The sequence below is a fragment of the Ancylobacter sp. G4_0304 genome (assembly GCF_047501495.1).
Classification (GTDB): Bacteria; Pseudomonadota; Alphaproteobacteria; order Rhizobiales; family Xanthobacteraceae; genus Ancylobacter.
The window spans coordinates 168,526-224,588 of the sequence record NZ_JAZDRM010000002.1 but is presented as its reverse complement, the minus strand read 5'-3'; the positions used below and the strand labels follow the sequence as shown (position 1 = coordinate 224,588).

Below are 56,063 nucleotides of genomic sequence, written 5' to 3'. Positions count from 1 at the left end.
TTGCCGACGGCCGTCTGGCCCTTCTGCGAGAGGATGAAGTCGACCAGCAGCTTCGCCGAGTTCGGGCTTTTCGCGCTCTTGGTGATCGCCATGTTGCGCATGTTGACCACGGTGCCGTCCTTGGGCAGCGCCCAGCCAATCAGCTTTTCGCGGTTTGGATCCTTGAACAGCCCGAGAACGGCCTGCGAGGAAACCAGATAGCCGATGACGTATTCGCCCGAGGTGATCTTCTCGACGATCGGGCCGGCCGTGCGGTAGGTGTCCGTCATCGGTCCAATCTTGTCGAACCATTCGAATGCGGTCTCGCCCTTCAGGCTAATGATGCCCCAGTAAATGGCCTGAGTGAACGCGCTCGCCGTCGGCGAATAGGTGCCCAGCCGGCGATTGAACTCGGCGGGCCGGCTGGTGGTGACGTCGACGATCTTCTTCATCGAGTCCGGCCAGTCGGCCTGCGGCAGCATCAGCTTGTTATAGGCGATCACGAACGGATCGGTGGAGACGGTATAGATGCCGGGATTGGGCACGGACCAGTCCGGCACATGCCCGATTTCCGGCGACTTGTAGGGCTCGATCATGTCCTTCGGCAACAGCTCCAGCCAGGCGAGAGGCGCGGCGGAAAGCAGGATATCGGCGGACTTGGTTTTCGCGCCCTGGTCCGCATAAAAGCGCTCAAACACCTCATTGGCGTTCAGGTCGGTCGGCTCGACCTTGATCCAGGGATATTCTTCCTTGAAGGCCGCAAGGATCGGGTCCCAGTTGAACAGCGCGATGTTCGAATAGACCGTCAGGCCGGTTTCGTTTTTCGACGCTTCGACGATGCTGGAATAGTCCGCGGGATAGTATGAAGGCGGCGCGGCGTTGGCTGCCGCGAACGGCGACAGCGCGAGACATGCGGCAAGGCAGGCGGCACTCAGATGCTTCATTGTTTCCTCCCAATATGCCCTCATTGAACGGGGCTTTGTGCGGGATCGCTCACGCGACCTTGTACTTCTGGAGCTCCTTTTCGTTGGGCTCGCAGCCATTCCCGGGCACGCCCGGTACGGTCACCGTGCCGTCATCGTTGATGTCCGGCGTATTGAGATAGACGCGCCCCCACATCGGATCGAATTCCTTCGGGTAGAACTCGATCATCAGGCCATTCGGGATCGCGGCGAGAAGATGCAGATGGGTCTGCTGGTCGCCATGGGGACAGATGTCCAGGCCATGAGCCTGCGCCAGCGCCGCGATCTTCATGAACTCGGTGATGCCGCCAGTGTAGCGGGCATCCGGCTGGAGGATGCCGACGGCCTGTGTGGCGATGAGGTCGCGGAAGCCATGCTTGGTATATTCGTTCTCGCCCGACGCCAGCGTCACCGGCACCGCCGCGGCAATCTTCTTCATGCCCTCATAATCATCGGGCTGAACAGGTTCCTCGAACCAGAACACGTCGTAATCGGCGACGAAACGGCCGAAGCTGATGGCGTCGTAATAGGTATAGGCGCAATTGGCATCGACCATCAGCTTGACGTCGGGGCCGATGGCCTCGCGCACCAGCTTCACACGGGCGGCGTCGTCGCGCGGGGACAGGGCGCCCACCTTCATCTTGACCGCGCGGGCACCGCGGGAGACGTAGCCGGCCATTTCCTCGCCCAGCCCGTCCAACCCCTTGCCGGGCGTGTAGTAGCCGCCGGTGACATAGGTCGGAATGCGCTCGCGGGCGCCGCCAAGCAGCACATAAAGCGGCAGGTTCGCGACCTTCGCCTTGATGTCCCACAGCGCGAAGTCGATGGCTGAGAGCGCACGGGTTTCCATGCCGCGACGGCCGGAAATCTTGGGGTTCCAGAGCTTCTTCCAGATCGCCTCGCTCATGAACGGGTTCATGCCGATGATCTGTTCGCAGAAGGTGGCGATGAGTTCCTTCTCGCCCGGCTTGGCGCCGGAAATGCCGATTCCGGTGACACCCTCGTCAGTATGCAGCTTCACCACGCCGAGCGTGACGTCGGTGTAGGTGTGCAGTCCATTGGTGATCGGCTGGGGGCGCGGCCAACGATAATAGGTAATTTCCGCTTTGATGATCTTCACGCAAAGGCCTCCCGTGGCGGGAGGCTGACGAAATGATTCTCATCCCTATGCCTCCCGATAGTGTTTGTTGTTGCGATGAGATTGACGGAGGAATTCTAACGTGTCAACTAATGAAAATGCATTTCATCTGGTGAAATATGACAGCTAAATCCTCTGACCGCACCACCTGCACCGAACGTCTGGTCTTCACGGAGTCGACGGACGGCTACACGCTGGCAGGCGCATTGTTCGAGCCCGCCGGTCGCAAGAAGGCGTCGACGCTGGTCATCTGGGTCCACGGCATCCATCTGCGCTTCTGCGAGCCGGAATATGTCGAGATCGGTCGCCAGGTGGCGTCGCAGAAGGTGGCATTCCTGAGCATGAACACCCGAGGGCAGGATTTCGGGGTCTGGATGCGCGGGCGTTCGGAGGCCAAGCTGGCCGGGTCCGGCTGGGAACTGATGCACGAATGCACGGCCGATCTCGACGGATGGCTGCGTTTCGCCGCCTCCGAGGGCTATGCCAATCTGGTCCTGGCAGGGCACGGCTTCGGCGGCTCGAAGATCATCTATCACCTCTCCGAGCGCCACGAGCCGGCGGTGCGGGGCGTGGTGCTGGTCTCCTGCGCCTCCATCGTGCGCGACATGGTCAAGCCGGAATTCCACGCCCGCGCGGAAGCCATGGTCGCTGAGGGCCACGGCATGGACCTGCTGCCTTGGGGCACCCGGCCCGGCGTGGTATCAAGTACGGTCAGCGCTCAGGTCCTGGTCGCGCGCGAGCGGCTGCATCGCGATCTCTATGGCGACGGTCAGCGGCCGCCGGCGCTCACCAAAATTCGGGTGCCGGTGCTCGCCTGGTTCGGCGAGGATGAAGTGAAGCTTGGGCGCGATGTGAACGGGCTGCTGGAGTCAATGGCGCAGAACCTGACATCCAGCCCGCTGGTGAGCACAAAGGTATTGCCGGGCACAACTTATCTGTGCACTGGCAGCGAGGAAATGATCGCGAGGGAAGTTCTGGAATGGGTAGGCCGCCTAAGGCACAGGTAATCGCCGCTGGAGACGAAGCTGGCGAAAAGCCGGCTCTGACGCGCACACTCGAACGCGGGCTGATACTGCTGACGCTCGTGGCGAAGGGCGGCGGCCGCTCGCTGATCGACATCAGCCGCGAGGCCGGCATGTCGCCGAGCACGGCGCTGCGGCTGCTGGAAACGCTGCGCGTGCACCATTTCGTCGAGAAGGATGTCGAAACGGGGCTTTACCGAACCGCGATCGGTGCCTTCGAGGTCGGCAGCAGCTATGTGCGGCAGAACGGGCTCAGCGAATCCGCCCGGATCGTGCTGCGAAAGATTTCCGTCGAACTTGGCCAGACCGCCAATCTCGCCATCCTCGATCGGTCTGACATTGTCTATATCGAACGGCTTGAGGCCGACGGCCCTCTGGGAACGCGCGGGCGGTGGGGCGAGCGGCTCCCGGCCCATTCTACAGCGGCCGGCAAGGCAATATTGGCGTGGTCGTGGGAATCGCGCTGCGACGAAATACTGGGTCCGGCGCCTTATGCTCAGCCGACGGTGAATACTATCGTCGACCGTGATCGCCTGATGCGGCACCTGCGCACCACCCGCGAGCGTGGCTATGCCCGCGATGATGAGGAGAGCGTCCTCGGCCTTCGCTGCATCGCGGCCCCCGTGCTTGACCGTGAAGGACGTCCGCAGGCGGCAATCTCGATCTCGATGCTGGCGATGAACAAGGAGTCGGCGCAGGAGGCGGTCATCGCCGAAACGGTACGTGTGGCCGCGCAACGGCTGGCGGGAATGGTAGGCTGGCAGCATCAGCCGCTGTCCTCGTCGAGAGTCGACAGCCATTCGGTGTTCATGGACTGACGTCTGCCAGCGCATCCAGCCAGACACAACGTCAAACCCGGCATAAGGGCGGGCAATGCATTAGATGGAAGCCGGACCATTCAATTGGGGCAGGCCACTTTCTGCGGCGTCCTGGTCGCGAGCTTATTGGTGGCGAAAGATCGAGGCTGCGGCCAGCTCTGCTTCAATTTTTACCGGCGCCCCGGCTCGGGCATACAGAATGACATCGAGCTGGTCGGTTTCCTGCCCGCTCACGGGCAGGCCCAGCTCTCGCCGGCGCCGCAGATAGCGTAAGGCTGCGGATCGGATCGCCCGCAGGTCGCCGGTTCTAATCGCCCGCTTCAGGGCGCGCCTTGCCGGGTCGAAGGGCCAGAGTCGTCGCAGCCGACGCATCACGTCTGTCCTTCGGCGCGGTGAAAGACCTCCGAAAGCCAAGGCGAAGCCAGCCGCCAGCCCTCCCGCGAGAGCAAGCATTGCCCCGCCGACCTGTGCCAAGGGCAACCGATCGACGCCGCTGCGATTATCGCGGAAGCTGGCATAGCCGAAGGGGATGGCAGGAATCTCGGCCGTGCGCATCTGTCGGCCAACTGTGTCGAACCAGGGCAGAGATACGGCCGGCAGCACACCCGGCTCGCCGGTCTTCGGACGCAGGTGCCATTCCCAGACGACGGTGGTCACCGGCCCGGCGGGGGTCGGCTCGATATCCCGCTGTTCCGGCGCGGCGAAGCTGATCAGCCATGGCTGGCGCAGGTTGGGCCGTGGCGGCAGTAGATGGGGCAGCGTGCCTTCGGCCCTAATCGTCACCCGCCGCACGAGCGTATCGCCATCGCGCAGCGTTCCCGGTGCCGCCGACAACGTGTCCTCGATTGTGAGGCTGCGGGCAGAAAGCGGCGCGCCTTGGCCCGGAAAAGGCGAAACATTGAGTGTGAGCGCCGGTGCTGTCACCTCCAGCGGTTCGCGCAGGTTGCTGGCGCCAACCACGGTCAGGTGATGCGTCACCGGCCCAATGGCGAGCGGACCTTCATGTCGCGGAAACACGGCGAGGCGGCGCTCGAACACCCGCACAGTGCGTCCATCGATCTGCTCGTCCCGCCACTGGTCGCGGGCGAGTTGCATCCAGTCATAGGCGTCCGAGCTCGGGAAGGTCAGCGTCTCCAGCGCAATCAGGCTGGTATATTCGCCCCTCAGCGTCACCGGGATCATCTCGCCGATCACCGGCCGTTGGTCCGACACGATGAGGCGTAGGCTGTCAGCATGGGCGCTGCCGGCGAGCAGGAGCAGCAGCAGCACGATCCGCATCACCATCTGTCGCCCTCCTCCGGGCGGATAAGGCCAAGGCCGGCGCGGCGCTCATGCTCCTTCTGCAGCCGTAGCCGCAGGAACTCGCCGGGGTCGTCGGCGAGCGTGTCGAGCCAGGCATCCGAAGCGGCGATGCCGCGTGCGGTGATCGGCTTCTTCCAGCTTGGATCAGGCGTGCTCGCCATCATCTGGCTGCCCACCTGCTCCGATGGGCTGAGGCCGCCTTGCCCCGGCAGTCGTCCGGGAACCGCGCTTTCGCCCCGGGTCTTGACGACCACGGTATCGATCAGATCGCGGAGGTGGCGTGCTTCGGCATCCGCGGGATTGGCGAACAGCACGGCGTCGAGATAGGCGACCGCCAACTCATGCCGGCCAGTGGCCGCCAGCGTCAGGGCGCGATTGAAGGTCTGGCTGCGGCCGGCTTCTGCGAAGGCGGCGTCGGCCGCTTCATAGTCACCTTCGCGGTAGAGCGCGAGACCGCGCGCGCCGGCATCGTCGAGCAGCGCAGCCGCGCCCGGAATGCCGGTCCACAGGGCGAGGCGCCCCCAAGCTACCGGACCTGCGAGCAGGATCAAGGTGACGCCGGCCCCGGCTATCAGCGCGGCGCGTGTCATGTGCGCCTCCGGAACAGGCTTAGCAGCGGCAGCGCCGCCAGTGCGGCAATGAACGGCCCGAGGTCGCGGAACTGCAGCGCAGCGACTGCTGGATCAGGGTTCAGTGCGCCACCGCGCGATAGGCGCCGCAGCACCGGCTCGGGCGAGCGCGCCGATGCCGAGGCGCTACCGAGCGCTTCGAGTGCGGCGCTGTCGGTCGTCCCGCCGGCTGCAGGCGCGAGGGTCAAGATGGAAAGCCGGACGCCTTCGGCGGTGAGCCGCTCCGCTTCCGCCTGCGTCGCATCGTCGATGCCGCCGCCATCGGAGACCAGCACCAGATCGCCGTCGCGGGTTCCCGACAGCATCTGCCGCGCCAGTGCCAGAGCGGCGGCGGGACGGCTGCCGGCGCCCGGCATGGTGCCCGGCTTGAGCACGGCGATCTGGCTCTCAAGCGTCGCCGGATCGGCGGTGGGCGCGGCGACGTCATAGGCCTCGCCGGAATAGAGGAGAAGCCCGACAGGACGGCCATTAGCGGCCGCCAGAATCCCCGCGGCGGCGGCCTGCGCATCGGCGAGAGCGGCGCTCTCGGCGACCGAGGGCGACATGTCGATCGCGATCAGTATCGCCCCGCTGCCGGCAAGCAAGGGAGCGTCGGGACGCGGTACGGCAGGGCCGCAGAGCCCGAGGCTGATCAGCGCCGCGGTGGCGAGAGCCGCGAATTTCTGGCGCCCGGCAATGTCGTGCAGATGGCCGAGCACGCGCATAGCGGCGAACATGGCCGGCGGCATCACCTGCTGCCAGCCGCCGGAAACCGCCCCTTTCCGCCACCGCCACAGCGCGACAACGGCAAGCAGCGGCAGGATGACGAGCCACCAGGGACGCAGCAAGACGATGTCGCTCATGCGCGCCTCCGGGCTGCGATCAGAAGGACGAATGCCATGGCCGCGCCACCCGGCCAGATCCACAGGGGTTGCCAGTAGCGCAGCGGCGGACGGCGCATCGGATTGGGTTCAAGCTGGTCGAGAGCGGCGGCCATGGCCTGAAGATCGTCCATGCCCCGGACGCGAAAGCTGGTGCCGCCGCCGAGTTTCGCCACCTCGCGCAGGGTCGCGGCATCCACGGCATCCTGCGCCTGCGGCTGACTCTCCAGATCGTCCGGGCCGAGCGCGATGGTGTGCACCTTTATGCCATGGCCGGCGGCGAGCCGTGCGGCGTCGCTCGCCTGCACCTTGCCCGAGGTGTCGACGCCGTCCGTGAGCAGGATGACGACGCGGCTCGCCGCATCGCTCTGCAACAGTCGCCGGGTCGCGAGGCCCAAGCCGTCGGAAATCGCGGTGGAACGGCCGGACACGCCGATCTGCGCGGCTTCGACGGCATGGGCGACCGAGGCGACGTCGAAGGTCGGCGGCTGCGCGACATAGGCGCGGTCGCCGAAGATGACGAGGCCAATGCGGTCGCCCTTGCGGGATGCGACGAAGCGAGAGGCGACGCGCTTCACCGCGTCGAGCCGCGACAGCGGGTTGCCATCGAGGGCGAAGTCCTCCTTGACCATGCTGCCGGACAGATCGAGCGCCAGAATGATGTCGCGGCCGGAGGCGGTGACGACATCCTGGGTCGCCGTCACCTGAGGGCCAGCCAGCGCCAGCACCAGCGCCAACCAGGCGGCGATCGCCAGCGCCATTCCCAGCCGGTCGTCGCGCATCTTGACTGGCAAGGCGGCAGCAAAGGCACCGACGCCGACGCCCAGCGGCGCGGTCACCGCAGCACGCGCTGGCAGAAACTGCCGGACCAGCCAGGGCAGCGGCAGCAGCAGGAATGCGAGCGGAAAAGCGAAGCTCATCGGCGACCGCGCCTTGCCTTCAGCGCGATGCGCTCGACCGTTGCCGGATCGAGTTCGGGCCCGGGACCATAGGCGGTGGCGCGCAGTTCCACCGGCAAGTGACCGAGAATGCGGGCAATCGCGAGAACACGCTCCTGAGACGGCAGGGGACGAGTGGCGCGGATCAGCGCCCGCCGCGACGCCCGGTGCTCCAGTAGCGGCACGACCAGCACAGACACAAGCGCCGCCATCAGCAGACCGGCACCGAACAGCATCAGGAAGTCAGCCGCGTGAAGCTGCATCAACGCGGGCGGCAGGCGCCCTTCCGGCAGCGCGGCGATCAGCTCAGCCTGCGTCATCGCCCGCTGCCTCAAAGTGGACATTGAGCGTCCGCAGGCGCTGCGCCAACGACGTATGGTCGACCGGGCGCAACCGGGCGAACTTGTTGAGCGCTCCGGCATGGATCGGCATGGGCTGCCGAGGCGGGACGGCATCGATCGGATCGAGCGGTACGAGAAGCCGCACGTGCCGGCGCCGCGCCAGTCTTGCCAGCGCCGACTCATCGGTTTCCGCGATGCCCTCCGCGTTGGTCACAATGAGCACCTCGGCACCCGGCGGGGCGAGCCGGCCGGCACGCAGGAGTGCCTGCGCAAGAGGTGGACCTTCCCCGCCAATGTCGAGTGCCTGATCGTGCCAGCGCGCCAGCATGTGGCTGATACGGCTCATCTGCTGCAGGCCGCTGCCTATCGGGATCACCGCAACGCCGGCAGCGTTGATGCTCATCGCGGCGACAGAGGCTCCGCGCGCCGCCGCCTGCCATCCGCGCCGCACTGCCGCTCGCGCCGCGCGCACCGAGCGCAGCGTCGCGCCGGTGCCCCACAGCATGGGGAGGCGGAAATCGGCAATCAGCAGCAGCGTGTCGTCGCGGTCTTCGTAAAAGCTGCGCACATGCGGCGTCCCGGTGCGGGCGGTGGCAGCGGGGTCGATACGGCGGGCATCGTCGCCCTCCGCAAAGCCGCGGATCTCCCGCAAATCCATGCCGGCGCCCGCCGCCTTGGCCGGAACGGCACCGGGCCGGCGCGACTTCGGATGCGGCCGGCCGACTTGGAACACGCCCTCGCGCAGGGCGAGCAGCTCCGCCACTTGCAGGCGGATGCCCGGGGCGTCCAGCGTCGCGCTCACCACGGCTCCACCATGCGTAGTATATCGGCAACCAGACTGCGGCCGCTGCGCCCCTCGCCGATGGCGGCCCAGCTCGGGATCAGCCGGTGGGCGAGCGCATCGGGTGCGAGCGCGGTCACGTCGTCCGGCAGGGCATAGTCGCGCCCGCGCAGCCAGGCACGCGCCTGTGCGGCAATCGCCAGTGCCAGCGTGCCGCGCGGCGAGATCGGATGCTCGACCCATTCGGAGACCGCGCCGCCCGCCCGCGAGGCCATAACCAGCCGCACGATGTAATCCTTCAGAGCCGGCGCGAGATGCACCAGCGCAACTTCGGCCTTCGCGGCGTGTAGCGCGTCGGTCGAGACCGGAAGCGCCGCGAGAGCAGGCGGGGTTATGCGCTCGGCGGAAACGAGATCGAGGATGGCGCGCTCCTGCTCCGCCAGCGGCAAACCAAGCGAGAGATGCAGCAGGAAGCGGTCCATCTGCGCCTCGGGCAGCGGGAAGGTTCCCTCATGCTCGATCGGGTTCTGGGTGGCGACGACCATGAAGGGATCGGGCAGCGGGCGGCTCACGCCGGATGTGGTCACCTGCCCCTCCGCCATGGCTTCAAGCAGCGCCGACTGCACCTTCGGCGGCGCCCGGTTGATTTCGTCCACCAGCACCAGCGCGTGGAACAGCGGGCCGGGAACGAAGTCGAAGCTGCCGCTTTCGGGGCGAAAAACCTGCGTCCCGGTGAGGTCGGAGGGCAACAGGTCCGGTGTGCACTGGATTCGGGCATGGCTTCCCGGCAGATGAGCGGCCAGGCGCTTGACCGCACGGGTCTTGGCGATGCCCGGCGGCCCCTCGATCAGCACGTGACCGCCGGCCAGCAGGGCGATCAGCAGCCGCTCGACCAATTCCTGATGACCGATCAGCCCGGCGGCGACCTCCGCACCGAGCCGCGCAATCGGATGCGACATGTCGTTCATGCGCGAGACCTCCCCATATTGGGAAGGTGAGCCGGGACGGTGGGACACGCCAGAGAGGCCTTCCCGGCCCACCCGGGAAGATCGCCCGGGTCAGCGCGGCAGCGTGGCCGTCGCGCACATGCCACCCTCGACCGGCGCCAAATTGAAGCTGCCGCCAAGCGCATCGACGCGTTCGCGTATCCCAAGGAGGCCATGACCGTCGCCGACCGGGCCATCATGGCGGGCGGAGCCGTCATCGGTTGCGGTCAGGGTAATGGCGTCGGCGACCTCGATGCGCAGCGCGACGTTCTTCGGCGCGCCGTGACGAATGGCATTGGTCATGCATTCCTGGGCGATCCGATAAAGGCTGAGTGCCAGTTCGTCCGGCACGGCGTCGATGTCGCCGGCGAGATCGAGGGTGAAGCGCACCGCCGGCACGCGGTTGCGCCAGTCCGCAAGGAGCCTCTCCAGCGCCGGGCGTAGCCCGAGGTCGTCGAGGTCGGGCGGGCGCAGCCGGGAAAGCTCGGCGCGGAGGCTATCCATCATCTGGCCCGAGATTTCAGCGATGCGCGCGCCGTCCTGCGCCGTGGACTCACCGGATTGGGCGATCGCCGCAGCCATGGCGCGGGTCGCCGTCAGGCACTGGCCGAATTCGTCGTGCAGCTCGCGCGCCAGCGCCCGCCGCTCGCTTTCCTGTACCGTGAAAAGACGCCGGGTCAGTTCGGTGCGTGTCGCCTGCGCCTCCTGCAGCGTCGCGGCGGTGTCGTTCAACGCCCCGCTGAGCCGGTCGAACTCCGCCACGTGCAGATGCGGCAGGCGGGTGGCGAACTCGCCGCGTTGCAGGCGCTCGATGCCGCTCAGTATGCTGCGGAACGGCGCTAGCAACCGCACCATGAGCAGGCAGGTGAGCAGACAGCCGCCAATAGCCATGCCCACGGCGACGCGCATCAGGTCACCGGTGCGGACCCAGGCGCGACTTACGATGACGCCGGGATCGGCGGCCGCGGTGACGACGGCATCGGTGACATAGCGCATTCGCACGGGTACGGCGCTGGGTGCCGGCACCAGGCCGATGCGCTGTGCCAGCCAGATAAACCAGCCGGGCGGGCTGCCCTCTGCGGCAAGATACGGCCCGCATCGCCGGTGCGATGGCTCGTCCTTCGCGCCGAACTCGACGCAGACGCCGGGGGCGATGAGCGTCCAGGCTGGAAATTTCTGCCAGTCGCGGAATACAGGCGAGGGCGCCACTCCACCGAAGGCGAGGCCAATGAAGTCCGGCCGCGCGGCAATGGCATTGGCGACGCGGCGAGAGGTGGTGTCCACATCTGCGCGCGCTGCGCTCGCTGTGTCCCAGAGCACCCACCCGGCAGCAACGACGACCGTCAAGAGACCCGCCGCCAGCACCCGGAGAACCAGTTGGGGCAACAGGCCGCGCATCATGGCGCCGGGACGAAGCCGGCGCGCTGCGCCTTGAGTACAAGGTCGGCATCGCCGGAGGCGCCGAGCTTGGCGCGGATCTGCGACAGGTTGTTCTGCACCGTCTTGGAGGATAGGCCGAGGCTCTGGGCAATGGCGCGGCCATTCATCCCGCGCCCCAGCAGAAGCAGGATGTCGCGCTCACGCGGGGTCAGGCCGGCGAAGTCGTCGTTCTCGATCGAGGTACGTGCGAATTCCTGAGCCATGTCGGCGGAGAGCACCCGCCGCCCCGACATCACCGTGGTGATGGCCCGAACCAGTTCATCGGGCGGACTGCTCTTGGAGACGAAGCCGCGCGCTCCTGCCGCTATCGCCTTCTGCGCAAAGACCGCCCCTTGATGCATCGACACGACGATGATGCGGGCGCGAGGGTCACGTGCGAGAATGGCTTCCACCGCCGGAAAGCCACCGCCACCTGGCATGGAAAGGTCCATCAGCACGATGTCCGGAGTGTGCTTGATGAAGTCCGTAAGCGCTGCTTCGCCGTCGCCCGCCTCGGCCACAACGGACAGGCCGGGCTGGCGCCCGAGCAGCCGGCGGTACCCCTCGCGCACGATTGGATGGTCATCGACCAAAAGGATGCGGATCAGATCCATAGCGCGAAGATACAACGGGCGGGTCGAGATTTCTCTATGCCACTTGGCTGGCAAAATAGGCGCCGGTCTCCAAGCCCTACGGGGGAGACGGCGATCCAGGCGGGCACGGGGTCGAGGTCGCAAGGGTCATTAAGAGTGGCCGGTGCCGCCGATCATGAGGTCCGTGTTACCGCCAGCGGGAAGGTGCCCATGAGCGTACCTCGCTCATGTCGGCTTTTGGACCACGACCGTTGCCAGATCAATGACGACATGGCGGCGCTTCGCCGACATCGCTGAAAGGCGGCGAGAGACAGGTATGAGCCAACGTGCATCATGGGGTTATAGCGAACACATAGTTCTGTTCTTGGTCGCTCGCGGCTCGCCAGCTCTCGTGGGCACCCGGAAAACGTTATGGTCAGGTGCCCGCTGTCGGCTTTGACATATTCCCGCGCTTGCCACTCCGTTTGCCCGCCATGTCCACCAGTCGGCGAAACCTCGGGCACTCCATGTGAGAGGACGCCGGGCAATCGGCGACATGGCGAAGGGTGTCGCGCAGCACCGTCATTTCGCGGATTTTCCGGTCAATCTCTTCCGCCTTCGCGTGTAGCGCCGCGCGCGGCAAATCCGGCATACCGTTTCTGCCGAACATGCCCGCGATCTCGTCGAGCGAAAAGCCGGCCGATTTGCCCATTGCAATCAGCTTGAGCTGCAACAGCACCTCGGGGGCAAACTGTCGGCGCAATCCATGCCGGGTGACCGAAGAAATCAGCCCGGCTTCCTCGTAGTAGCGCAGCGCCGAGGGCTTGTTCCCGCTCTTCTCCGCGACTTCGCCAATATCCAGAAATTTCATGCTTGACCTCAAGTTGGCTTGAAGTGGCAGCCTGCTCGCCAACGGCTCTCGAAGCAAGAGGACGAAACAATGGGACAGGCATGGTCAGGCGTAATGGAGAAGGCACAAGCGGGGATCGTGGTCACACTGGCGCTCGGGATGCTGTTGGCCGCGCTCGGCACGAGCATTGCCAATATCGCGTTGCCGGCGCTTGCTGAGGCCTTCTCAGCCCCCTTCGCACAAGTACAGGCGGTGGTCGTCGCCTATCTCGCGGCGCTGACAGTCTGCGTGGTCATCGCCGGTCGTCTCGGCGACAGCCGCGGACTGAAGCCCATGCTGGTGGCCGGCCTCGCCCTATTTGCCGTCGCCTCGCTGCTGTGCGCCGTCGCGCCGAGCCTGTCCCTGCTGATCGCGGCGCGGGCACTTCAAGGAATGGGCGCGGCATTCCTGATGACACTCGCCATGGCGCTCATGCGCCAGACCGCCAGCGAGGCGCGTGTCGGGCGGGCCATGGGCCTGCTCGGCACGGTATCGGCGCTGGGCACGGCGCTCGGCCCCTCGCTTGGCGGACTGCTGATTCCGCTGACAGGATGGCGCGGCATCTTCTGGGTGCAGGTGCCATTAGCGGCTCTGGCCCTGATACTGGCAATCACCATGCTCCCGGCCGAACCCAGCCAGGAAAAGGCGCCGTCCGTCAGCCTGTGGTCGGCCATGAACCGGAGCCGTGCGCCCAATCTCCTAGTCAATGGCGTGGTCGCCGCCGTCATGATGACGACACTGGTGGTCGGCCCCTTCTATCTCGGCATCGGGCTTGGTCTTACGGCGCCACAGGTCGGCTTGGTCATGGCGGTCGGCCCCGTGATCTCCATTCTCAGCGGCGTTCCGGCCGGCCGGCTGGTCGATGCCTAGGGCAGCGGCCGCATGCTCGCCATCAGTCTGGCTCTGCTGGCAACAGGCGCTTTCCTGCTGGCGTTTCTGCCGAACCGGATCGGCGTTGCGGGCTATGTGCTCTCCATCATCGTGCTGACGCGCGGCTATCAGCTGTTCCAGTCCGCCAACAACACCGCCGCGTTAGCCGACATCTCCAAGGACCGGTGCGGCACGGTCTCTGGATTGCTTGGCCTGTCGCGCAATATCGGTCTGATCGCCGGCGCGTCCGCCATGGGGGCCGTCTTCGCTTTCGGCGTGGGGACGCAGGAGTTCGCGCGCGCGACCCCTTTGGCCATCGCCTCGGGCATGCGGCTGACCTTCCTACTGGCTGGCGTAATGATGCTTGCCGCTATCGCGGTTGCGTTCGGGCATCGTCATTCCGCTACGCACGCGCCTTGATCGCCATTATCCGCGCAACGGTGCCGAAACCCGCCGCCTTGTTGCCAACGCCGGAGCGCGAGCGATCAAGAAGAGAACTATGTGTACGCTATAGCCCTATGATACCTGCCCTTACAGTCGATGTGCTTTGGCGGAGGGGCACATCGTCGTCCCGCGTCCTGCATGCCATGAACCCGGAATGTTCCTTCGATCCTCAGCGATGGTGACTGCCGTCCCCATTGTCGGCGCAGGTGTCCGACCGTAGTTGTGGCGCACCACTGCCGGAGCTCGCACAATGGTCGTTCCTTCAGCCTTCCTGTCGGTCCGGTCGCTGGGCGAGGGTTACCGCTCCGGGCGCTTCACCCCGGTTGATGTCTGCGCACAGGCGATGCGGCGGCTGGACGCGTGGGAGCCGCGGCTCAACGCATTCATCGACCCGATGCGCGATGAGGTGATGCGGCAAGCGCGGGAGGCAACCGATCAGCTCGCGCGCGGCGAGGACAGGGGGCCGCTGCACGGCATTCCCGTCGCTATCAAGGACATCATAGACATCGCCGGGGTCGCCACCAGCTACGCCACCAAGTCCGTTCCGCCGCGCCTTGCGACGCGCGATGCCGACTGCGTGCGGCGGCTGCGGCAAGCCGGCGCGATTCTGTTCGGCAAGACCAACCTGCTGGAATTCGCTTACGGTATCGCCCATCCGGCCTTCGGACAGACCAACAACCCGTGCGACCCGTCGCGTACCGCTGGGGGCTCAAGCGGCGGATCGGCTGCGGCGGTCGCCGCCGGCATTGTGCCACTGGCGCTGGGAACCGATACAGGGGGGTCGGTGCGCGCCCCGGCGGCCTATTGCCGCATTGTAGGGCTGAAGCCGAGCTTCGGGCTGCTGTCGCTCGACGGCGTCTATCCGCTCTCCCCGAGCCTCGACCATCTTGGCGTTCTCGCTCGCAACGCGGAGGACGCCGCACTCGCACTTGCTGTGCTGGCCCGCTCCCCGCTCGCCGCAACGGCACCCGCGCGGCCCCGTCTCGGCATCGTGCGCAACCAGTGGAACCACCCGGCTGTAACCACGGAGATTCGCGCGGCCATCGCGGGGGCGGTTGCGCGTCTGCGTGAGGCTGGGGTCGAAATTGTTGAGATCGACCTGGCTGCACCGGAGGCGATGGCGGCGGCGCTGCTCGACATATTGCTGCCGGAGGCGGCGAGGATCCATGCGGAGACGTTTCGCCAGGCGGAAGTCGGCTACGCGCCGGGCACGGCGGCGCAGATCCGCGCCGGCATGAGCCTTCCGGCGCTGCGCTATCTCGTGGCGAAGGAAGAGCAGGCGCGCTGGACGGCGGAGCTCGACGGCATCTTCACACATGGCGACGCACTCATCGCCCCGACGGTGCCCTTCGTCGCCCCGGACATGGACCCAGCGCTTAGCGCAGAGGGCGACGACGAGATCCTGAGCCTCACTCACGCCAATCTCACGGGCGCACCAAGTATCTCGCTGCCGTGCCGGAGCGACGGCACGCTTCCCGTCGGGCTCCAGTTCACCGGCCGGCCGGGTGCGGATGGGGCGCTGCTGGCGCTGATGCGTCAGCTGGAGCCTTTGCTCTAATCTCCTTTAGCCGGCATCTACCGTAAGGCTGGCAGCCTCACGAATATCCGCGGCGAGCTGTTCCACGCGCTGGGGATCGGCATCCCAGGCGAACATGAAGCGGGCACCGCCGCCGATGAAGGTATAGAAGCGCCAGCCCCGCGCCCGGAGCTCCGCCAGAACCGGCTCCGGCGCCTTGATGAACATCGAGTTTGCTTCGACCGGGAACAGCAGCTCGATGCCGGCGACGTCGCGAACCGCCTCGGCGAGCCGGGTGGCGCAGGCATTGCCGTGTTCGGCATTTCGCAGCCAGGCGCCGGTCTGCAGCAGGCCGATCCAGGGGGCGGAGAGGAAGCGCATCTTGGAGGCGAGCTGCCCCGCCTGCTTGCAGCGATAGTCGAAATCGGCTGCCAGTGAGCGATCGAAGAAGATCACCGCCTCGCCCACCGCCATGCCGTTCTTGGTGCCGCCGAAGCAGAGAACATCCACCCCGGCCTGCCAGCTCATCTCGGCAGGCGTGCAGCGCAGGCTTGCGCAGGCATGGGCGAAGCGCGCGCCATCCATGTGCAGCTTCAGCCCCAGCTCGCGGCACAGGGCGGCGATGGCCCGTATCTCGTTAAGGCTATAGACCAGCCCGGTCTCCGTCGGCTGGGAAATGGTGACCACGCGCGCCTTGGGGAAGTGGATGTCCGAGCGGCTGGTGGCGAGGGCGCGTATCATCTCCGGTGTCAGCTTGGAGCTGCCGGGCGGCGCGACCAGCAGCTTCGAGCCGTTGGAGAAGAATTCCGGCGCGCCGCATTCATCGGTCTCCACATGGGCGGACGCGGCACAGATCACGCTGTGAAAGGACTGGCACAGCGAGGCCAGCGCCAGCGAGTTGGCCGCCGTGCCGTTGAAGACGAAGAACACGTCGCAATCGGTGGCGAAGAGGTCGCGGAATGCGTCCGCCGCCTCGGCGGTCCATTCGTCATCGCCATAGGCGACGCAGGAGCCGTCATTGGCGCGAGCCATGGCCGCCCAGGCTTCCGGGCAGATGCCGGCATAATTATCGCTGGCGAATTGCTGCGGTGACGAGGCCATAGCCCTCCCCTTCCTTCACTGTCTCCAAAAACGACGCCGCGCGTTCAGCCCGCGAGATCGCCGATCACCCGCACCCTCACCCGCAGGGGATCGCCGGGGATGTAGGACATGGGCGTGTCCTCCATGTCGAGCACGGCAAGTGTCGCCTCGGCTGCGCCGGCGGCAATGGCGTGCTCACGCGCTGCGCTCCGTGTCTCCTCGATGGCCCGCTCGCGAGGTACGCCGTAAAAGATGCGCTCGCACTCGCCGCTCACCTGCGACATGGCCGCGCCAACGGCATTGGCCACGCCCGCATTTTCGACCTTGATGACGGCCGAGACCCCGGGAAGCCTGTCCGGAACCAGAAAGGCACCGCCTCCCACCGCAACCACCGGCATATCGGCGGCGCTGGTCTTCATCCGGTCGACGAGATCGCCCAGCCGGCGGGCAATCCAGTCCTGCGCCATATCCGTGAGGACGGCGGGTACGTCTGTCAGCCGGTCGGCATCGCCGAGCTCGATCAACCCGAGACGGACCCCGACATCGGTGAGGGTGAGCGTATCACCGCCGGCGACGCGGGTCTTCTCCAGCAGCCGGAAACCGACGCTGTCCGGACCGATCGCGAAAGGCGCATCGCGCACGATGGTGCCGCCGCCCAGCGCCACCGCCACCACATCCGGCATGCGGAAGAAGGTGCGCACCCCGCCAATATCGACCTGAGTATTTGCCTGACGTGGGAAGCCGGCGCGCAGCATGCCCGCATCCGTGGTGGTCCCGCCGACATCAAGCACAATGGCTTCGCTGAGGCCCGAGAGCAGATACGCGCCGCGCATGCTGTTGGTCGGCCCGGACGCGAAGCACAGCACCGGAAAGCGCTCGGCCTCCTCGGCACGCATCACCGTGCCGTCGTTCTGGGTGAGATAGAGCGGCCCATCGAGCCCGGTTTCGGCGACAGCTTGGCGGAACGCGGCAACCGTATGCCGCGCCAGACCGTGCAGCGCGCTGTTTAGGATGGTGGCATTCTCGCGCTCGATCAGCCCGATGCGACCGAGGTCGCTGGAGAGTGTGACGGTCACGTGAGGGGCGATCTCGGCAAGGATTGCGGCCGCCTCGGTCTCGCAATCCGCGATGAGCGGGGAGAAAACGGCGGTGATCGCGGCGGCAGTGATGCCGCTGTCGCGGATCGTCTCCGCTGCCCGGCGCATTCCCGCGCGGTCGAAGACAACGATGGGCCGGCCATCGAACTCGTGGCCACCTTCCAGCAGGAAGACCGGTCCCGCCACGGCCACCGACAGGTCGGCCGGCCAGTCCGCCATGGGCGGAATGGACGAGGCCGACGGCAGACCGATGCGGATCACCGCGACCTTCGAAAGACCGCGCCGCTCGATGACGGCATTGGTGAAATGCGTGGTGCCGATCATCACCGCCCGGACGTCCGGCGGCGCGCCGTCAGAGCCACCGAGAACATGCGCCAGCGCCTTGCGCACACCGGTGGTCACGTCCGCTGTCGTCGGGGTCTTGATCGAACGCAGGATCGTGCGGCCGTCGAGCAGCACCGCATCCGTGTTGGTGCCGCCCACATCAATGCCGATGCGCTTCATCGGGTCAGCTCCTCGAAGGGGCGGTAATCGAAATCATAGCCGAATGCCCGGGGGCCCACGACCGCCAGTCCCTCGGGGCTGCGCATGATGGGATCGGCGGCGAGCACGATCACCGCCACGCGCTGGCCGTAGCGGATCACCTCGGCGCCGATGGCTTCGGCATTCTCCTCGTCAAGCACGGTGATGAGATCGGGCACGCTGGCCACCAGCGTGCCGTCGCGATGGGCGACGGAGAACTCGTTCTGGAAGTCGATCAGCAGTTCCTGTCCCTGATGCGACCCGGAACCCGTAAGGCGCACCGTGCCGCGAACGAAGCCGCCCTCGGTGCGCCGCGAGACGTCCTCGACCTTACCGGTAAAGGTTAGACGGGCGTGCGCGCCGTCGGCGAGTGCCGCCACCGGGTCGCCGCCTGACCCCTTGGCTTCCTGAATCGTGCGTCCTATAGCGAGGGCGCGTGAGACAGAGCGCAAGATGGCGTGCGCCTTCACCTCGGCACCCGAACGTGGCGCGGTGCAGGTGCCGGCGATGGAGCCGAGCTCGACCACGATGCGCCGGCCGATCCGCTCGACGCGTGTGGCGCTTTCCGCGCGCGGGATCAGGACTTCATTGTCGCGAATGTCGGCGATGGCAAAGGGCGCCACCTCCAGCCCGCGAATGGCGAAGCTGGCCATCTGCGCTTCCGGGAAGGCGCGGCCCATCGTGTCGGCATCGACGACGGGCAGGCCGAGTTCCATGCCCACCAGCATGGCGAAAAACGCGTTCTCACCACCAATCTCGATCGACATGATGGCGTCGAAGGGCGCGCCGGTATGCGCCTCCATCAGCCGCACCGCGCGGCAGATCGATTGCGGCTCCGGCAGCCGCTCCTTGGTGACCAGCGGCGCGCCCATGATGCAGACCACCGCGACGCGCGCATTGTCTGCCAGCTCATCGGGATCGATCAGGCGGATGCGCCGGCCGCGGCGGTATTCCGCCTGCGCGCACATCAGTTCGAGATGGGGATGGTTGCCCCCGCCGGTGCCGAGCACGCCCGCGCCAATGGCGAGCGCCTCCAGTTCGTCATAGTCGAGTTCACGCATGAATCTGGTGCCTTGAAGGGTCAGGCGTCGACCAGCCAGACGGACTGGCTCGGCCATGAGAAGATCGCGTTCGCGCCCCGTTCGGGGGCGGGTAGCGCGGCGCTATGATGCGCGGTGATGCGCCGTCCATCCGGCAGGTGGCCGACGATCTGCTGCACAGCGCCGGAGAACATGATTTCCTCGATCCGCGCCTCGATCCGCCCGTCATGGCTCTCGGGGGCGGTGGCGCCGACGGCGATCGTCTCCGGCCGCACCACCAGCGCGACGGAAGCGCCGGAGGGGCGGCCCCCACGCTGGGCAGGAGTGAGGAACAATGTGAGCGGCAGGCCCGTCGCCTCCACCCGGCCCTCGCTGCCGAGCCGCGCGTCGAACAAATTGGCATTGCCGACGAAATCGGCAACGAAGCGCGTCGCCGGGCGTCGGTAGAGAGCTTCCGGCGTGTCGAACTGCTCCAGTGCGCCGCCATTCATCACGGCGATGCGGTCCGAAAGCGTCAGCGCCTCCTCCTGATCGTGCGTGACGGCGACGAAAGTGAGCCCGAGATCGCGGTGGATGGTCTTCAGTTCCGCCTGCATCTGCTTGCGCAGCTTGAGATCGAGCGCGCCGAGCGGCTCGTCGAGCAGCAGCACGGCCGGCCGCACGATCAGCGCCCTCCCGAGCGCCACGCGTTGGGCCTGACCGCCGGAAATCTGGCTGACACGGCGTTCGCCGAAGCCCTTGAGGTTCAACAGTTCCAGCATGGCCTCGACGCGGCGGGCGATCTCGGCCTTGTCGACCTTGCGCATGCGCAGGCCGAAGGCGAGGTTCTGCGCCACCGTGCGGTGCGGGAACAGGGCGTAGTCCTGAAACACCATGGCCGTGTCGCGCTCATAAGGCGCCGCGCCGACGACGGAAACGCCATCAATGAGCACATCGCCGAATGAAGGTGTGACGAAGCCGGAAATCATCCGCAGCAGCGTGGACTTGCCGCAGCCGGAGGGCCCTAGAATGGTGACGAAGGCACCGCGCGGAATCTCCATCGAGACCTCGCGTACGGCGGTCGAGGCGCCATAGACCTTGCTGACGGCCCGCAATTCCACGGCGTTGGCAGAAAGCGGTTTGGGGGGAAGCTCACTCATCGTTCACGGCTCGCTTTCGCGCCGGCTCTGGCCGAGGATCCATATCTGCGCAGACACGCTGACGGCGAGCGTCACCAGGATCACCACGGCGGAGAGCGCGTAGATCTTTGGGGAAATGACCTGCCGCAGCGAGGTCCAGATGGCCATGGGCAAGGTCTCGGTGAAACCGGCGAGGAACCACGCCACGACGAACTCGCCGAAGGCATCGGTGAAGGCCAGCAACATCACGGCGATGAGCGCCGGGGCGATCAGCGGCAGCACGACCTCGCGGAAGGTGACGAACTCGTTGGCGCCGAGATTCATCGCCGCCTCGATATAGCTGCGCCGGAAGCCGAGAAAGCGCGAATAGAGCATCAGCGTCGCGTAGCTCGACGTCATCGTGGTGTGCGCCAGCACGATGGCGGGTTGGCCGATGAGGTCGGGTGCGGCGCGGAACAGCACCACCAGCCCGAGACCGAGCACCAGCTGCGGCAGCACCACCGGCCCGAGGACGAGGCACAGCACCAGCGATTTCATCCGCACCGGCCGCCACGCCAGCACCATGGCGGCGGGCATGGCGAGTGCGGTCGAGAGGACCGCCGCCAGCAGCGCCAGCCGGATGCTGGTGAGCAGCGAGCCGACGAGCCGGGTATCGGCCAGGCTGGCCCCGAACCAGTCCGCGGTGAACCCCTCCAGCGGCAGGCCGGGGATCGCCTTGGCGTCGAAGGCGAACAGAACGATCACCACGATCGGCAAATAGAGAAAGGCGTAGAGCAGCACCGAATAGGCGGGCAGCGCCCAGCCGGCAGAGGAGCGGTTCATTACGACACCTCCCCGCTCGCGCGACGGATCCATTTCATCGACACGGCGAGCGCCGCGAAGACGAGAACCAGCAGCACCACGGCCATCGCCGCGCCGCTCGGCCAGTCCAGCCGGCGCTGGAACTCGTCCTGGATCACCTGCGAGAACATCAGCTGCTTGCCGCCGCCGAGCAGCGCCGGAGTGACGAACTCGCCAAGCCCAAAGACGAAGCAGAACACCGCGCCGACCACCAGCCCCGGCGCCGACAGCGGCAGGATCACCTCGAAGAAGGTGCGCGTCGGGCTGGCATTAAGGTCCATCGCTGCGTCGATCCAGCTGTCATGGATGTTGCTGATGGCGGCGTAGAGCGGCAGCACATAGAGCGGGAGATAGGCGTAGATCAGGCCGATTGCCGTCGAGACGGGGGAATAGAGCAGGAAGCTCAGCGGCTCGTCGGTGATACCGAGCGCCGTCACCGCCTGGTTGATGACGCCGCGCTCGCCGAGCAGCAGCCGCCAGGCGGCAACCCGCATGACGATGCTAACCCAGAACGGCGCGATTACCGCCACCAGCAGCAGCCCGCGCCAGCGTCCCGCCTTCTTGGCGATGAAATAGGCGACGGGATAGGCGAGAACCGCGCAGGCGATGGTGACGAAGGCCGCCGTCTCGACCGAGAGCAGCAGCGCCCGCCAGATCGCCGGCCGCGCGAAGATGGCGGCGTAATTGTCGAAGGTGAAATCCGGAATCAGCCGGTAGTTCTTCGTGCGCCAGAAGCTCACCCCGACGATCAGCGCGACCGGGACGACGAAGAACACGATCTGCCACAGCACCAGCGGCAGCAGGCCGGCGGTCGGCAGCAGCGCCGTGAGCGAGGTCCGCCGCCGCGGGGTGCTGGGCATACCCATCACGCGAAAGCGTATTCGGCGCGGGCAAAGGCCGGCGTGGGATAGGCGAGCTTGGAAGGCTTCAGCCCCGTCGCCACCATGGCGCGGGCGAAATGCAGCGCCACCTTGCCGGGATCGATCACCGGGATCGACACGCCGAACCGCTGGTGCAGGGCTTCTTCCACCGCCTGCGCCATGTCGAAGCCCGTGCCGGTGCAGCCCATGACGAAGCATTCCGCGCCGTCCCGCTCAACCGCGTCGATGCTCTCGCGGATGATATGGGGCAAGCAGGTCTCGTCCAGCGTCAGCACGCTGGCGCCGGCCGACCGCACCGAGGCGAGGTTGCGCTCCAGCCCGTAACGGGCCACGACCCGGCGGATCAGGGGAAACAGCGGCTTCTCGGTGATGAACACGGTGAAGCGGTTGGAGAGCATCGCCGCCATGTGCAGCGCGGCTTCGCCCTCGCCGACGATGGGAATGGATACCAGCTCGCGCGCGCCCGATAGGCCGGGATCGGTGAAGCAGGCGATGGTGCAGGCGTCCACGCCATCCGCCTCGGCCTCGCGGGCGAGGCGCATGACTTCCGGCGCGGCAAGGGCGGAATCGAATTCCGCCTCGATCGAGTTGGTGCCGCGCCCCAGCGGCACGGCGGAAATCTCGACACCCTCGCCGGCGAAGGAGCGGTACTCGGCTTCCGCCTTGCCTACCAGCTCCTTGGAATCCAGCACCGGTACGATCACGCGAATATGCATCGGACGGCGCCTCAGCCCATCTTGAAGGTTTGCCAGGCATCCGCCCAGGCGTTCTCGTCCACCGGCGCCAGGCTCATCTGGCAGTTGGCGACCCATTCCTCCATCTTGTCGAGGCCGAGAGCCTTCACCTGCTCGGCGGTGAGCAGGTCCTTCACCTTGGCGTTGGTGACGGCGAACTTGTCCGCGCCCCAGGCCATCTGCTTCATCGCCTTGGCGCTGGTCATGTAGTCGAGATAGGCCATGGCCGAGGCGAGATGTTCGGTGCCACGCACGATCTGCAACGTCTCCATCCACATGGCGCCGCCCTGCTTGGGGATGGACAGTTCGACATTGGCGCCGGCAAGGCGGGCGGTGGTGCGGACATTGTCGCTGGAGGAGCCCCACACCATCCACGCCTCGCGGTTGGTCAGGTCGGACTTCACCGTGCCCATGTCGGCCTGCAGCGCGCGCATGTTCGGGCGGAAGGCGATCATCTTGTCGAGGATCTGCTTCAGCGCCTCCCCGGTCGCCTCTTCCGGCTTCGCTTGGCCCAGCCACTTGCCGGTCATCCAGAGGTAGAGTTCGGGCCAGTCGATGATCTCGACGCGGTTCTTCAGCGCGGGGTCCCAGGCCAGTTCGGCATTGGACGCGGCCTCGGCGGAGATCTTGTCGGGCCAGTAGACGAAGCCGTTCACGCCGAAGCGGGTGGGGATCGCGTAGACCTTGCCGTCATACATCGTCTCGGGACGGTTGCGGAAAGCCGGCAGCGTTTCCGCCAGCGAGGGCAGCTTGGCGGTGTCGATCGGCAAGGTGAGCCCGGCGGCGGCGAATTTCGAAGTCCACACCGCATCCGGATTGATCACGTCGAACTTGGTGGTGCCGGCCTGCACGAGGCTGAGCTGCGCGCCATTGCTCTCGGCTTCCTTGATATTCAGCTCGACACCGGTCAGCTCGGTGAAGCCGCGCATCAGCTCCGGATCGTTATAGCCGGCCCAGGCGAGCACGTTGAGCGGGCCGGTCAGCTTGGTGTCGCCGGCATAGGCGGGACGGGTGAAGTCCACCTGGCCCGCAATGGTCGTGAACATCGCCGCCTGCGCGCCGAAGCGCAGCACGTCGCGGCGGGTGGGTGAAAGGTGAGTGAGCAGGCGAGACCCGGACATGCGACCATTCCCTCTTGGAGCGGCGCATGACTACCATCGCAGCTCATCGGCGATGTATAAGGTGGGATGTGGCGGCTCATCCATAGTGACCGCAGTCACCGCCCGCCGCGCCGGAAAGTGGCCGTGGCACGGTTTCTGCCTGCTTCCGGGGCTGCAACAACAAAATGAGGCCCGTATGGGACGCCACGGACGTGCCTATGATCTGCCGGCCGGCTTCGGCCGGGACATGGCGCGCGTGCTCTCGCGGATCGGCGGGGACGATTTCTACGAGAGTGTGATCGATGCCGTGGCGCCGCTAATTCCCTGCGATTTCTGGATCATGGCCCGCTACGAGACGGCCGCGCAGCCACGCATCCTGTCGGAATCCGGCATGGCCCCGCGGGCCAAATCGGCCTATGCGGACAAGCTCTGGCGGTTCGATCCGCTCGCCCGCGCGCCCTTGGCCGGTGAGGGGCATCGCGCCGTCAGCCTGCGCAATCTCTGCGCGGACGGTCCGCTCGACCGCAGCTATGCGCGCTATCTCGACGTCGATCTCGGCATCGTCGACGAACTTGCCCTGCTGCTGCCGCTGAACGAGCGCAGCTTTCTCGCCCTCTGCCTTGACCGGCACCGCAGCGCTTTTGACGAAGGCGAACTGCGCCTTGCCTCCGAAATGCTCGACATCCTCTTGGAAATGCACCGCCAGCATGTGACGCGCCAGGTGGAGCGGCAGGTGGCGCGCTGCGCCGGGATTTCCGGCGGGGCCCCGGCGGAAATCCTCATCCTCACCGCACAGGGCGCGCCGCTGTTCGAATCCGGCGGGTGGGCCGAGGCGGCGCGGCAGGCCTTCGACCGCCCCGGGCTTCCTGCGCATCTGGCGAGCGGCGACCGTCATGTCATCCCGGCCAATGGCGGCTGGTGCCTGTTCCGTCCGGCGAACGAGGGCACGGATGCGCTGCTGCACGACGCGCGCATCTTCGTGCTGCGCAAGGAGGCGCAGGATTTCGGCAGCCGTCTCGACCGGCTGGCGCGGCTCTACGGGCTGACCGAGCGGCAGAAGGAGATCGTGCAGCTTTCCTTGGAAGGCCATCACAACGCGTCCATCGCCCGGCTGCTGAACATCACTGTTGGCGGCGTGAAGAACCACAAGCTGCGCATCTACGACAAGCTCGACATCACCAGCGAGCGCGAGCTGCTGCCCGCTTTTTTGATGAGCCTGTGACGGCTAGCTGTTCGCGGCAGTCCTATGATCCGCGTACATCCTCAGCGCCTGCCGGCATTGCCCTCTTCAGCGATCGGCGGAGTGATCGCTGATTCCGCGTCGTTATCGGCGAGGCGGATCGTGAGCATCGTGCGATTGGATACGTCCATCTTCTGAAAGATGTGCAGCAGGTGGGTTTTCACCGTGCCGAGCCCGATGTCGAGCGTCTCGGCGACATGCCGGTTCGTGAGGCCATCCCGAACAAGATCCGCGATCTCGATCTCACGCGCCGTCAGTCCGTAGACAAGCTGCAGCATGCGCTGGCGCCGGCGGTCGCGCGACCGGGGATGGCTGCCGATGTGATACTCGATATAGGGCTGCATGGATTGCGCCACCCTCAGTGTCTCCCCCGAGATCAGCGGGTCGTCGCGGCGCTTAAGGATGCCGAGCCCGGCAATGGGTTGGTTATCCTGCCAGAAGACGAAGTCGAGCACGTCGACGATTTCGCTTTCCGTCAGATAGCTGCTGTAGCGCTCGAAGGCGCTTCGGGGGGCAAGCGAGCGATCATGGCTCATCGTGGCCACGCGCTTGCGGGACGAGACCAGGCGATCGATGTTCAACGGATCGAATGCCTGCATGTCGCGCACATACCGCCCGATGTAACGGCAGCACGGGCCGGTCGTATCGGCGACGACCATGGAGCGGTCGTCGTCGATCCAGTAGAACACCGCCGAGCTTGCCTCGAAGACGGACAGCGCCACGCTGCGGATCTGCGTGATCTGCTCGTCCGTTCCAGGACTGGGATGAAACTCCGGAAGCTGAAGCATGGCAGCGGTCCCGTGTCGCGAAAGCCGCTCTCCACACGCAAGAAGGCTGCCAAACCCGCGGCGGTCATTCCGTTACCGCGTCAGGACGGGTGATGGCAGCACACGGTGTGACCGGGGGCGAGTTGCCGGGCCGGCGGGTCCTGTTCCGCGCAGAGCGCGCTCGCCCGGAAGCAGCGGGTGCGGAATCCGCAGCCGGTCGGCCGGTCTGCCGGGTTGGGCACGTCCCCCGTCAGGACGATGCGCTGACGCGCCTGTTCCCGCGCCGGATCGGGAATCGGTGCGGCCGAAAGCAGGGCCTGCGTGTAGGGGTGAGCGGGCGCGCGATACAGCTGGTCGCGGGCGGCGCTCTCGACGATCCGGCCGAGATACATCACCGCCACGCGGTCGGACATGTGCCGAATGACCGCAAGATTGTGCGCAACGAAGATATAGGCGACGGCGGTTCGCTGCTGGATGTCCTTCAGCAGGTTCAGCACGCCAGCCTGGACCGACACATCAAGCGCCGAGACTGGCTCGTCAAGGATCATGATCTCCGGCTCGACGGCGAGAGCCCGCGCAATACCGATACGCTGGCGCTGGCCGCCGGAGAAGGCGAAGGGATAACGGTCCGCCTGCTCCGGCAGAAGCTGCACCTGCTCCATCGCCCGGAGGGCCCGCTCGCGCCGCTCCCTATGGCCGAGCGGCAGCATGCGCAGCGGTTCGGCGATGTTTTCAAGCGCCGTCATGCGTGGATTGAGGCAGGCATAGGGATTCTGGAACACCAGTTGGATACGGCGCCGGTAGGGCCTCATGGCGGCAGGAGACAGGCCGGCCAACTCGGCACTGCGAAAGCGGACATGGCCGGCGGTCGGCGTGATCAGCCCCATGATGGCACGGGCCAGCGTGGATTTTCCGCAGCCCGATTCACCCACCACGCTCAGCGTCTCCCCAGGGTGGACATGCAGCGACACCCCGGCGACCGCGCTGATCGCCCCCACCTGGCGGGCGAACACGAGGCCGCGCCGCACGGGAAAATCGACGCGCAGATTTTCGACATCGAGCAGCGGGCCGGAGGCAATGGCGGCAGCGGTCGGCATCACGTCCCCTTTCGCGGCAGGTCGGAGAGCGACAATTCCCCGGCGCGGTGGCAGGCGACCAGCGCGGAGCCGACGCGCATGAGCGCGGGCTCGCTGGTCCGGCACAGCGGCACAGCGAAATCGCAGCGCGGGGCGAAAGCACAGGCTGCCGGCCTGTCGCCAAGCGAGGGCGGCGTGCCGGGAATCGCGTAGAGCCGCTCGGCCACATCGTCGATCGAGGGAACCGCGGCGAGCAGGCCTGCCGTATAGGGGTGGCGCGGCGCGGCGAAAACCGGCCCCACCGGCCCGCGTTCGGCGATGCGCCCGGCATAGAGCACGCTCATCCGGTCGGCGAGGCCGGCGACGAGGCCGAGATCGTGCGTGATCAGCACCACCGCCATGCCGCGCTCCTCGCGCAGTCGCGCGAAGATGTCCATGATCTGCGCCTGAATCGTCACGTCGAGTGCCGTCGTCGGCTCGTCGGCGATCAGCAAATCGGGATCGTTTGCGATCGCGATGGCGATCACCACCCGCTGGCGCATGCCTCCCGAGAACTCGTGCGGGTATTGGTCAAAGCGCCGTCCGGGTGCGGGAATGGCAACGGCATCGAGCAGAGCGAGTGCCTTTTCCTTCACCTCTGAACGGCCGAGCCGGGGGTTGTGCAGCCGGATCATCTCGCTGATCTGCGTCCCGATGGTCTTCACCGGGTTCAGCGCCGTCATCGGATCCTGAAACACCATGGCGATACGACCGCCCCGCAGGGCGCGCATCTGCCGCTCGGGTGCACCGCAGATTTCGACACCGTCGAAGCGGATGGAGCCGGAGACGTGGAGCTGCCGCGGCAGCAATCCCATCACCGCGAGCATGGACAAGCTCTTGCCCGAACCCGACTCGCCGACGAGACCGACGACCTCGCCCCGGTCTACCGCGAAGTCGACATTCGAAACCGCCATCCGTTCGCCGTCTCGGGTGGGGACGGTGACGGTCAGGCCGCGTATGTCGAGAAGGGGCAGGCTCATGGTCCTCTCCTCACTGCCGGCTCCGCGGGTCGGCAAAATCGCGCAGGCCATCGCCGAGGAAGTTGGAGGACAGGGAGACGAGGAAAATGGCCATGCCGGGGCCGAGCGCAATCCACCAGCAATAGAAGTTGGAGGCGCCCTCGGCGATCATCTGTCCCCATTCGGGGGTGGGCGGCTGGGCGCCGAGGCCGATGAAGCTGAGGCCAGCGGCAAGCAGGATCACCTGCCCGACATCCATGGTCATGTTGACGAAGATCGGGCTCCAGCACAGCGGCATGATGTGCCGGAACAGCAGCCGACCCGGCTTCACCCCGCCGACAATGGCCGCATCGACATGGTCGAGCTTCTTCACGTTGAGCACCTGCGCGCGCATGAGGCGCGCATAGATGGGCCACCACACGATGATGAGGGCGAGCGCCGTATTGACCAGCCCAGGCCCTAGCGAGGCGGCGATCGCCATGGCGAGCAGCACGGGGGGGAAGGCCAGCGTGATGTCGGCGAGCCGCATCAGCACATTGTCGACGAAGCCGCCGAGAAAGCCGGCCAGCGCGCCAATTGCAACCCCGAGGCCGACCGCGACGGCCAGCACGGCGGCGGCGATCGGCAGCGAGTAGCGCGTGCCATAGAGCGTGCGCACCAGCACGTCGCGGCCGAGAGCGTCGGTGCCGAGCCAGTGAGCGGCGCTCGGCGGCTGCAGGCGGCGGCCGGCGAGGGCGACGGGATCGTAGGGCGTCCACCAGGGAATGGTGATGGCGATGACGACGAGCCCGACCAGCACGACGATCGCGAAGATCAGCGGCAGATGCGACCAGCCAAGGCGCCGGAAAGCACGACCGATGCCGGCCGAAAGGCGCGGCCGGGGCCGCTCGGCGGCGCGGACGGGGGGACTGAACAGCATCAGCCGGCTTCCCGCATGCGCGGGTCGGCCGCGGCATAGGCGATATCGGTGAGCAGGTTGGCGATGAGGAAGCCGAGCCCCCCGATGATGGTCACGCCGGTGATCGCCGGATAGTCGAGGCTGCGCGCCGCATCAACCGCGTAGGACCCGATGCCGGGCCAGGAGAAGATCGTCTCGACCAGCACCGAGCCGGTGATGAGATAGGCGAAGGTGAAGCCGAGAATGGTCAGCGCTGGGATCAGCGCATTGGCGAGCGCGTGGTGGATCAGCACCCGCAGCCGCCCCGCCCCCTTGGCCCGCGCCATGGTTATGTAGTCCTGCCCCAGCACGTCGAGCATCGAGGCGCGCACCATACGGGTGATGATGCCCATGACCGACCAGCCGAGCACCAGCGCGGGCAGGACGAGATGTCGGAGCGCGTCGACGAAGGCGCCCCAGTTGCCGGCGAGCAGCGTGTCGACCAGCATGAAGCCGGTCACGGTGGGCGGCGCCACGGCACGGATGTCGAGCCGTCCGGGGCCGGGCAGCATTTGAGTCTGCACGGTAAACAGGAAGAGCGCGATCAGCCCGAGCCAGAATACCGGCAGGCAGGAGCCCAGGAGCGCCACCAGCCGCGCCAGATGGTCGGCGAAGGTGTTCTTGAATTCGGCGGAGACGATGGCGAGGACGATGCCGCCGACGGCGCCGATGATCATCGCGCAGATGACCAGTTCGAGTGTCGCCGGCAGCCGCTGGGCGAGGTCGGTCAGCACCGGCTGCTTGGTGCGGAACGAGGTGCCGAGATCGCCATGAGCGAGGTTCCACACATAGGTCGCGTAGCGCTCCGGCACCGAGCCGTCGAGCCCCCAGCGCGCCTTGGCGGCGACGACGATCTCGGCATTGTCGAGATTGCGCGCGCCAATGATGGAGATGAGAGGGTTGCCCTTGGTGAACTGGGCCAGCAAAAAGGTCGCCGTGACGATCCCGAGAAGCAGGAACGGCATCACCAGCAATCGCCGCACGACGACCTTCAGCATGGCAGTTTCAACCCCTCACTTCTTTTCGATTTCGCCGAGCGGCAGGTTGCAGCAGGCGCTGTAGCGCACGCCGCTCACATCGTTGCGATAGGCGAGAACGAGGTTGGGGCTCACCAGCGGCAGGATGATCTTGTCGTCGATCATCTTCATGGCGAGGTCGTGATAGGCCGTCTCCTGCCCGGCGGTATCGGTCGCGGCGAGGGCCTTCTGGTACATGGCCAGCTGCTCCTTGCCGTCGAGGCCGGGCACCTTGCCGACGCCGGCGCGCTTGGCCCATGGCATGTCCGGCATCATGCCGAAATACTGCACATACTGGGCGCTGCCGAAATAGTCCGGCGCGAAGAAGCCGAGAGCGAAGGGCACGCCAGGATCGTCGATGTCGCTCGCCCACACGGTGAAGGGCACCGGCTTCAGCGACAGCTTGATGCCCACCTTGCCGAGATCCTGCTGCACCTTCTGCGCGAGCAGGGAGAGGTCGACGCCGTAGACATTCATCGCCGGAAATTCGAGTTCCATCGCGAAGCCGTCGGGATGGCCGGCCTTGGCCAGCAACTCCTTTGCCTTCTCGATGTTGAACACCGGCGCGGGCAGGTCCTTGGTGCCGGGATAACCGTTCGGGATAGCCGAGGACTGTTCCTTGCCGTCGCCGCCGACGGTGAAGTCGATGAGGCCCTGGTAGTCGAGGGCCAGGGCAATGGCCTCGCGGACCTCCTTGGTCAGCGGCACGGGGGCGCCCTTGGCCGCCGGGCTGATGGCGGCATAGACATAGTTGAACGAGGGCACGGCCTTGAAGGTGGCGTCAGGTGCCGAGACCGTCTTCGCCGTGTCGGGATCGACCTGCATGGCGATGTCGGCGGCACCGGACTGGAGCATCTGCGCCTGCGTCACCGCGTCGGCGGTCTGCTTCAGCACCACGCCGGAAACCGCCGGCTTCTTGCCCCAGTATTTCTCGTTGCGGGCGAGGCGCAGCGAGTCGTCCGCCGTATACTTCTCCAGCACGAACGGGCCGGCGCCGGCCGAATTGGCGAGGAACCAGGTGTCGGAAGTGTCGGAGGTCGCCGCATCGTCCTTGGCGTTGGCGCCGTTGGCGGAGGCGACCTTGGAGTTGATGATGCCGGTATAGGGAGCCGCGAGGATGCCGAGGAACTCGGAATTCGGCGTCGAGGTGGTAATGACGACGGTCTTGTCGTCCTTGGCCTCGACCGACTTCAGGCTGTCCATCAGATAGGATGGTCCGCCCTTGACGTTCTTCAGCCGCTCCAGCGACCACTTCACATCCGCCGCCGTCACCGGGCTGCCATCCGAGAAGGTGGCGGCTGGGTCGAGATGGAAGGTGAAGGTCGTCACGTCCGGGCTCACTTCCCAGCTCTTGGCGAGGCTGGGAATGATGGTCTGGTTGTCGGCGGCGAGTGTCAGCAACGTTGCGTAGACCGCCGAGAGGTAGATCTGGCAGGTGTCGCAATAGCCGCGCGCAGGATCGAGCGAGTTGATGTCCATGGCGCGCGCCACGACCAGCGGGCCATCGGCGGCGGTCGCTTTCTGCGCAGCCATCGGCATGAAGAAGACTGACGCAAGCAGCGAGGCGGCAAAGCTCGTGGAGAGGGCAAATCGGGAAGATCGGGCCATGGGCAATATCTCCGGACGAATGGGACGGGGAACGGAAACGCTCCGGGTCGCTTAAGCGGCGGCCGGTGCGAGGGCGCGCACGGCGCGAAAGCCCAGTTCGGCGGCCTCGAGCGCCCGAGCGATGTCTTCGGGCGTGTGCGCCGCGCTCAGGAACATGTTGTGCTGCGGGTGGAAATAGACCCCCGCCTTCAGCGCCGCCGCGCAGAAGGCAAAGCCCTTGCGACAGTCCGCATCGTCGTCGAACAGCACCATCGGCATCTGCACCGGGCCGGTCTGGCGGATGGGGGTGCCGTGGGTGGCGCTCAAGGCGGCGAAACCCTCGCGCAGCGCGGTGCCCATCGTCTCCATGTGCGTGACGGCGTCGTCGCGGCGCAGGATGTTCAGCGTCGCCACGGCGGCCGCCATGGACATTGCCCCACACCAGAACGAGCCGGTGGTGAAGATGGACTGCGTCGCCGCGCGAAAGCGATCGTTTCCGGTCACCGCCGAAAGCGCGAAGCCGTTGGCGATCGACTTCGACCAGGCGGAGAGGTCCGGGCGCACCCCGACGCGCTCCCAGCTGCCGCCGAGCGAGAGCCGGAAGCCGGCGCGCACGTCGTCGACTATCAGCGCGGCGTCGGCGGCGGCGGCGGCGGCGCGGGCGGCCTTGGCGAACGCGACCGTCGGCAGCTCCTGGTCCTTGCCGTAGTCATGCTTGAAGGCGCTGACGATGATGCCGGCGAGGTCGCCCTCGGCCCGCGCCACGGCAGCGTTCAGGCTGTCGATGTCGTTGTAGTCATAGGTGAGGATGTGCGCCCGGTCCTCGGCGGTGACGCCGATGAGGGAGGGCGAGCACCATGGCACGGCGCCATGATAGGCGCCCTTGGCGACGAGGATCTTGCGGCGTCCGGTGCCGGCGCGGGCGATGGTCGCCGCGGTGGTGGTGGCGTCGGTGCCGTTCTTCTCGAACTGCGCCCAGTCGGCATGGGGAATGAGTTCCACCATCAGTTCGGCCAGCTCGACCATCGTCTCGCCGGGGCCGTTCATGGCGTCGCCCTGCTGGTATTGCGCGAAGGCGGCGGCGTCGACTTCCGGGTGGTGATGGCCGAGGATGATCGGGCCCCAGCTGCACATGAAGTCGAGATATTCGTTGCCGTCGACGTCCCAGAGCTTCGTGCCCTCGGCGCGGGCGAAGAACTGGGGATAGCCTTCCGGCAGGTCCTTGGCGTGCATGTGCCCCCACATGCCGCCGGGAACCACACGCAGCGCCCGCTGGCGCAAGGCGTGATCCAAGGAGTTGCTCATGAATGCTTCCCTCTTGTGCGTGCCTATTTTTCGGACGCGAGGGTGTAAGAGCTCGAGGCGCCGGTCAATCTACCGAAAGTAAGAGACGAGGCCCGCGGGCGTGAATTAGCCGGCCCGTACGTGCCGCTGAGACGGTACGAATGGGCCCAGCTGTAGGGCAGACGCAGCCAGATTCGCGCGCGCGCCATCCATGCTCACGGCCATTCCCGGCGTCGCCCACCATAACGGCCAATTTCCGCCCTGCGGGACCTCATGCGGACCGTCGCCACCAGAAGTGCGCCCAAAGAGATGCCGACGATGCAGATGGGCCGTCTGAGGCCTGGGGCCCAACCACTTGGCGGTGTACTGCAATCGACGGCAGGATCAAGCAGCAGAGGGCAGTCGGCGGAAAATGGCGGAGCGCTCAGGACTCGAACTGCCCAAACAAGCGGACCGAAACGATCCAGTGTCGGCGGCTGGCGCATTGACAGTATGCTGGAATGCTAAGGGACGGTGCTGAGCACATAAAAAGCGCGGAGAATTTCGCGATGAGCGTGCTGAATCCACGGTTGTCTTTCCGAGGGCAAGGCATGTGCTTGGATGCTCGGTCGGCGCGACGTCGATGGTCGCCTAAAGCAATCTACTCAGAAGTTAACCCCACCTAGATCTCGCCGACACCATGCACGAGACTTCCGTTGACCAGCGTCATCTCGCACCGGAGTTGTCGAATCTCTTCGGGGGCGAGGACTCGGGGATCGTTTGACAGAACGGCGAGATCCGCGGCAAAGCCGGGCGCGAGGGGTCCCTTCCACGTCTCGTCGAAGGTGAGCTGAGCACCGGCGACTGTAAACAATCGCAGCGCCGTTTCGACGTCCAGCCTTTGGCCAGGGCCGATTGTTCGGCCCGTCTTGCGCTCCTGCCGTGCCATCGTCACCCAGAGCGTGAAGAACGGATCGTAGGGGATGTTGTCGGTCGCAATCGAGAGCGGCAGGTCCAAATCGAGCATGTGGCGATGGGGAACGACCAGATCGCCGCCATCCGGCTCGGCGAGATAGGCATGACCGCCTTTCCAGAGGAAATAGGTCGGGATGGTGGTGACGATCACGCCGAGCGCCCTCAGCGCCTGGAGATCCTCCATTCGCGCGCGCGCCACATGCTGGATCACCCATCGCTTTCCCGCGAGCGGATAGCGCTCGTTGATGGCCAGAAGCACCGGCACGATTTCGTGCAGCTGATCGGAAACGATGGTGTTGAGGCGCAGGTCGTGCTCCGCCGCGAGGAAGCACACCTCGCGAAATTCCTCACGTGTGTAGGCCTGTTCGACGAAGCCGGACCAGCCGGTATTCGGTAGATCGGCGCGCGCCAGCTCGGCCACGATGGGATCGCCGCCATAAGCGATGTGAACCCCGGAAATGTTGAGCCATGGATCGCCCAATCCCTTGCCCCGCGCATAGGCCAGCCAATCGCGCATCACGCGCCTGGCCTCGGCGACGCTCGACCAGCTTGGGCTGACGCAAAGCCCGGTACGCATCGTCAGCTCGCCGCGCTCCCACAGCGCCCGATAGACGGAAATGGTTTCGGGCGCGGAGCCGTGACCTTCATAAACGCTGGTCGTGCCGCAGGCGTGGTAGAGAGCGATGGAACGCCGCAGACCTTCCAGCCGCGCCTCGAAATCGAAGCGTGGCACGGCGGGGAGCATATCGAATTCGACGGTGGGGCGGCCATTATGCTCGATGATCGCGCCGGTCGGATCTCCGGTGACCTCGTCGCAGACGAAATCCACCCCCCGGCAACGCGGGCAGCTGTGGCGGTTCAGCCCGTTAAGGGCCAACGCCCGCGAATTGAGCGCCGTGTGGCCAGGCGGCACGCCCCAATTTCCGAAATGACCGGGGATATAGACAGGATTGTCCGGGGCCACGCGATCGAGTTCGTCGCGGGTCGGCATGCGACGCTCGGTCAGGCCGGCGACAGCATCGAAATAGTGGGGAGGCTCGCCCACCGGCATGGTGACGATCCACTCGCCGGGTGCCGTCGCCCGGGCGGCGGCGGCGATCCGCGCCAGGATTTCGGCCACCGAGGCAGCGCCGGAGAGCGAGAGGCGCTGAAGCTTCAACCCCTCCCGCTCCATATGGGCATGGGTGTCGTTGAAGCCCGGCATGACGAAACGGCCGTCGAGGTCGATCCGCCGGGTCTGGGCTCCCGCCCAGCCTTCGAGGATGTCGTCGCCCCCGCTCGCCACGATCCTGCCCCCCCGGATCGCCAGCGCGCGGACTGACGGGCGCGCGGGATCGAAGGTGAGGATATTGCCGTTATGCAGGATCAGATCGGCGGGGTCGCTCATCGCGCGAGGCTCAATTGACGTACCAGGGGAAGAGGCGGCGGGTCAGCCACACGAACAGCCGGTCGAACGCGAAGCCGAGCGTGCCAAGGAGCATCAGGCCGATAAACATGATGTCGACGCGAAACAACTGGTGGCCCATCGACATCATATAAGCGACGCCCGAGGTGGCGCCCGACAGTTCGGCGGCCACGAGCACGATGAGCGAAATCGCCATGGCCTGCCGCAGGCCGGCGAGGATGAGCGGTAGCGCGGCCGGCAGCACCACGAGAAACATGGTTGCCAGCCGGCCCGCGCCGAGGCACGCCGCCGAACGGAGATAGACGAGGTTGACGTCGCGCACGCCGATGAAGGTGGCGATCCAGATCGGAAAAAACGCGCCGGTTGCCACCAGCGCGACCTTGGCGCCTTCGCCGATGCCGAACCACAGCACCGACAGTGGCACGAGCGCGATCACCGGTACCGACCGGAAACCGTGCAGAAGCGGCTCGGTGAGGTATTCGGTCAGGCGCGAACGTGCGGTGAAGACGCCCGCCGCGATGCCCAGCACGGTTGCCAGCAGAAAGCCGGTGGCGGCGCGGCGCACGCTGACACTAATATTCGTCGGGATCTCGCCGGAGATCAGCATCGGCCAGAAGGTCGCGAACACCACCGAAGGCGTGGGGAACAGCACCCGGTTGATGCTCGGGAACAGCCAGGGAACGCTTTCCCAGGCCAGCAGGAACAGCGCGACGCCGCACAGATTGAGCCCGGCACGCACGAAGAACAGCCGCCGCCGGGCGCGGTGGCGGCCATCCAGGAACGCGGTTTCCAGTTCAACGCGATGCGCGGTTTCGGCGGAGGAAGTATCGACTGCCATGGTCATTCCCCCAAAGCCTCGCCGAGATGGGCGTAGAGCTGCGCGAATTCGGCAGAAGAGCGCTGCCGTGGATAGGGCAGATCGATGCTCATCGAGCGCTTGATACTGCCGGGATGCGGTCGCATCACAACGACGCGCTGGGCGAGGAAAGCAGCCTCGTCGACATTGTGGGTAACAAAGACGACGGAAACCCCGGTCTGCTGCCAAAGGCGGACCAGATCGTCCTGCAGCGTAGTCCGGGTAATGGCATCCACCGCGGCGAAGGGCTCGTCCATCAGCAGTACGCGCGGCTCGTTGACCAGTGCGCGCGCCACGGCCACACGCTGGCGCATGCCGCCGGAAAGCTCGTGCGGGTAGCGGTCGAGAGCCCGTTCGAGGCCGACGCGCGCCAGCGCCTCGCGGGCCTTCTCGCGTCGTTCCGCCCGGCCCAGGCCGCGCATGCGCAGGCCGAATTCGACATTCTGCCGGGCGGTCATCCAGCCAAACAGCGCATATTCCTGGAACACCACGCCGCGATCGGGGCCCGGCTCGCCGACCGGGGCGCCGGCGAAGCGTACGCTGCCCTCGGACGGCTTCATGAAGCCGGCGATGAGATGCAGGAGTGTGGTCTTGCCGCAGCCGGAGGGGCCGATGAGGCAGACGAACTCGCCCGCCTCGATCTCAAGCGACACCTGCCACAGCGCCCAGTTCGCCTTGCCCTCACGCGTCTCGAAGATCTGCGAGACGGCTTCCACTTCAATAAGACTGGTCACGGTCAGATCGTAACCCGTTCCGGCTTCACGGCCTTGACCGGTCCTTCATAGATCAGGCCGCGCAGAAGCGCGCGAAGATCGCCCTCCGGGCGCTGGGCGAGGCCCGCGGCAATGGCCCATTCCGCCTGAGCCACCAGATCGTCAAGGAAGCGTTCGTCGAAGCCGATCTTGAACTCGAAGACGCTGGTCGCCTCGGTGATCTCCTGCGCAGGCGCACGCACCCGCTCGGCGATCAGCGAAGCCCAATTTGGATCCGCCGCGATACGGTCCTCCGCGCCGAGAAGCGACTTCACGGCGGCGTCAAGCAAGGCGGGTTTTTCCTTGATCACCTTTTCCGAGGTGAGTAGCAGCTGATGGCTCTGGAAATACTTGTCGAGCCCCTCCTGCGTCATGACCGCCACGGCGCCATTGGACTGCTTCTCCGCGATGACGGCGGCCTGCCCGGTCCACGCGAAGCCGTCGACATCGCCGCGGACGGTCGCGACCGTCATGTCGTTCGGCGACAGGTCGACGACCGTCACATCGTTCAGACCAAGGCCCGCCATTTCGAGATATTTGGCCAGCATATACTGGCCGCTGGTGCCGACGCGCGTCGCGATCTTCTTGCCCTTGAGGCTCGCCGGATTGTTCGGATCGATGCCGCTCGCCTTGCTGACCACGATCTTCATGTCGCGCGAATAGCGGCTGTAGTTCACCAGCACGATAGGCTTCAGCCCGCGCAGAGCGGCAAAGATGAAGGGGGTGTCGGTCGAGGTCGAGAAATCGGCAGAGCCGGCGAGCAGCGCCTGCATGGATTCGCGGCCGGTGGGGAAATCCACGACGTTCAGATTGACGCCGTTTTGCTTCCAGGTGCCGAGCGCCTCCGCCACGAAGGTCAGCGCCCAGGTATAACCCGTGCTGCCATAGGCCAATGTCGCGTCCATCTGCGCCGCCACAGCGCCGCCGAACGGGAAGGTCGAAGCCAGCGCGCCCGCCGCACCGAGCTGGAGCAGAGAGCGGCGACTCAGCGCATGCGAGACAAGGTCGGCGGTCATGAATCTCTCCTGTATAATAATACATCGAATTAATAGATTTTAGCGAGACGTCTCCGCAAGCGCTTTCAGCAGGACATCCACATCGCGCCTGACGGCCACGCATTGGTCACGCCCGCTCGGCGCGGAGGTGACCTCCCAGAACCGTCCCCGGCTCGGTGGACCGACCAGGTAGAGGCCGGGAACGGCCTTCCCCTCGCTGTTCACCAACCGCTGCTGGAGATCGCAATCGAGCCCGAGCGCTAGCGGTCCGGGCCGCGCGAGCCCGCCCTTGAGCAGCGAGGCGACAAGCGGATCGCGACTGCGCGCATAGTTCTCGTCGGGGCCCGTGCAATTGAGAGCCCAATCGACCTCCAGCATCTCCGAAGCGTCCGGTGGCCTGCCGGAGTGATGAAGCTCCACGGCATAGCCGTCCGATGTCGGTTCGCCGCCCAGCACCCGCGCGGTAATGATCTCAAGCCGGCCGATATCCCTCAGGCGCTGAAGGCGAAGGGCGACATCCGGCGCCAGGCGATGGCGGTGCACCATCCAGAGCGAACGCAGGTGACGCAGGAAGCGGCGCCGCTCCGCATCCGGCAGATTGAGCCAGATATCGACCGCGTTCACGCGAAACGCATCGACGACGGCCTGCCAGCCGATTCCCCGGGCGCCGTGCTCCTCCACAGCGGCCCGCAGGCCGCGCATCATGCCGCGAACCGTATCGACCGGAATACCCGTCACCGCCTCGCATGCCGCCGAGGGCTCGTCGATCAACGGAAGCTGGCCGTGGCGCGACACCATGCGTATGCGGCCGCGGACGCCGCGAGAGGCTATCTCGAGCACCGCGTCGACCGCAGTGGCGCCGGTTCCGATCACCAGAACGTCGCCTTCGGGGAGGACGGCCTCCAGCGCACCCGCCCGCCAGATATCGGGAACGAGACGCGGGCCGGGCACCATGCGCGCGATCTGTCCCGGAGGTGGATTACCAAGGCACAGCACCACCACGTCGGCCTCGATCTCTTCGCCCGTGTCGAGGAGGACGGCATGGCCGGTGTCTCGGCACTCGATGGCCTGCACCATCGCCTGCCGCAAATGGACCCTGCCCTGCGCGATCACAGCGTCGAGCTGGGCGCGCAGATAGTCTCCATAGAGCCGCCGCGGCACGAAGCTCTCGGCAAAATTCGCTGGTTCGGCATGCCCGAACCGGAGCAGCCATTGCGCGAAGCCAAGGGAATCGTCCGGGCTGCTGCCGCCCATGCGCTCGGCCGGCACGTTGATGCGATGATGATCGGCGGTCGAAGAATAGGCGACGCCGCGGCCGAACCGGCCGTCGCGATCGATGACGATGATCTCGCCGATCGACGGCAACTGTGCCAACTGAACGCTCATCCATGTGCCGTTCGCGCCGCCGCCGACAATGACGGCGCGCCGCATGGGAGCCTTGTTGCGACCCGCACGCATCAGGAACGCTCCGCCCGGTACCAGGGAAACAGGCGCTGCAGCAACGCGGCGAAAGCCGCATCTGCAAGGAAGCCGAGGACGCCCAGCGCAAGCAGGCCGACGAACATCATGTCGATGCGAAATACCAGATGGGAGAAGGAGATGAGGTAGCCGAGCCCGCTGCTCGCGCCGACCAGTTCGGCCGCCACCACGATGACGAAGGCCACGGCGGTGGCATGGCGTAGCCCCGCGAAAACGAAGGGAAGCGCGGCAGGCAGCACGACGCGGAACATAACGTTCAGAGGGCCGGCACCGAGGCTCAGCGCCGACTGGATATAAAGCTTGGGCACGTCGCGCACGCCGATGAAGGTGCTGATCCAGACCGGAAAGAATGTGCCCCAGGAAATGAGGGCGATCTTTGGTGTTTCCCCGAGGCCGAACCACACGATGGCGAGCGGGACGAAGGCGATGGCCGGAATGGAGCGCAGGCCGTGCAGGACCGGATCCGACATGCTCTGCAGCAAGGCGAGGCGCCCGGTGAAGAGCCCGACAAGGATGCCGGCGGATGAGCCGATGACGAAGCCGGCGGCCACGCGCTTCAGGCTGGACCAGGCGTGCGCGGCAAGCTGGCCATCCGCGAGCATGCCATAGAGCGTCGCGATAACACCCGAAGGCGGTGGGAACATCTGGGTGTTCACCCCCGGCACGATGCGCGGCAGCACCTCCCAGACCGCGAGGAAGATCAGCACGCCGATCAGGTTGAACATCAGCCCGCGCCTCAGGCGCCGGTGCCGCGTGGCCACGATCTCGTTGCGGAAGCTGGCCTCGATCTCCAGCTTCTCGCGTTCGGTGAGGTTGGCATTGACCGCCGCCGGCGGCACGTCGTGCTTTTCGGCCGCCATGATCACGCCCCCTGCCGGTGAAACGCATCGTTGACGCGGGCGTACAGCGCCCCGAAAGCGGCCTCGCCGCGATTGCGGGGTCGCGGCAGCGGGTTGTCGATGACCGCCTCGATCCGGCCCGGTCGCGAGGCCATCACGACGATGCGGTCGCCGAGGAACACCGACTCCTCGATATTGTGGGTGATGAAGAACACGGTGAAGCCGATCTCCTGCCAGATGCGCAGCAGTTCGGTTTGCAGCGTCACCCGCGTGAGGGCGTCCACCGCGGCAAACGGCTCGTCCATCAGCAGGATACGCGGCTCGTTCACCAGCGCCCGCGCGACCGCCACACGCTGGCGCATGCCGCCCGAAAGTTCGAACGGGTAGCGATCCGCCGCCGCAAGCAAGCCGACCATATCGAGGCTCTTTCGCGCGCGGTCCCGACGCTCCGCCTTGCCGACGCCGCGCATCTGCAGGCCAAACTCGACGTTGCGTTGCGCCGTCAGCCAAGGGAACAGCGCATAGTCCTGAAATACCACCCCCTGACCGGGGCCCGGCCCGGCGATCGGCGCGCCGTCGAACAGAACCGTACCACGGGTGGGCTGGATGAAGCCGGCCATCATGTTGAGCAGCGTGGTCTTGCCGCAGCCGCTGGGGCCGATGGCGCAGAGGAACTCGCCGGGCCGCACGTCGAGGGAGACGTTGAGCAGCGCCCAGCTCGGCTCGCCATCGGCAGAGGCATAGAGCTTCGACACGCCGTTCACCGTCACGCTTCCGCCCCCACCGTGCCCTTGCGAAGACAGCGGTGGGAAGGCGGCAGGGCCGCCTCCGGCGGCCGACGCGACTGCGGTCGACGGCGCCATGTTCAGAGCTTCACCCGGTCCGGCCGCAGTTTGCGCATGGCATCGGTATAGATGAGGCTGGCGAACAACTGGCGCAGATCGCCGCTGTAGGGCTGGGCGATGTTCTGCGCGATGGCCCATTCGGCCTCGGCGACCATCACATCGATCAGGCGGGAATCGACACGGACGTCGATATCAATGAGATCGATGCCCTTCTGCGTGTCTTCCTCGGAGGTCGCCGTGCGTGCCGCCACGATCCGCCGTGCCTCGGCCGGATCCTTGGCAATGAATGCCTCCGCGTCGAACAGCGTCTTGACCGCGGCTTCCACGAGTTCGGGACTCTTGGTCACCGTCTCTTCATTGGCGACGAAGATGAGATGCGAGCGCCAAATGGCCTCGATGCCCTCGCGGTCGAGGATGATGATATCGTCGCCGGCCTGGCGCTGGGCTGCGACCGCAGACAGCCAATCCCACGCAAAAGCAGCGACGTCGCCACGCACAACGCTGGTGACCATTTCCGGGCCGGCCATGTTGACCACCTCGACATCGGCCAGGGTCATGCCGTGGAGCTTGAGCCATTGGTTGAGAAAGAAGTGGCCGCTCGACCCGATCCGGGTTGCCACCTTCTTGCCCTTCAGATCCGAGGGCTTGGTGACGCCGGCCTTGCGGTTGGCCGCGACCAGCATCTCTTTGGCCGAGCGGCTGAAATCCGCGACGATCCGCGGCTTCAGCCCACGCATGGCGGCGAGCAGTGTGGGGCTTTGCGTCGTGGTGCAGAAATTCGCCGCACCGGTGAGCGCGGCATCGAGCGCCAGCCGGCCGGCGGTGAATTTCGCAACGGTGACATCAAGCGCGTTGGGAGCCCAGAGCTTTGCCCCGTCGGCCACATAGACCACCGTCCAGCCATGCCCCTCGCTTTCGGCGACGGTGACGGCCGAACCGGCGGCTTTCGCCCCACTGGAGAAGGTCGCGAAGGGGCCCGCGATCGCGAGCCCGGCGGCACCCTGCATGAGTACACGTCTGTCCAGCATAAGAGCCTCCCCGGCCATCGCCGCAGGCGAAGCCGCAATGAACCTGATTGGCGATAGGGGCGCCGGCAGGTATGCCAAAAGAGAACTGTTGTATGCCAAAACCGTAACAGCGGCGTTCCCAAGCGTCAAACGCACATACGGTCGATTTTGCGAGTTTTTGAGGCTTGCATATCTTTCATGCAATCCGAGGAAAAATTAGGCGCTCTTGGTCGCCTGGAGGAAGTGCAGGAAGTCCGTCAGATCCTCGCCGAGCAGGGCGACATGCCCCTGCATGCGCTGGCTCGCGAGCATGGAATCCCCGGCAATGATGGCGTCGAGAATACCCTGATGCTCAGGGATGGACGATGGCATCCGCCCCGGCCGATAGGTCACATAATGGCGGTAGGCCGAGGTTTTCAGCGTCGCCGCACGTAGCAGTTCCTGCAGCACGCGATTCTGGCTCGCCTCCGCGATCATGCCGTGGAAATCGTTGTTCGCTTCGAAAAACGCCTGAACGTCCGAGCGGCGCGCGGCGTCGACGCAGCGTTCGTGAATGGCTTGCAACTGGCGATGATGCTCGGGAATGGCGCGGCGCGCGGCCTGCGCGGCGGCCAGCGCTTCCAGATTGGCGACGACGGTGAACCCGTCGAGAAGCTCGGCGACGGAAAGCTCCGCCACCACCGCTCCGCTGCGGCCCCGCACCGTGACGAGGCCGCTCGCAACAAGGCGTTGAATGGCTTCACGGATCGGCGTGCGGGAAACGTCGAACTCTTCCGCCAGCTGGCGCTCGTCCAGCCGGTCGCCAGGCTTGCGGGCGCCACGCAGGATATCCGCCTCAAGGAGATCGGCAATTTCCGCCGCACGGGAAACGAAGCCAAGCGGTGCCGGCGCGCGATCCATGTATGCCAAACTCCGGTTTTTCTCACACCCTGGCGCGCCCGCCGCTGCCTGAGTTTTCATCGTTCTAAGCGAAGCGCTGGGGCATGACCAGCCTGATGCTGATTGACGGACAGAGGATGTTGTGAAAGTTTGGCATGCCAAAATCAATTATTGGCATGCCAAACCAACTGACGGGCATGCCAAACGCGGCCGAGAATGGCGGGGTTGGAATATGAAGCTGGGACTGGAGGGTAAGGTCGTCCTCATCACCGGGGCGTCCAAGGGCATCGGGCTCGCTACGGCGCTGTCCTTCGCGGCCGAGGGCTGCTCGCTGCACCTCGCCGCGCGCTCTGCCGCCGAGCTTGAGGCGAACCGGGACCGCATCGTGCGCGAGTTCGGCGTAGAGGTCGCCATCCATCCCGGCGACCTCTCCGACACCGCCGTTCTGGATGAACTCGGCCGCCGCTGCGGCGACGTCGACATCCTCGTCAACAATGCCGGCGACATCCCCCCGGGCGATCTAATGACCGTCACCGACGAGCTCTGGCGCCGCAGTTGGGACCTCAAGGTTCATGGCTATATCTACCTCACCCGGTTGCTCTATCCGCGCATGCAGGAACGCGGCCACGGCGTGATCGTGAACGACATCGGCAATTCCGGAGAGAACTGGGACGCCAACTACATCGCCGGCGCCTCGGCCAATGCGAGCCTGATGGCCTTCACCCGCGCGCTGGGTGGCGTGAGCCTCGACCATGGCGTGCGAGTGGTGGGCGTCAATCCCGGGCCGGTGGCCACAGATCGCATGATCAAGCTGATGAAGCGCCGCGCGGTCGATTGGTATGACGACGAAAGCCGTTGGGAAGAGCTGTTTGCCAAATATCCCGGCAAGCGGCCCGCCTCTGCCGAGGAGGTCGCGGATCTGATGGTATTCCTGGCATCACCCCGCGCCGGCTACATTACCGGCACCATCGTCACCATCGACGGCGGCATCGCGTCCCGCCGGTCCATCATCTAAGCGTCGAGGGGCACGCCATGCACCGGTTCGAACGGCGCAACCAGCATTTCGACCGGCTTGTCGCCAACGCCGCGTTGCGCTGGATGGGGCAGAACACCAATCATTATCCCGCCCACCCCAGCGTGCGCGCGGCGATGGTGGACTGCATCGACGGCGATCACTTCCATGCGTACGCTCCCCCGTTGGGACTGGAGGAACTGCGCCACGGCGTTATCGAGGATCTTGGCCTGCCCGGCCACGCCGCACTCATCACAGATGGCGCCGTCTCCGGCCTCTATCATGTCTGCCGCACCCTGCTCGGACCCGGCGACACCCTCGTGACCACCGATCCGACCTGGGCATGGCCGATGGCGTTCGCCCGGGAGGCGGGCGCGGCCGTCGTGCAGATTCCGATCTATGGCGCCGAGCACGGCTATCGTCTGGCGCCGGAACGGCTTCGCGCGGCGATCGATGACAGCACCCGCGTGATCTACATCGTCGATCCCAACAACCCGCTGGGCACATGCTGCACGGCGGAGGAAATCGCCGAGATCGCGGAGATCGCCCGTGCCGCAGGAGCGTGGCTCATCCACGACTGCACCTATCGCGATTTCGCCTATGGCCATCATCTGGCTGCCCATCACTATCCTGAACGCACCATCACCGTGTGGAGCTTCTCGAAATGGCTGGGCTTCGCGGGTCTGCGGGTCGGAGCGCTGGTCGCCCATCCCGACGTGATGGAACGGCTCGCCGTCGCGCCGCCGAACAATCTCGGCTCCAGCATACTCGCCCAGCGCGGCGCCATTGCCGGGCTGAAGGTGAAAGGCGAGTGGTTCGGCGAGGTGCTCGCCAAACAGCAGCATAGCCAGCAGCGGGTGCGCGAGGCGGCCGAGGCCATTGAAGGTCTGCACGTGCCGGTCTTTCCGTCCAACGGCAACTTCCTGATCATCGAATGTGAGGGCGCCGGCATCCGGCCCGAGGCGCTGGTCGCGGCGCTGGACCGGCACAACATTCAGATCCGCCAGGGCAGCTACCACACCAAGGCCTTCGGCGACCGCTTCGTGAAGGTCAGCGTCACCGTGCCCGACCTCTGGATCGACGAATTCTGCGCTGCCCTGCCGTCGGCCGTCGAGGCAGCACGCGGCATGAATGCGCCGGCCGAGCTGTTCTGAGAGGGAGGGCGAACGATGACCATCATCACTACCGGCGACAATGTGAGGCTGCATGTCGAGGAGGCCGGGAGCGGTCTGCCGGTCATCTTCGTTCATGAGTTCGGCGGCGATCACCGCAGCTGGGAGCCGCAGATGCGGTTCTTCTCCCGGCGCTATCGCTGCATCACCTTCGGCGCGCGCGGCTATCCGCCCTCCGACGTGCCGGAGGATGTGGCGGCCTATTCCCAGTCCCGCGCGGCCGAGGACATTGCCGATGTGCTAAGCAGCCTCGGCATCGACAAGGCCCATGTCGTCGGATTGTCGATGGGGGGCTTCGCCGCCCTGCATTTCGGCCTCGATTTTCCCGACCGGGCGCTCTCGCTGGTAGCGGCCGGCACGGGTTACGGCGCCGAGATCGAGCACGAGGCCTATTTCAGGGGCGTCTCGGAAGCCGTGGCGGCCAATTTCCTGGAACAGGGCAGCGAGCGGTTCGCGCTCACCTATGCCGAGGGCGCCTCGCGCGTGCAGTTCCAGAACAAGGACCCGCGCGGCTGGGCGGAATTCCAGCGCCAGCTTGGCGAGCACTCGGCGCTCGGAGCCGCCAACACCATGCGCGGCGTGCAGGCGCGCCGGCCCTCGCTCTATGCACTGGAGGACCGCTTCCGCGCGATGCCGGTGCCGACCCTCGTGATCTCCGGTGATGAAGACGATCACTGCCTTCAGCCCGGCATCTTCCTGAAGCGCGTCATTCCCGCCTGTGGGCTGATGGTGATGCCGAAAGCCGGCCATACCCTCAACCTTGAAGAGCCGGCTGCTTTCAACGCCGCACTGGCGGAGTTCTTCGCCATGGTGGAAGCCGGCGCTTGGAGGCCTCGCGACCCCCGCGCCAATCCCGCCCAGATCATGCGCACGAGGTAGCCCGTTAATGCTGAAGACGGCCGGTCGTCTCGCTGCTTTTGTCGATCAGGACCGCCTGTGGTCGCGCCACATGGCGCTCGCTCGCATCGGCGCTTTCGGCCAGACCGGCGTCAACCGGCCGGCGCTTTCGGCGCTTGACGGGAAGGCCCGCCGCCAGCTCGTCGACTGGGGCCGCGCGATCGGCCTCGCCGCCAGCGTCGATCCTATCGCGAACCTGTTCCTTGAGCTGCGCGGCGACCAACCCGATCTCGCGCCGATCCTCATCGGCTCCCATCTCGACAGCCAGCCGACCGGTGGACGCTTCGACGGGGTGTTCGGCGTTCTGGCAGCGTTGGAGGTCATGGAAGCCTTGGTCGCCGCCGGCGTGCCACCGCGCCGCACGGTGATTGTGGTGGCGTGGACCAATGAAGAAGGCTCGCGCTTCGCGCCGGGCATGATGGGCTCGGCCGCTTTCGCGGGTGCGCGGGCTCTGGAGCCGATCCTTGAGCTGCGCGACGCCGAGGGTATCCGTGTGAAGGAGGCGCTCGCCGCCCTCGCAGCGGCAGAGGACGACCTGCCCTGCCGGCCCCTCGGCTTTCGCCCTGCCGCCTATATCGAGCCGCATATCGAACAGGGGCCGGTGCTGGAAGTCGCGGGTAACACGATCGGCATCGTCTCCGGTATCCAGGGCAAACGCACCTTTCGCGTGACGATCGACGGTGCCGAGGCCCATGCCGGCACCGAGCCCCATGCCAGCCGGCGGGACGCTTTGCTGGCGGCGGTTGAGGTGGTCAGCGCCCTTTCCCGTCATTTCCGCGATCCCGAGGATATCACCCGTTTCACCGTCGGGCGCTTTACGGTGACGCCCAACGCGCCTTCGGTGGTGCCGAGCCGGGTCGTGTTCTCGATTGATCTGCGGCACCCCGACGCCGCCACGCTGCAGGCGCTGGGCGACGCTATTGCCGACATCAGCCGCGCGAACGCGGGCCGCTGCGACGTCATGGTCGAACCGCTGCTCCATGACCCACCGCTGACATTCGCACCGCGCCTCCGGGACAAGATGGCGGGTTTCGCCGAGACGCTCGGCCTGCGCTTCCAGCATATGGCTTCCGGCGCCGGGCACGACGCCCGCCATCTCGCGCGGCTCGGCCCCGCGGCGATGATCTTCGTGCCCTGCAAGGACGGGATCAGCCACAACGAAGCCGAAAGTGCCCTGCCGGGCGATCTCCACGCCGGCGCGCAACTGCTCGCCGAGACCGTGGAATGGCTGGCGCAGGCCAGCAACGTCGATATCGAGGAACTGGCGACATGACCCCTGCCGGCACGACGGATGTCCCGGTCTATGGCCTGCACTATGGCGGGGCGTGGCGCGCGGCTCATAGCAGGAAGACGTTGGAGATCCGCAGCCCCGCGAGCCGTGCCCCGCTTGCCGTGGTGCCCGATGCCGATGCCGAGGATGTTGCCGCCGCGGCGCAGGCCGCCCAGGAGGGCTTCGAGCGGTGGAGCCGGCTCGATGTCTTCGAGCGCGCCCGCCACCTGCATGCTCTCGCCGCACTGATCCGCCAGCGGGTGCCCGACCTCGCGGAGCTGGAATCGGCGATAACCGGCCGCCCGATCCGGGAGATGCGCGCGCAGATGGGACGCATCCCCGAATGGATCGAGTATTTCGCCTCAATTGCGCTCGGCCTCGAAGGCGAATCCAACCGGGTGAAGGGCGACATCGTCACGCTTACCCATCGCGAGCCGTTCGGCGTGTGCGCCCTGCTGACGCCGTGGAACCACCCGATCCTGATCCTCGTCAAAAAGTTCGCGGCGGCGCTTGCGGCGGGAAACACCTGCCTTGTGAAGCCCTCGGAACTTGCGCCGGTCTCGACGCTGATCTTCGCGCAATGGTGCCATGAGGCCGGCCTGCCGGACGGTGTTATCAGCGTGGTGACCGGTGGGGCCGAGGCCGGGGCATTGGTCTGCGCCCATCCCTCCGTGCAGCGCATCGATCTCACCGGCGGCACGACCACCGGCCGCCGTGTCGCCGCGGCGGCGGCCGAGCGCCTGGTGCCCTGCACGCTGGAACTCGGCGGCAAGGCGCCGGTGATCGTGTTCGAGGATGCCGACATTCAGGAGGCGGCGGCGGGCGCTGTTTTTTCGGCCTTCATCGCGGCGGGCCAGACCTGCGTGTCGGCAACGCGGTTTCTCATCGCCGCGCCGATCTATGAGCGCTTTCTGGACGCTTTCGGCCGCCGCATCGCGCAGCTGAAGCTCGGCGACCCGGCCGATGTGACGACCGATGTCGGGCCGGTGATCTCGCAGAATTCGTGCCTGCGGGCGTATGAGCATATCGAGACCGCCAAGGCCGAGGGGGCTCGCCTCGTGGCTGGCGGCGAGCGGCCGGTCTTGCCGCCCCCCTTCGATGAGGGCTTTTTCGTGCCGCCCACTTTGTTCGCGGATGTCACGCCGGGCATGCGGCTGTTCCGCGAGGAGGTCTTCGGCCCGGTGGTCTGCGTCTCCCGTTTCGAGAGCGAGGCGGAGGCACTCGCCCTTGCCAATGACAGTCCCTATGCCCTCGGCGCCGCGGTGTGGACCCGCGATGTAGCGCGCGCTCATCGCGTAGCGCTTCAGGTGCGGGCCGGCGTCATCTGGGTGAACGACCATCACAAGAACGACCCGCGCTCGATCTGGGGCGGCTATGGCGAGAGTGGATACGGCAAGGAGAACGGCTGGGATGCCCTGGAAAGCTATATGCGCAAGCGCAGTGTGGTGATCCGAACCGCCCCCTCGTTTGACGATTGGTTCGCCGGTGGGAAGCGCTACGGATGACCGACACGACCAGCTCACCGCTCGTCTCGTTTCGCGGGCTCGACGTGGTCTTCGCCGGCGAGCACGGCACGCCGCCCGTGACCGCGTTGGAGAATGTCAGCCTCGATATAGAGGCCGGGCAGTTCGTTTCACTGATCGGCCCGTCGGGCTGCGGCAAGAGCACTCTGCTCCGCGTCGCCGCCGATCTCATCTGCCCTTCCGCCGGTCATGTCCAGGTTGCGGGGCGCCCGCCTGCCGAGGCCCGGCTGAGGCGCGAGATCGGCTTCGTGTTCCAGGATTCCGCCCTGCTCGAATGGCGGCGGATTCTCGCCAATGTCGCGCTTCCGCTTGAGCTGCAGGGCGTCGGGCAAGCGGAACGTCTCGCCAAGGCGCGTGCGCTGCTGGAGATGGTCGGCATTGCCGGGTTCGAGAATTCGTGGCCCCGCCAGCTTTCGGGCGGCATGCGCCAGCGCGCGTCTATCGCCCGCGCCATGTCGACCTCGCCCCGGGTCATGCTGATGGACGAGCCCTTCGGCGCGCTCGACCAGATTACCCGCGACCGCCTCAATCTCGAACTCTCGCAGATCGCCGAACGCGAGGCCATGACGGTGGTGTTTGTCACCCACTCGATCCAGGAGGCGATCTTTCTCTCGGACAAGGTGGTGGTGATGACACCGCGGCCCGGCCGCATCACCCATGTCATCGACGTCGACCTGCCGCATCCGCGCGGGCTGGACGTTCGCGAAACCGATCGCTTCATCGAACTGTGCCGCCTCGGCGAGCGCCTGCTGTCGGAGGGGTTCCATGACGATCGCCGGTAAGCGCGCCCGCTTCGATCGCTCGCGCCTCGGCGAGCTTCTTGCCGCCGGTCTGCCCTGCGCCATCACGACCCTCATTCTGTTGGTGGTCTGGGAGGTCGCGGTCGAAATCACGGGGGTGCCCGCCTATTTCATCCCGGCGCCGAGCCGGATCTGGACGGCATTCATCTCCGGCAATGCCTCGCTCGGCTATCACACCGCCATCACGGCCTTCGAGGCGGTGGCGGGCTTTGTGATCGGCTCCGCGTTCGGGGCGCTGCTCGGCATCATCTTCGCCTATTCGCGCCTCGTGGCGCGCAGCCTGATGCCCTATGTCATCGCCTCCAACACCATTCCGGTGGTCGCCATCGCGCCGATCATCATGCTGTGGTTCGGTTCGGGCATCACCGCCAAGGTGGCGGTTACCGCTTTCCTGTCATTCTTCCCGCTGGCCCTCAACATGATGAAGGGGCTGCAATCCTACGACCGGACGGTGATGGAGGTATTCCACGTCGCCGCCGCCACGCCGGCCCAGCGCTTTTTCAAGATGCGCCTGCCGAGCGCCCTGCCTTATGTCTTCGTCGGCCTCAAGCTCAACGTCACCTTCAGCGTGATCGGCGCCATCGTCGCGGAGTTCATCCAGTCCGATCGCGGGCTGGGCTTCGTCATCATGACCGCCTACCGCACTCTCAACATGCCCCGATTGTGGGCGGCCATGCTGGCCTCCGCCCTGCTGGGCATCTTCCTCTTCGTGCTGGTCGCGGCCATCGAGAGATGGCTCATCCCGTGGCACAGCTCGATGCGAGAAACTCCATAAAGCCGGACAGAGGTATTGCAACATGACGAATTGGAAGCGTGCCGTCGCTGTCGCGACAGCCTTGTTCATGACCCCCGCAATTGCGGCGGCCGAAGACACGATGCGTCTGGAATGGGTGATGCAGGGCCAGTTCGCCGGCCCGATCGTCGCGTATGAGAAGGGCTATTACAAAGAGGCCGGAATCGATCTCAAGCTGCTTCCGGCCGGCCCTGATCTCAAGCCTGCCATCACCGTGGCGCAGGGCACCGACACCTTCGGCATCGGGCATCCCAACCAGGTGATCACCGCTCGCGCCAATGGCGTGCCGCTGGTCACCGTGCTCCAGCTCGGCCAGAAGAGCGCGACCACCTACATCGCGCGCAAGGACACCGGCATCAAGAAGGTCGAAGACATGCCCGGCCATTCGGTGGGCCTGTGGTTCGGCGGCGACGAGCAGGAATTCATGGCGATGCTGCGCGCCGCCAATGTCGACCCGTCCAAGGTCAACATCATCTCGCAGGGCTTCGACATCGTCGGGTGGCTCAACAAGCAGTACGAGGTGATGCAGGTCACGCGCTACAATGAGCTTCAGCTGGTTTACGCCGAGGGCTACAAGCCGGAGGATCTCGTCTTCCTCAACCCCGAGGATTATGGCGTCGCCTTCGTCAACACCGGCGTGTTCGCCACCGAGGACATGATCAAGAAGGAGCCGGCGAAGGTCCAGGCCATGGTCGACGCGACCTTGCGCGGCTGGCAGGACGCGCTGTCGGACCCGGAAGCCGCCGCCAAGATCGTGGTCAAGTACAATGGCGAGCTGACCGAGCCCTCGCAGGTGGCCCAAATCAAGGCCATGGGCGATCTCATCTGCGCCGGCCCCACGCTCAAGGGGGAATTCGGCAAGACCGATCCCGCCTCGTGGGAGCGGGTTCAGAAGGTGTTGCTGGACGCCAAGATCATCGATGCGCCCATCGCGCTGGTCGAAGGCTACACCAACACGTTCTGGGACAAGGCGCCGGAAGCCTACAAGAAGATCAGCTGCCCGGTGAAGTGAGGAGGCATCCATGTCGCGCGAGGTCCGCCTGAGGCTGCTCTGGCATCCGCAGGCCCAGTTCGTCGGCTATCTGCTGGCCCAGCACAGCGGCCTCGCGCGCAAACGCGGCATCGCGCTTACCTGCGAGCCGATCGACTTCTCGCAGGGCGGCATGGCCGCCCTGCTGGAGGGCGCCTGCGATCTCGCGATCGCCAGCCCCGCGCATCTCGTCGAAAGCGCGGCGCCCGAGCGGCTGGCCTTCCTCATGGCGGTGCAGCAGTCGAGCCCGCTGGTCTACCCGGTGCGCAGGAACGCCGGCATCGCCTCCCCCGCCGACCTTGCCGGACGCACAGCGGCGGTGTGGCCGGGCGGCGAGGATCTCGAATTCCGCTGGATGCTGCGCAAGGCCGGGCTCGACCCCGCGCGCGTCACCCGGCTGCCGACCGCCGACACGGTGGCGGCACTCATCGACGGCAAGGCCGATTGCGCCCAGATGACGGTCTATCACGAGCTTCACGAGATGGAGCATCGCGGCCTGCCGCTGAGCGAGGTCACGTTGTTCCAGCCGGCCGATTACGGCGCCGCGCTGCTCAAGGACGGGCTGATCGCGCGGCGGGACTGGATCGGCCCGGAAGACGCGTTGCTCCAGGATCTGGTCGAATTGTTCCTCGAAGGCTGGCAGCTCGCCTTCCATGATCCCGAACAGGCCGTCGCTCTGTGCCGCAAGCTGCGACCGGATATGAGCGACGCGCATCACCGCACGCAGCTCGGCCATATGCGTGACCTCGCGGCAAGCGGCCCTGCGCTTGAGCAGGGCTTCGCCGTGCCGGACCCCGATCATGTCCGTCGCGCGCTCGCGGCCATGGAAGAGGTGGACGGGCACGCGCCGGCGCTCGACCCCGCACAGGTCGCCGTGACGCGCTACTGGGCCGCCGCGCCGGCCGTGCTCAAGGCCATGACATGGGCCTAGAGGCCCGCCATATCGTCGTGGTCGGCGCCGGTATCGTCGGCGCCGCGACGGCGCTTGCACTCGTGGAACGGGGCGCGCGCGTCACCGTTCTGGAGCGGGCGTCACCCGGCTCGGCGGTCTCCGGCGCCAGCCTTGCCTGTCTCGGCACTCACATGAATTCCGAGATCGAACTGCCGCAGCTTATCTGGGCAACCCAGCGCTGGGCGCTGTGGGATCAACGTTTTCACGGGGCGTTTCACTATCGGCGCTGTGGCCAGATCCGCTTCATCGACCACGAAGCGGACATCCCGACCACCGAACGCTGGATCGCGCTGGAGCGCGCCGCCGGTCTCTCTGCCTCCTTCCTCACCGCGGCACAGGTGCGCGAGATCGAACCGGCTCTCACCGGGTCCATCCTCGCGGCGAGCTGGTCGCCCGACGACGCGCTGGTGAACCCGTTCCTTTCCGTACGCACGCTGCTCCGGGCGGCGATGGATGCCGGTGCGCAGCTGCGCCACCACCAGAGCGTGCTCGCCATCGACACGCGAGGCGAGCGCGTGTGCGGCGTTCGCACCGCCGACGCCACCATCCCTGCCGATGCGGTGGTGGTCGCCGGGGGGCCCTGGGCCGCTGACCTCGTGGCACCGCTCGGTGTGTCGCTGCCCATCGTTCCGCGCAAGGCGCAGTGCCTTGCCACCGTCGCCCAGCCGCCGACCATTCGCGGCGTGGTCGGCGCCTGCAAGTCGGAACAGGGCGGCGTCCATGGCGGCTATACCCAGATCCAGCAATCGGAAGCCGGCCAGATCCTGTTCAACACGGTGCTGGAAGGCGGCGAATCCGCGCCCGGCGCACAGAACGCCATTCCCCAGGTCGATCTGCGCTTCGTCAGCGATTCCATCACGACCCTGTTGCGACTGTTCCCCGGCCTGCGCGGCATCGATGTGCTGCGCTCCTGGGTGCGTTTTGAGGCGGTGACGCCCGACGACCGCTTCATCGCCGGGCCGATCGGCCCGACCGGCCTCTATATGGCGGCCGGCGACAACGGGACCGGCTTCCTGCGCGCGCCCGTCATCGCCGAGATCATCACGGCCGCATTGGAAGCGCGGAGCGGCGAGGTCGATCCCACCCCCTATGATCCGCAGCGCTTCTCGGCCGGACGGGAGACCTTCGCATGACCGCCCCAGATGACGCGATCGACATCGAAATCGACGGGCAGCGCGTGCGCGTTGCCGCGGGCGCCAATCTGGGCGCGACGCTGCACCAGCGCTTTGTCGGTCATCTGCGTGACACCGCCAGCGGCGCGCCGCGCGGTCTGTTCTGTGGCATGGGCGTGTGCTTCGATTGCGTGGCACTGGTCGACGGCGTGCCGACCCGGACCTGCCTCACCACCGTGGCGCCCGACATGGTCGTTACGCGGCAGCTAAGGGCGACGTCATGACCGGGCGCAGCGCCGAGGTCGTCGACAGCGAGATCTGCGTCGTCGGCGGCGGGCCGGCAGGGCTTTCGGCGGCTCTCGCGGCACGCCAGGCCGGGGCACAGGTAGTGCTGCTGGATCTGTTCGACCGGCCGGGCGGGCAATATTTCATGCAGCCGCCACATCCGGTGTCGGGGCTGGCTGCCGGCCAGGTGGCGCAGGGCCGTGCGCTGATCGAAAAGGCGCGCGAGAGCGGCGTCGTCATCCGTTCTCGCGTCGAGGTTTTCGGCGCGGACGGGGCCACGACGCTGCTCGCCCGGCAGGGCGAGCGGGCTCTGGTGGTGCGTGCAAAGGCGCTGGTTCTGGCCACAGGCGCGCATGAGCGCACCTCGCCCTTTCCGGGCTGGACCCTGCCGGGGGTGATGAATCCCGGCGCCGCGCAGCGTCTCATCAAGATGCACGGTATCACGCCGGGAAAGCGCGTGGTTCTCGCCGGCTGCGGGCCCTTCCTTCTGGTGGTGGCCGCCCAGCTGCACCACGCCGGCTGCGAGGTGGTCCGCGTGGTGGAAGCGAGCCCCTCCCCGCTCCGCCTTGCCGCTACATTGCTGCGCTTTCCCTCCCGCTGGACCGAGGCGGCCGGCCTGCTCCGCGCTGTGGCCCCGCTGTGGTCCCGGTTTCGCTTCGGGCGCGTCGTCGCCGAGGCGATGGGCGAGGGCCATGTGAGCCGCGTCCGCTTCGCCTTTCTGGACAAGGACGGGCGGCTCGGTGCCGACGATCCGGAGACGATCGACGATATCGACGCCTTGCTGGTGGGGTACGGCTTTCGGCCTTCCGTCGAAATCGCCGCCCTGCTCGGCTGTTCGTTGCGCCATGACTGGAACGCGGGCGGGCACCATGTCGTCATCGACGAGGCGAGCGGCGCGACCAGTGTGTCCGGCGTGTTTGCTGCCGGCGAGATCACGGGTGTCGCCGGAGCACGTCCCGCCCTCGCGGGCGGCGCACGCGCGGGTGCGGCGGCGGCGCGTTTCGTCGATCGAGCCGCAGGGCATTCGCCACCGTCATATCCGGACCGTGCCGACCGCTTCGCCAAAGCGCTGCGCCGTGCCTTCCGCGTGCCTTACGCCGCGCTGGGCCAGCTTCCAGACGCGGAAACGCTGCTGTGCCGCTGCGAGGAGGTCCGTGCGAACGATGTCGCCGCTGCCTTGCAGGACGGCGGGTGCGACGCCCATGGCGTGAAAATGTGGACGCGGGCCGGAATGGGCCTGTGCCAGGGGCGGATCTGCGGTTTCGGACTGTCGGTCTATGCCGCGCAGCGGGCGGGTCTGGATCCCGCGTCCTTTGGCGCCAACGCCGCTCGATTCCCGGCGCGGCCCGCCCCGCTGGACATCCTCGCCGAGGCAACGGCGGCCGTCGCCCTGCGGCAAGCCGACCTCGCCGACCCACCGCACAGCGGCCTTTCCAAGAGTGCCTCGCGGTGACGGCGAAGCGCCCCGTTTCCCGGCACGCAGACAGTCCCACGGATGCGAAAACGGCGGTTGCATGCGCACCGACCGGGGGACACATGGAATTACGCGCGCCCACTTGCAGCCGGCGCTCTCATCGGTAGTTTGTTCCGGTCGGTAACGCAGGGGTAGCGGAACCGGCGGGGGCTGGGCAATGAGCATTGCTGTCGTTTCGTCACGAGAGGCGGGGCGCGACGCCGTCACGCGCGCAACGTCATTGCTGCGCTCTACCGCGCTGTGCGGCGTCGCCGGGGTAGCCCTGCTCGCGCTTCCAACTGGCACGCGGGCGCAGGAGAGCGCGACCATCCCGCTGCATACCGGCTCCGACACGCATCATTTCAGCAACCAGATCTATGTCGCCGTCGGCGGCGGCGAGACGAGCCGGGTGCTGATGGATACGGGCTCGACCGGGCTGTACCTGCATCGCGACCGCATCGGTCCCGACAGCACGATCATCATGTCCGGCGGCGAGCCGATCAGCTTCAAATACGGCTATTCGAGCGGCAACGAGCTGAAGGGCTATTACGTCTCCGCCCCGGTTGCGTTTCCCGAAGCCAGCGTGGCGCTATCGACCGGGGCGATCACGGTCGGCGCGGTCACGCAGATCGACTGCAAGCACGACAGCGACTGCCCCGGCTGGCCGGATGGTCAGCACGGCGTGATGGGCGTCGCCTATTCCGCCGAGCCGGCGGCGGTGTTCAACCCGTTCGCCCAGCTGGCCGGCACGTACGGCAACGGCTTCATCGTCGTCTCCAACGATCTCGGCGATCCCGGCGTGACGCCGCATGTCGTCGTCGGCCTGACGCCTGAGAACACCGCCGGCTTCGTCTGGTCGCCATTTCAGCCCGATACCGGCGGCACCCAGCCGGCCGGGCTGAACGCGTGGAACACCAAGACCATCAACACCTGCTTCTCGGTGAACAACGGCTCGCCCGGCTGCTTTATC

The 56,063-nt window shown here is 66.5% G+C and carries 53 protein-coding genes and 1 pseudogene (2 of these 54 only partly in view); 18 read left to right on the top strand and 36 right to left on the bottom strand.

The window, feature by feature from the left end; genetic code table 11:
- Together VRZ77_RS02300 and VRZ77_RS02295 are read right to left on the bottom strand one after the other, a co-directional pair.
- A protein-coding gene (locus tag VRZ77_RS02300) for an ABC transporter substrate-binding protein (RefSeq protein WP_414591091.1) crosses the window boundary here: on the bottom strand, window positions 1-923 show its 5' portion. The gene continues 187 nt to the left of window position 1, outside the view; the window shows 923 of its 1,110 coding nt (coding positions 1-923); its start codon is at window positions 921-923; the stop codon falls past the left edge of the window.
- 49 nt (window positions 924-972) lie between these two features.
- Window positions 973-2,061: a mandelate racemase/muconate lactonizing enzyme family protein gene (locus VRZ77_RS02295; RefSeq protein ID WP_414591090.1), complete on the bottom strand. Its 1,089-nt coding sequence runs from the start codon at window positions 2,059-2,061 to the stop codon at window positions 973-975.
- A 137-nt stretch (window positions 2,062-2,198) separates the two neighbouring features.
- On the opposite strand from VRZ77_RS02295, the gene VRZ77_RS02290 reads away from it, so the two are divergent.
- Together VRZ77_RS02290 and VRZ77_RS02285 are read left to right on the top strand one after the other, a co-directional pair.
- Window positions 2,199-3,086, top strand: a complete 888-nt coding sequence (locus VRZ77_RS02290; RefSeq protein WP_414591089.1) for an alpha/beta hydrolase — start codon at window positions 2,199-2,201, stop codon at window positions 3,084-3,086.
- Window positions 3,059-3,919, top strand: coding sequence for an IclR family transcriptional regulator (locus tag VRZ77_RS02285; RefSeq protein ID WP_414591108.1), 861 nt, complete (start codon window positions 3,059-3,061; stop codon window positions 3,917-3,919). Before VRZ77_RS02290 ends, VRZ77_RS02285 begins: the two co-directional genes overlap by 28 nt.
- Window positions 3,920-4,042: 123 nt before the next feature.
- Here the strand turns inward: VRZ77_RS02285 and VRZ77_RS02280 are convergent, their stop codons facing one another.
- From VRZ77_RS02280 to VRZ77_RS02235, 10 genes are all read right to left on the bottom strand, one after another.
- Window positions 4,043-5,203 (bottom strand): hypothetical protein, encoded by a 1,161-nt coding sequence (locus VRZ77_RS02280; protein WP_414591088.1) that lies wholly within the window; start codon window positions 5,201-5,203, stop codon window positions 4,043-4,045.
- Window positions 5,197-5,811 carry a hypothetical protein gene (locus tag VRZ77_RS02275; RefSeq protein ID WP_414591087.1) on the bottom strand — a complete coding sequence of 205 codons (615 nt, stop codon included), beginning with the start codon at window positions 5,809-5,811 and terminating at the stop codon, window positions 5,197-5,199. Before VRZ77_RS02275 ends, VRZ77_RS02280 begins: the two co-directional genes overlap by 7 nt.
- Window positions 5,808-6,692, bottom strand: a complete 885-nt coding sequence (locus tag VRZ77_RS02270) for a VWA domain-containing protein (RefSeq protein ID WP_414591086.1) — start codon at window positions 6,690-6,692, stop codon at window positions 5,808-5,810. Before VRZ77_RS02270 ends, VRZ77_RS02275 begins: the two co-directional genes overlap by 4 nt.
- Window positions 6,689-7,630, bottom strand: a complete 942-nt coding sequence (locus VRZ77_RS02265) for a VWA domain-containing protein (protein WP_414591085.1) — start codon at window positions 7,628-7,630, stop codon at window positions 6,689-6,691. Before VRZ77_RS02265 ends, VRZ77_RS02270 begins: the two co-directional genes overlap by 4 nt.
- Window positions 7,627-7,968, bottom strand: a complete 342-nt coding sequence (locus VRZ77_RS02260; protein WP_414591084.1) for a hypothetical protein — start codon at window positions 7,966-7,968, stop codon at window positions 7,627-7,629. Before VRZ77_RS02260 ends, VRZ77_RS02265 begins: the two co-directional genes overlap by 4 nt.
- Window positions 7,955-8,791 (bottom strand): DUF58 domain-containing protein, encoded by an 837-nt coding sequence (locus tag VRZ77_RS02255; protein ID WP_414591083.1) that lies wholly within the window; start codon window positions 8,789-8,791, stop codon window positions 7,955-7,957. Before VRZ77_RS02255 ends, VRZ77_RS02260 begins: the two co-directional genes overlap by 14 nt.
- Window positions 8,788-9,738 (bottom strand): AAA family ATPase, encoded by a 951-nt coding sequence (locus tag VRZ77_RS02250; protein ID WP_414591082.1) that lies wholly within the window; start codon window positions 9,736-9,738, stop codon window positions 8,788-8,790. The genes VRZ77_RS02255 and VRZ77_RS02250 overlap by 4 nt, the downstream gene beginning before the upstream one ends.
- 90 nt (window positions 9,739-9,828) lie before the next feature.
- Window positions 9,829-11,157, bottom strand: a complete 1,329-nt coding sequence (locus VRZ77_RS02245; protein WP_414591081.1) for a histidine kinase — start codon at window positions 11,155-11,157, stop codon at window positions 9,829-9,831.
- Entirely contained in the window at window positions 11,154-11,789 is a 636-nt protein-coding gene (locus VRZ77_RS02240) for a response regulator (protein WP_414591107.1), read from the bottom strand. Before VRZ77_RS02240 ends, VRZ77_RS02245 begins: the two co-directional genes overlap by 4 nt.
- Before the next feature lie 394 nt (window positions 11,790-12,183).
- Window positions 12,184-12,618 carry a helix-turn-helix domain-containing protein gene (locus VRZ77_RS02235; protein WP_414591080.1) on the bottom strand — a complete coding sequence of 145 codons (435 nt, stop codon included), beginning with the start codon at window positions 12,616-12,618 and terminating at the stop codon, window positions 12,184-12,186.
- Window positions 12,619-12,711: 93 nt separating this feature from the next.
- Between VRZ77_RS02235 and VRZ77_RS02230 the strand changes: the two are divergent.
- Together VRZ77_RS02230 and VRZ77_RS02225 are read left to right on the top strand one after the other, a co-directional pair.
- Window positions 12,712-13,926: pseudogene (locus VRZ77_RS02230) on the top strand (MFS transporter).
- Window positions 13,927-14,170: 244 nt separating this feature from the next.
- Complete coding sequence (locus tag VRZ77_RS02225) at window positions 14,171-15,508, top strand: amidase (RefSeq protein WP_414591079.1); 1,338 nt, start codon at window positions 14,171-14,173, stop codon at window positions 15,506-15,508.
- Window positions 15,509-15,514: 6 nt separating this feature from the next.
- Here the strand turns inward: VRZ77_RS02225 and VRZ77_RS02220 are convergent, their stop codons facing one another.
- From VRZ77_RS02220 to VRZ77_RS02185, 8 genes are read right to left on the bottom strand one after another with little or no spacing between them, the layout of a single operon-like run.
- Complete coding sequence (locus tag VRZ77_RS02220) at window positions 15,515-16,567, bottom strand: threonine aldolase family protein (RefSeq protein WP_414591078.1); 1,053 nt, start codon at window positions 16,565-16,567, stop codon at window positions 15,515-15,517.
- Window positions 16,568-16,611: 44 nt separating this feature from the next.
- The gene (locus VRZ77_RS02215; RefSeq protein WP_414591077.1) at window positions 16,612-18,147 is read right to left on the bottom strand and encodes a hydantoinase/oxoprolinase N-terminal domain-containing protein; all 1,536 of its coding nucleotides are present in this window, start codon (window positions 18,145-18,147) and stop codon (window positions 16,612-16,614) included.
- Window positions 18,144-19,226: a DUF917 domain-containing protein gene (locus VRZ77_RS02210; protein ID WP_414591076.1), complete on the bottom strand. Its 1,083-nt coding sequence runs from the start codon at window positions 19,224-19,226 to the stop codon at window positions 18,144-18,146. The genes VRZ77_RS02215 and VRZ77_RS02210 overlap by 4 nt, the downstream gene beginning before the upstream one ends.
- A gap of 20 nt (window positions 19,227-19,246) precedes the next feature.
- On the bottom strand, window positions 19,247-20,344 hold the full coding sequence (locus VRZ77_RS02205) for an ABC transporter ATP-binding protein (RefSeq protein ID WP_414591075.1): 1,098 nt from the start codon (window positions 20,342-20,344) through the stop codon (window positions 19,247-19,249).
- A 3-nt stretch (window positions 20,345-20,347) separates the two neighbouring features.
- Window positions 20,348-21,145 carry an ABC transporter permease gene (locus tag VRZ77_RS02200; RefSeq protein ID WP_414591074.1) on the bottom strand — a complete coding sequence of 266 codons (798 nt, stop codon included), beginning with the start codon at window positions 21,143-21,145 and terminating at the stop codon, window positions 20,348-20,350.
- Window positions 21,145-22,023, bottom strand: coding sequence for an ABC transporter permease (locus tag VRZ77_RS02195; protein ID WP_414591073.1), 879 nt, complete (start codon window positions 22,021-22,023; stop codon window positions 21,145-21,147). The genes VRZ77_RS02200 and VRZ77_RS02195 overlap by 1 nt, the downstream gene beginning before the upstream one ends.
- Before the next feature lie 5 nt (window positions 22,024-22,028).
- Complete coding sequence (locus VRZ77_RS02190) at window positions 22,029-22,760, bottom strand: aspartate/glutamate racemase family protein (protein ID WP_414591072.1); 732 nt, start codon at window positions 22,758-22,760, stop codon at window positions 22,029-22,031.
- Between the two features lie 11 nt (window positions 22,761-22,771).
- Window positions 22,772-23,899, bottom strand: a complete 1,128-nt coding sequence (locus tag VRZ77_RS02185) for an ABC transporter substrate-binding protein (protein WP_414591071.1) — start codon at window positions 23,897-23,899, stop codon at window positions 22,772-22,774.
- Between the two features lie 175 nt (window positions 23,900-24,074).
- Here VRZ77_RS02185 and VRZ77_RS02180 point away from each other — a divergent pair, with 175 nt between their 5' ends.
- Complete coding sequence (locus VRZ77_RS02180) at window positions 24,075-25,100, top strand: helix-turn-helix transcriptional regulator (protein WP_414591070.1); 1,026 nt, start codon at window positions 24,075-24,077, stop codon at window positions 25,098-25,100.
- A 41-nt stretch (window positions 25,101-25,141) separates the two neighbouring features.
- Here VRZ77_RS02180 and VRZ77_RS02175 read toward each other — a convergent pair whose 3' ends face one another.
- The 16 genes from VRZ77_RS02175 to VRZ77_RS02100 form a co-directional block, all read right to left on the bottom strand.
- Window positions 25,142-25,906 (bottom strand): helix-turn-helix transcriptional regulator, encoded by a 765-nt coding sequence (locus VRZ77_RS02175; RefSeq protein WP_414591069.1) that lies wholly within the window; start codon window positions 25,904-25,906, stop codon window positions 25,142-25,144.
- Window positions 25,907-25,986: 80 nt separating this feature from the next.
- On the bottom strand, window positions 25,987-26,982 hold the full coding sequence (locus tag VRZ77_RS02170) for an ABC transporter ATP-binding protein (RefSeq protein ID WP_414591068.1): 996 nt from the start codon (window positions 26,980-26,982) through the stop codon (window positions 25,987-25,989).
- Window positions 26,982-27,980, bottom strand: coding sequence for an ABC transporter ATP-binding protein (locus VRZ77_RS02165; RefSeq protein WP_414591067.1), 999 nt, complete (start codon window positions 27,978-27,980; stop codon window positions 26,982-26,984). The genes VRZ77_RS02170 and VRZ77_RS02165 overlap by 1 nt, the downstream gene beginning before the upstream one ends.
- 10 nt (window positions 27,981-27,990) lie before the next feature.
- A complete protein-coding gene (locus VRZ77_RS02160) occupies window positions 27,991-28,878 on the bottom strand; it encodes an ABC transporter permease (RefSeq protein WP_414591066.1) in 888 nt (295 codons plus the stop codon).
- Window positions 28,878-29,894: an ABC transporter permease gene (locus VRZ77_RS02155; RefSeq protein WP_414591065.1), complete on the bottom strand. Its 1,017-nt coding sequence runs from the start codon at window positions 29,892-29,894 to the stop codon at window positions 28,878-28,880. Before VRZ77_RS02155 ends, VRZ77_RS02160 begins: the two co-directional genes overlap by 1 nt.
- Window positions 29,895-29,909: 15 nt before the next feature.
- The gene (locus tag VRZ77_RS02150) at window positions 29,910-31,520 is read right to left on the bottom strand and encodes an ABC transporter substrate-binding protein (RefSeq protein ID WP_414591064.1); all 1,611 of its coding nucleotides are present in this window, start codon (window positions 31,518-31,520) and stop codon (window positions 29,910-29,912) included.
- Between the two features lie 51 nt (window positions 31,521-31,571).
- On the bottom strand, window positions 31,572-32,804 hold the full coding sequence (locus VRZ77_RS02145) for an aminotransferase class III-fold pyridoxal phosphate-dependent enzyme (protein WP_414591063.1): 1,233 nt from the start codon (window positions 32,802-32,804) through the stop codon (window positions 31,572-31,574).
- A 640-nt stretch (window positions 32,805-33,444) separates the two neighbouring features.
- Entirely contained in the window at window positions 33,445-35,124 is a 1,680-nt protein-coding gene (locus VRZ77_RS02140) for an amidohydrolase (RefSeq protein ID WP_414591062.1), read from the bottom strand.
- A gap of 10 nt (window positions 35,125-35,134) precedes the next feature.
- Entirely contained in the window at window positions 35,135-35,980 is an 846-nt protein-coding gene (locus VRZ77_RS02135) for an ABC transporter permease (protein WP_414591061.1), read from the bottom strand.
- A gap of 2 nt (window positions 35,981-35,982) precedes the next feature.
- Window positions 35,983-36,732, bottom strand: coding sequence for an ABC transporter ATP-binding protein (locus VRZ77_RS02130; protein WP_414591060.1), 750 nt, complete (start codon window positions 36,730-36,732; stop codon window positions 35,983-35,985).
- A gap of 2 nt (window positions 36,733-36,734) precedes the next feature.
- Window positions 36,735-37,766 carry an ABC transporter substrate-binding protein gene (locus VRZ77_RS02125; protein ID WP_414591059.1) on the bottom strand — a complete coding sequence of 344 codons (1,032 nt, stop codon included), beginning with the start codon at window positions 37,764-37,766 and terminating at the stop codon, window positions 36,735-36,737.
- A 39-nt stretch (window positions 37,767-37,805) separates the two neighbouring features.
- Complete coding sequence (locus tag VRZ77_RS02120) at window positions 37,806-39,203, bottom strand: FAD/NAD(P)-binding protein (RefSeq protein ID WP_414591058.1); 1,398 nt, start codon at window positions 39,201-39,203, stop codon at window positions 37,806-37,808.
- A complete protein-coding gene (locus VRZ77_RS02115) occupies window positions 39,203-40,084 on the bottom strand; it encodes an ABC transporter permease (RefSeq protein WP_414591057.1) in 882 nt (293 codons plus the stop codon). The genes VRZ77_RS02120 and VRZ77_RS02115 overlap by 1 nt, the downstream gene beginning before the upstream one ends.
- A gap of 2 nt (window positions 40,085-40,086) precedes the next feature.
- Window positions 40,087-40,926, bottom strand: coding sequence for an ABC transporter ATP-binding protein (locus VRZ77_RS02110; protein ID WP_414591056.1), 840 nt, complete (start codon window positions 40,924-40,926; stop codon window positions 40,087-40,089).
- Between the two features lie 2 nt (window positions 40,927-40,928).
- Entirely contained in the window at window positions 40,929-41,915 is a 987-nt protein-coding gene (locus tag VRZ77_RS02105; protein WP_414591055.1) for an ABC transporter substrate-binding protein, read from the bottom strand.
- 216 nt (window positions 41,916-42,131) lie between these two features.
- Complete coding sequence (locus VRZ77_RS02100; protein WP_414591054.1) at window positions 42,132-42,875, bottom strand: GntR family transcriptional regulator; 744 nt, start codon at window positions 42,873-42,875, stop codon at window positions 42,132-42,134.
- Between the two features lie 151 nt (window positions 42,876-43,026).
- Between VRZ77_RS02100 and VRZ77_RS02095 the strand changes: the two genes are divergently transcribed.
- The 13 genes from VRZ77_RS02095 to VRZ77_RS02035 form a co-directional block, all read left to right on the top strand.
- Complete coding sequence (locus VRZ77_RS02095; RefSeq protein ID WP_414591053.1) at window positions 43,027-43,809, top strand: SDR family oxidoreductase; 783 nt, start codon at window positions 43,027-43,029, stop codon at window positions 43,807-43,809.
- Between the two features lie 17 nt (window positions 43,810-43,826).
- Complete coding sequence (locus VRZ77_RS02090; protein WP_414591052.1) at window positions 43,827-44,960, top strand: pyridoxal phosphate-dependent aminotransferase; 1,134 nt, start codon at window positions 43,827-43,829, stop codon at window positions 44,958-44,960.
- Window positions 44,961-44,975: 15 nt separating this feature from the next.
- Complete coding sequence (locus VRZ77_RS02085; RefSeq protein WP_414591051.1) at window positions 44,976-45,857, top strand: alpha/beta fold hydrolase; 882 nt, start codon at window positions 44,976-44,978, stop codon at window positions 45,855-45,857.
- 7 nt (window positions 45,858-45,864) lie between these two features.
- A complete protein-coding gene (locus tag VRZ77_RS02080) occupies window positions 45,865-47,148 on the top strand; it encodes a Zn-dependent hydrolase (protein ID WP_414591050.1) in 1,284 nt (427 codons plus the stop codon).
- Window positions 47,145-48,650 (top strand): aldehyde dehydrogenase family protein, encoded by a 1,506-nt coding sequence (locus VRZ77_RS02075; RefSeq protein WP_414591049.1) that lies wholly within the window; start codon window positions 47,145-47,147, stop codon window positions 48,648-48,650. The genes VRZ77_RS02080 and VRZ77_RS02075 overlap by 4 nt, the downstream gene beginning before the upstream one ends.
- Window positions 48,647-49,450, top strand: coding sequence for an ABC transporter ATP-binding protein (locus VRZ77_RS02070; protein ID WP_414591048.1), 804 nt, complete (start codon window positions 48,647-48,649; stop codon window positions 49,448-49,450). The genes VRZ77_RS02075 and VRZ77_RS02070 overlap by 4 nt, the downstream gene beginning before the upstream one ends.
- A complete protein-coding gene (locus tag VRZ77_RS02065) occupies window positions 49,434-50,243 on the top strand; it encodes an ABC transporter permease (RefSeq protein WP_241617832.1) in 810 nt (269 codons plus the stop codon). Before VRZ77_RS02070 ends, VRZ77_RS02065 begins: the two co-directional genes overlap by 17 nt.
- 67 nt (window positions 50,244-50,310) lie before the next feature.
- Window positions 50,311-51,273 carry an ABC transporter substrate-binding protein gene (locus VRZ77_RS02060; protein ID WP_414591047.1) on the top strand — a complete coding sequence of 321 codons (963 nt, stop codon included), beginning with the start codon at window positions 50,311-50,313 and terminating at the stop codon, window positions 51,271-51,273.
- Window positions 51,274-51,283: 10 nt separating this feature from the next.
- Entirely contained in the window at window positions 51,284-52,222 is a 939-nt protein-coding gene (locus VRZ77_RS02055) for an ABC transporter substrate-binding protein (RefSeq protein WP_414591046.1), read from the top strand.
- On the top strand, window positions 52,213-53,376 hold the full coding sequence (locus VRZ77_RS02050; RefSeq protein WP_414591045.1) for an NAD(P)/FAD-dependent oxidoreductase: 1,164 nt from the start codon (window positions 52,213-52,215) through the stop codon (window positions 53,374-53,376). Before VRZ77_RS02055 ends, VRZ77_RS02050 begins: the two co-directional genes overlap by 10 nt.
- Complete coding sequence (locus VRZ77_RS02045) at window positions 53,373-53,639, top strand: (2Fe-2S)-binding protein (protein WP_414591044.1); 267 nt, start codon at window positions 53,373-53,375, stop codon at window positions 53,637-53,639. The genes VRZ77_RS02050 and VRZ77_RS02045 overlap by 4 nt, the downstream gene beginning before the upstream one ends.
- Window positions 53,636-55,093 carry an FAD-dependent oxidoreductase gene (locus VRZ77_RS02040; protein ID WP_414591043.1) on the top strand — a complete coding sequence of 486 codons (1,458 nt, stop codon included), beginning with the start codon at window positions 53,636-53,638 and terminating at the stop codon, window positions 55,091-55,093. The genes VRZ77_RS02045 and VRZ77_RS02040 overlap by 4 nt, the downstream gene beginning before the upstream one ends.
- 178 nt (window positions 55,094-55,271) lie before the next feature.
- Window positions 55,272-56,063, top strand: the beginning of a protein-coding gene (locus VRZ77_RS02035) for an autotransporter domain-containing protein (protein ID WP_414591042.1). Its footprint extends 2,106 nt past the window's final position; the window shows 792 of its 2,898 coding nt (coding positions 1-792); the start codon lies at window positions 55,272-55,274; its stop codon lies beyond the right edge, outside the window.

Excerpts from the sequence above, each read along its gene's own strand:
- VRZ77_RS02290 (WP_414591089.1), top strand. The coding sequence starts at position 2,199 with ATGACAGCTAAATCCTCTGACCGCACCACCTGCACCGAACGTCTGGTC.
- VRZ77_RS02285 (WP_414591108.1), top strand. The coding sequence starts at position 3,059 with ATGGGTAGGCCGCCTAAGGCACAGGTAATCGCCGCTGGAGACGAAGCT.
- VRZ77_RS02280 (WP_414591088.1), bottom strand. The coding sequence starts at position 5,203 with ATGGTGATGCGGATCGTGCTGCTGCTGCTCCTGCTCGCCGGCAGCGCC.
- VRZ77_RS02275 (WP_414591087.1), bottom strand. The coding sequence starts at position 5,811 with ATGACACGCGCCGCGCTGATAGCCGGGGCCGGCGTCACCTTGATCCTG.
- VRZ77_RS02270 (WP_414591086.1), bottom strand. The coding sequence starts at position 6,692 with ATGAGCGACATCGTCTTGCTGCGTCCCTGGTGGCTCGTCATCCTGCCG.
- VRZ77_RS02265 (WP_414591085.1), bottom strand. The coding sequence starts at position 7,630 with ATGAGCTTCGCTTTTCCGCTCGCATTCCTGCTGCTGCCGCTGCCCTGG.
- VRZ77_RS02260 (WP_414591084.1), bottom strand. The coding sequence starts at position 7,968 with ATGACGCAGGCTGAGCTGATCGCCGCGCTGCCGGAAGGGCGCCTGCCG.
- VRZ77_RS02250 (WP_414591082.1), bottom strand. The coding sequence starts at position 9,738 with ATGAACGACATGTCGCATCCGATTGCGCGGCTCGGTGCGGAGGTCGCC.
- VRZ77_RS02245 (WP_414591081.1), bottom strand. The coding sequence starts at position 11,157 with ATGATGCGCGGCCTGTTGCCCCAACTGGTTCTCCGGGTGCTGGCGGCG.
- VRZ77_RS02240 (WP_414591107.1), bottom strand. The coding sequence starts at position 11,789 with ATGGATCTGATCCGCATCCTTTTGGTCGATGACCATCCAATCGTGCGC.
- VRZ77_RS02235 (WP_414591080.1), bottom strand. The coding sequence starts at position 12,618 with ATGAAATTTCTGGATATTGGCGAAGTCGCGGAGAAGAGCGGGAACAAG.
- VRZ77_RS02220 (WP_414591078.1), bottom strand. The coding sequence starts at position 16,567 with ATGGCCTCGTCACCGCAGCAATTCGCCAGCGATAATTATGCCGGCATC.
- VRZ77_RS02215 (WP_414591077.1), bottom strand. The coding sequence starts at position 18,147 with ATGAAGCGCATCGGCATTGATGTGGGCGGCACCAACACGGATGCGGTG.
- VRZ77_RS02210 (WP_414591076.1), bottom strand. The coding sequence starts at position 19,226 with ATGCGTGAACTCGACTATGACGAACTGGAGGCGCTCGCCATTGGCGCG.
- VRZ77_RS02205 (WP_414591075.1), bottom strand. The coding sequence starts at position 20,344 with ATGAGTGAGCTTCCCCCCAAACCGCTTTCTGCCAACGCCGTGGAATTG.
- VRZ77_RS02200 (WP_414591074.1), bottom strand. The coding sequence starts at position 21,145 with ATGAACCGCTCCTCTGCCGGCTGGGCGCTGCCCGCCTATTCGGTGCTG.
- VRZ77_RS02195 (WP_414591073.1), bottom strand. The coding sequence starts at position 22,023 with ATGCCCAGCACCCCGCGGCGGCGGACCTCGCTCACGGCGCTGCTGCCG.
- VRZ77_RS02190 (WP_414591072.1), bottom strand. The coding sequence starts at position 22,760 with ATGCATATTCGCGTGATCGTACCGGTGCTGGATTCCAAGGAGCTGGTA.
- VRZ77_RS02185 (WP_414591071.1), bottom strand. The coding sequence starts at position 23,899 with ATGTCCGGGTCTCGCCTGCTCACTCACCTTTCACCCACCCGCCGCGAC.
- VRZ77_RS02180 (WP_414591070.1), top strand. The coding sequence starts at position 24,075 with ATGGGACGCCACGGACGTGCCTATGATCTGCCGGCCGGCTTCGGCCGG.
- VRZ77_RS02175 (WP_414591069.1), bottom strand. The coding sequence starts at position 25,906 with ATGCTTCAGCTTCCGGAGTTTCATCCCAGTCCTGGAACGGACGAGCAG.
- VRZ77_RS02170 (WP_414591068.1), bottom strand. The coding sequence starts at position 26,982 with ATGCCGACCGCTGCCGCCATTGCCTCCGGCCCGCTGCTCGATGTCGAA.
- VRZ77_RS02165 (WP_414591067.1), bottom strand. The coding sequence starts at position 27,980 with ATGAGCCTGCCCCTTCTCGACATACGCGGCCTGACCGTCACCGTCCCC.
- VRZ77_RS02160 (WP_414591066.1), bottom strand. The coding sequence starts at position 28,878 with ATGCTGTTCAGTCCCCCCGTCCGCGCCGCCGAGCGGCCCCGGCCGCGC.
- VRZ77_RS02155 (WP_414591065.1), bottom strand. The coding sequence starts at position 29,894 with ATGCTGAAGGTCGTCGTGCGGCGATTGCTGGTGATGCCGTTCCTGCTT.
- VRZ77_RS02150 (WP_414591064.1), bottom strand. The coding sequence starts at position 31,520 with ATGGCCCGATCTTCCCGATTTGCCCTCTCCACGAGCTTTGCCGCCTCG.
- VRZ77_RS02145 (WP_414591063.1), bottom strand. The coding sequence starts at position 32,804 with ATGAGCAACTCCTTGGATCACGCCTTGCGCCAGCGGGCGCTGCGTGTG.
- VRZ77_RS02140 (WP_414591062.1), bottom strand. The coding sequence starts at position 35,124 with ATGAGCGACCCCGCCGATCTGATCCTGCATAACGGCAATATCCTCACC.
- VRZ77_RS02135 (WP_414591061.1), bottom strand. The coding sequence starts at position 35,980 with ATGGCAGTCGATACTTCCTCCGCCGAAACCGCGCATCGCGTTGAACTG.
- VRZ77_RS02125 (WP_414591059.1), bottom strand. The coding sequence starts at position 37,766 with ATGACCGCCGACCTTGTCTCGCATGCGCTGAGTCGCCGCTCTCTGCTC.
- VRZ77_RS02120 (WP_414591058.1), bottom strand. The coding sequence starts at position 39,203 with ATGCGTGCGGGTCGCAACAAGGCTCCCATGCGGCGCGCCGTCATTGTC.
- VRZ77_RS02115 (WP_414591057.1), bottom strand. The coding sequence starts at position 40,084 with ATGGCGGCCGAAAAGCACGACGTGCCGCCGGCGGCGGTCAATGCCAAC.
- VRZ77_RS02110 (WP_414591056.1), bottom strand. The coding sequence starts at position 40,926 with ATGGCGCCGTCGACCGCAGTCGCGTCGGCCGCCGGAGGCGGCCCTGCC.
- VRZ77_RS02105 (WP_414591055.1), bottom strand. The coding sequence starts at position 41,915 with ATGCAGGGTGCCGCCGGGCTCGCGATCGCGGGCCCCTTCGCGACCTTC.
- VRZ77_RS02100 (WP_414591054.1), bottom strand. The coding sequence starts at position 42,875 with ATGAAAACTCAGGCAGCGGCGGGCGCGCCAGGGTGTGAGAAAAACCGG.
- VRZ77_RS02095 (WP_414591053.1), top strand. The coding sequence starts at position 43,027 with ATGAAGCTGGGACTGGAGGGTAAGGTCGTCCTCATCACCGGGGCGTCC.
- VRZ77_RS02090 (WP_414591052.1), top strand. The coding sequence starts at position 43,827 with ATGCACCGGTTCGAACGGCGCAACCAGCATTTCGACCGGCTTGTCGCC.
- VRZ77_RS02085 (WP_414591051.1), top strand. The coding sequence starts at position 44,976 with ATGACCATCATCACTACCGGCGACAATGTGAGGCTGCATGTCGAGGAG.
- VRZ77_RS02080 (WP_414591050.1), top strand. The coding sequence starts at position 45,865 with ATGCTGAAGACGGCCGGTCGTCTCGCTGCTTTTGTCGATCAGGACCGC.
- VRZ77_RS02075 (WP_414591049.1), top strand. The coding sequence starts at position 47,145 with ATGACCCCTGCCGGCACGACGGATGTCCCGGTCTATGGCCTGCACTAT.
- VRZ77_RS02070 (WP_414591048.1), top strand. The coding sequence starts at position 48,647 with ATGACCGACACGACCAGCTCACCGCTCGTCTCGTTTCGCGGGCTCGAC.
- VRZ77_RS02065 (WP_241617832.1), top strand. The coding sequence starts at position 49,434 with ATGACGATCGCCGGTAAGCGCGCCCGCTTCGATCGCTCGCGCCTCGGC.
- VRZ77_RS02060 (WP_414591047.1), top strand. The coding sequence starts at position 50,311 with ATGACCCCCGCAATTGCGGCGGCCGAAGACACGATGCGTCTGGAATGG.
- VRZ77_RS02055 (WP_414591046.1), top strand. The coding sequence starts at position 51,284 with ATGTCGCGCGAGGTCCGCCTGAGGCTGCTCTGGCATCCGCAGGCCCAG.
- VRZ77_RS02050 (WP_414591045.1), top strand. The coding sequence starts at position 52,213 with ATGGGCCTAGAGGCCCGCCATATCGTCGTGGTCGGCGCCGGTATCGTC.
- VRZ77_RS02045 (WP_414591044.1), top strand. The coding sequence starts at position 53,373 with ATGACCGCCCCAGATGACGCGATCGACATCGAAATCGACGGGCAGCGC.
- VRZ77_RS02040 (WP_414591043.1), top strand. The coding sequence starts at position 53,636 with ATGACCGGGCGCAGCGCCGAGGTCGTCGACAGCGAGATCTGCGTCGTC.